Here is a 55,685-nt window from a genome sequence, read left to right as displayed (position 1 = left end):
TAGCGGAAGACCCAGGAGCGAGAGCCGCCGACGACCCTCAGATAGAGGCCGGTCACACCGCCCACGGCGTGGGAACCATCGACACGCAGGCGGGAGATTTCCAGCGCGGATTTTTCGAGGATGCGTTTGGGCATGGATACAGTGGCATCCCCTGGGACGCCAGAAGACTGTAATTAAACACAGTATCAGTGTGCCATCCTCAAACCGGCGTTGGTAGTGTTTGGTGGGTTTTGGAGTGTTTTTTTTGGACGAAACACGCGCGAGTGATTTTTTTGGCCGAGGCCGTGCCATGCCGGAAAGGACTGCGCGTTGGTGGGTTTGTAGTGTTTGGAGGGTTTACCGAGGGTCGAAGCGCGCGCCAATGATTTTTCTGCCGGACGCAGGTCGCATCACCCAATTGGTGGGTTTGTAGGGTTTGGAGTGTTTATCGACCGTCCAAGCGCGCGCCAAAAATTTTTTTCAGAACGGCCTGCGTTAGTCATGTGGCGCTGGTGAATCTGGACTGCTTTAGGAGTTTGACGCCCGATGTCGCAGGCATTCGCAAGCGTTTTTGGAGGCTGGCTGATGGTCGCCGTTGGGGGCACATTCAGCGCAATGCCGGGGGGCATGGATGTGCCCCCATTTTGAGAAAAGGTGCCCCCAAATATGCCCCCATTTTGCGTAGATGGGGGTGGACTGGCATGGATGCCTGGGGACAGCTAAGATGTTGTTTCATAAGCAGAAACAACAAAGTCCGGAAGAGTATGGACTCTTACGGACTCGTTGATGGTGCCCGGGGCCGGAATCGAACCGGCACGCCTTGCGGCGGGGGATTTTGAGTCCCCTGCGTCTACCAATTCCACCACCCGGGCGACGCGAAGATCGAAGCCGCGAATTATGGCACAGTAGCGCGCTATGAAGACCTATCCCACCATCGAAGACGCGATTGGACACACCCCCTTGGTCGCGCTGCAGCGCATCGGCGCGCAAGAGAACGCAGAGCGCGGCACCGTGGTGCTGGGCAAGCTGGAGGGCAACAATCCGGCCGGGTCGGTCAAGGACCGGCCTGCGCTGTCGATGATCCGCCGGGCGCAGGAGCGCGGAGACATCCAGCCGGGCGACACGCTGATCGAGGCCACCTCGGGCAACACCGGCATCGCGCTGGCCATGGCCGCGGCCATCAAGGGCTACCGCATGGTGCTGGTGATGCCGGAAGACCTGTCGGTGGAGCGCGCGCAGACCATGAAGGCCTTCGGCGCCGAGCTGATCCTCACCCCCAAGAGCGGCGGCATGGAATACGCCCGCGATCTGGCCGAGACCATGGTCAAGCAGGGCAAGGGCGTGGTGCTGGACCAGTTCGCCAACCCCGACAACCCTCGCATCCATTACGAGACCACGGGCCCCGAGCTGTGGGAGCAGACCGAAGGGCGCATCACCCACTTCGTGAGCGCCATGGGCACCACAGGCACCATCACGGGCGTGTCGCGTTTCCTGAAGGAAAAGAACCCCGCCATTCAGATCATCGGCGCACAGCCCAAGGAAGGCTCGCGCATCCCCGGCATCCGCAAATGGCCGCAGGAATACCTGCCCAAGATCTACGACCCGAGCGCGGTGAACGAGACGATCAACGTGGGCCAGGACGACGCCGAGGACATGTGCCGGCGCATGGCGCGCGAAGAGGGCATCTTTGCCGGCATCTCGGCGGCGGGCGCCTGCTGGGCCGCGCAGGAGATCGCGCGGCGCGAATCCAATGCGACCATCGTCTTCGTGGTCTGCGACCGGGGCGACCGCTACCTGTCCACGGGCGTGTTCCCGGCGTGAGCCGGCCGCTGGGATGCCCTGGATGGGGCGCCGCCCCGGTGTTCAGGCTGAAAAAGGCCGCATGCCGGGGTATTCATTGCCTTGTCTGCTATTGAAAATGTAGCGCCTATGTACGAAACCCATTTCTGCACCCACTGCGCCACGCCCCTGGCGCGCATTACGGTGGCCGAGGATGGCGGCGATGTGGAGCGCCTGCGCTGCCCGGCCTGCGGCTGGACGCACTGGAACAACCCCACGCCTGTGCTGGCGGCGGTGGTGGTGCGTGACGGGCAGGTGCTGCTGGCGCGCAATGCGGCCTGGGCGGGCAAGCAGTACGCGCTGATCACGGGCTTCATGGAGGCGGGTGAGACGCCGCAGGAGGGCATCACGCGCGAGATCAAGGAAGAGACCAACCTCGATGTGAGCGCGCTGGCGCTCATCGGCGTGTACGACTTCCAGCGCATGAACCAGGTCATCATCGCCTACCACGCGGTGGCGCACGGCGAGGTGCGGCTGTCGCCCGAACTGGTGGACTACCGCCTGCTGGCGCCCGAGGCCGTGAAGTGCTGGCCCGCGGGCACCGGCTACGCTCTGGCGGATTGGCTGCGAACCCAAGGCATCGAACCCGAATTCGTGGATCTGTTCCACAGCGGCGCAGCCCCTTCCGCTGCTTAGAATGGGGCTCATTCGCCCAGGAAGCATGTGATGGACATCCACAAGGAAATCGACACCCGCGGTCTCAATTGCCCGCTGCCCATTCTCAAGGCCAAGAAGGCCCTGGCCGACATGGTGAGCGGCCAGCTGCTCAAGGTGGTCTCCACCGACAACGGCTCGCTGCGGGACTTCCAGGCATTCGCCAAGCAGACGGGCAACGAGCTGGTCGAGCAGCAGACGGTGGGCGACGAATTCATCCACCTGCTGCGCCGGCGCTGAGCGCCAGCAGGGCGGCCTTTCCGTCTCAGGAGCTGATCCGGCCCGGCACCGCGCCGACGCAGCGGTGACCGGGCCAATTTGTGTCCGCAGTACCCTCAGTGCAGGGCCGCACCGGGCCCCGCGCCTGTTTCAGATCTCCACGGTCTTGAGGTATTCGCGGAAGGCGGCACCCACCTGCGGGTGCTGCAGCGCCAGTTCCACCGTCGCTTCCAGAAAGCCTTCCTTGCTGCCGCAGTCGTAGCGCTTGCCTTCATAGCGGAAGGCGTACACGGCCTCGCGCGCCATGAGGCGGGCGATGGCATCGGTCAACTGGATCTCGCCGCCCACGCCCTGGGGCTGGTTGCGGATCTCGTCGAACACGCCGGGCGTGAGGATGTAGCGGCCGGCCACGCCCATGCGCGATGGGGCGTCTTCCGGTGCGGGCTTTTCCACGATGCGGTCGATGCGGATCAGGGGGCCACCGGCGGGCTCGCCGGCCACGATGCCGTAGCGGCGCACCTGGTCGGCGGGCACTTCCTGCACGGCCAGCAGCGAGCGGCCCTGCTTGCGGAACGCGGTGGCCATCTGCGCCAGCACGGGCTGGCCGCCGGGCAGGCCGACCATCAGGTCATCGGCCAGCAGCACGGCGAAGGGCTCGCGGCCGACCAGCGGCTCGGCGCACAGCACGGCATGGCCCAGGCCCAGCGAGCGGGGCTGGCGCACGAAGGCGCAGTCCATGTCGCTGGGGGCGACCGAGCGCACCAGCTGCAGCAGGTCGTTCTTGCCGGCGGCTTCGAGTTCGTTTTCCAGCTCGTAGGCGGTGTCGTAATGGTCTTCGATGGCGCGCTTGCTGCGGCCGGTCACGAAGATCATGTGGCGGATGCCGGCGGAATAGGCTTCCTCGACCGCGTACTGGATCAGGGGCTTGTCCACCACGGGGAGCATTTCCTTGGGGGATGCCTTGGTGGCGGGCAGGAAGCGGGTGCCCAGGCCTGCCACGGGGAACACGGCTTTGCGGATCGCGGAAGTGTTGTCGGTCATCGATGGTCCTTCTTGGGGTCGGTCAGTCGGTGTCGTAAAGGGTGAACGTGGGGGCGAAGCCCGCGCTATCAAGCCAGCCGGGCCAGCTGGTCGCGCAGGCGGGCCAGCGTGGCGCCGAAATCGGCCACGCGCTTTTTCTCCTGGTCGATCACGGCGGGCGGTGCCTTGGCCACGAAGGCCTCGTTGGACAGCTTGGCCTGCGCCTTGGTGATCTCGCCGTCGATGCGGGCGATCTCCTTGGACAGGCGGGCCTTTTCTGCCGCCACGTCGATCTCCATGTGCAGGCACAGGCGGACGTCGCCCACCACGGCCACGGGCGCGGCCTGCGCGGCAGCGGTCCAGGCGGCATCGTCCTCGAACACCTGCACCTCGCTGAGCTTGGCCAGGGCCTGCAGCGCGGGCGCGGCCGAGCGCATGAAGGCCGCATCGCCCACCGCGTAGAGCGGCAGGCGCGTGGCGGGCGAGACGTTCATCTCGCCGCGCAGCGTGCGGCAGGCGTCCACGAAGGCCTTCAGGCGCGCCACGTGGGCGATCGCGGCTTCGTCGACCTTCTCCAGCTGCGCCTGGGGGTAAGCGGCGATGCTGACCGATTCGCCCGCGCGGCCGGCCACGGGCGCGACCTTCTGCCACAGGGCTTCGGTGATGAACGGGATCAGCGGGTGCGCCAGGCGCAGGATGGTTTCCAGGGTGCGGATGAGCGTGCGGCGCGTGGCGCGCTGCTCGGCCGGCGTGCCGGTCTGGATCTGCACCTTGGCGATTTCCAGGTACCAGTCGCAGAACTCGTTCCAGACGAAGTCGTAGATCGTGTTGGCCACGTTGTCCAGGCGGAACTCGGCAAAGCCCTTGGCCACCTCGGCCTCGACCTGCTGCAGCAGCGAGACGATCCAGCGGTCGGGCTGGCTGAAGGCCAGATAGCCGCCGCCTTCGCAATCGGCCGGGGTGTGCTCCTGCAGGCCGCAGTCCTGGCCTTCGCAGTTCATCAGCACGAAGCGGCTGGCGTTCCAGAGCTTGTTGCAGAAGTTGCGGTAGCCCTCGCAGCGCTTGCTGTCGAAGTTGATGCTGCGGCCGAGGCTGGCGAGCGCCGCGAAGGTGAAGCGCAGCGCATCGGCGCCGTAGGCGGGAATGCCCTCGGGGAACTCCTTTTGCGTGTTCTTACGCACCTGGGGCGCGGTCTCGGGGCGGCGCAGGCCGGTGGAGCGCTTTTCCAGCAGGGGGTCGAGCGCGATGCCGTCGATCAGGTCCACCGGGTCGAGCACGTTGCCCTCGGACTTGCTCATCTTCTTGCCCTGCGCATCGCGCACCAGGCCGTGGATGTACACGTGCTTGAACGGCACGCGGCCGGTGAAGTGCGTGGTCATCATGATCATCCGGGCGACCCAGAAGAAGATGATGTCGTAGCCCGTCACCAGCACGGAGGAGGGCAGGTAGAGGTCGTAGTCCTTGGTGGCGTTCTGATCGTCAAGGGCTTCGGGCCATCCGAGCGAGGAGAAGGGCACGAGCGCGGCGGAGTACCACGTGTCCAGCACGTCCTCGTCGCGCGTGAGCACCTTGCCCGCACCGGCCTGCGCCTGCGCCTCGGCCTCGTCGCGCGCCACGTACACGTTGCCCGCTTCGTCGTACCACGCCGGGATCTGGTGTCCCCACCACAGCTGGCGGCTGATGCACCAGTCCTGGATGTTGTTCATCCACTGGTTGTAGGTGTTGACCCAGTTCTCGGGCACGAACTGCACCTCGCCCGAGGCCACGGCGTCGATGGCTTTCTGCGCGATGCTCTTGCCGGTCGGGTCTTTTTCGCTCACTTTGCCCATGGCCACGAACCACTGGTCGGTCAGCATGGGTTCGACCACCTGGCCCGTGCGGGTGCAGATGGGCACCATCAGCTTGTGCTTCTTGGTCTCGACCAGGGCGCCCGCGGCTTCCAGGTCGGCCACGATGGCCTTGCGAGCCACGAAGCGGTCCAGGCCCCGATACTTGGCCGGAATGGCTACTTGACCTTCGTAGTTGGCAAGGGAGTTCGCAATCAAGAAGGATGTTTCTCCTGAATCAAGGCGCTGACGAAGCTCTTGCATCCTTGCTGCGTCATCTCCGGCAGGGTGCGCGATGACATGGGCTTGCAAATCAAGCACCGTAATCATCGGCAGGTTGTGGCGCTGGCCGACCTGGTAGTCGTTGGGGTCGTGCGCGGGCGTGACCTTGACCACGCCGGTGCCGAATTCCTTGTCCACGTAGGCATCGGCAATGATGGGGATCTCGCGGCCCACCAGTGGCAGCGTCACCGTCTTGCCGATGAGCGCGGTATAGCGCTCGTCCTCGGGGTGCACCATCAGCGCCACGTCGCCCAGCATGGTCTCGGGGCGGGTGGTGGCCACCGTGAGGCTGCCGCTGCCGTCGGTCAGCGGGTAGGCGATGTGCCAGAGCGAGCCGTCCTTCTCTTCGTTCTCCACTTCGAGGTCGGACACGGCGGACTGCAGTTTCGGGTCCCAGTTCACCAGGCGCTTGCCGCGGTAGATCAGGCCCTGCTGGTACAGGCGCACGAAGGTGTCGGTGACCACCTTGGAGAGCTTGTCGTCCATGGTGAAGTATTCGCGGCTCCAGTCCACGCTGTCGCCCATGCGGCGCATCTGCGTGGTGATGGTGTTGCCGCTGTGTTCCTTCCACTCCCAGACCTTGGCGACGAAGTTCTTGCGCGCCTCGGGCGGTGTCGGGCCCATGTCGTGGCGGCTGATGCCCTGCTCCTGCAACTGGCGCTCCACCACGATCTGCGTGGCGATGCCCGCGTGGTCGGTGCCCGGAATCCACGCCGTGTTGAAGCCCTTCATGCGGTGGTAGCGCGTGAGGCTGTCCATGATGGTCTGGTTGAACGCATGGCCCATGTGCAGCGTGCCCGTCACGTTGGGCGGTGGCAGCTGGATGGAGAAGGCGGGCTCGCCCGCCTGGGCCTGGCGCGAGCCACGGTAGCCCGCATCGCCATAGCCCCGGCGTTCCCACTCGGGGCCCCAATGGGCCTCGATGGCAGCGGGCTCGAAGGATTTGGACAGGCTTTCAAGGCCGGGTTGGTTCAGGGGCGAGCTCATGGGGTCTGGTGGGTGCAAGAAGAGGCCAACGGGCAGGCGGCTGCCTGGGCTTCGGGTCAGGAAGGGGACCGAGCATTTTAAGGCAGCGGCACCGGCGCTCCGCGGGCGCTGGGCCCGGCGGGCGGGCCGGATCTGCTATCGCTTTGTTACCTTTTGCCGAAGGCTGCAAGGGGATGTGAGCAAGATGGCTGCCGATAATCGTCGGCCCGGAGCCATCCGGCGCACCCGCCAGGGGGTGGCCGGCTCCATGCCGTACCGCCAAGGTCCTATTCCCATTCCAACAAATCCGCACCCATGGCCCTTCATCCCTCGCTGCGCGCCGGTCTCGGCAAAGCCTTTCTCTGGTCGGTGCTGTCTCTGTTCGCGGTGCCGCTGGTCACCCTGTTCTTCGCGAACCATGTGCAGCGCGACCTGGACGCCAGGTTCCTGGTCGCCATCGAATCGCGCATCGACGCCGCCACAGACCTGTCCCCGGCGAACCGGCAGGAACAGAAGGACTACTACCGGGCCCATCCGCCCTCCACGATCTGCACCGACCGCACGCCCGATGCCCAGGAATACCGCGAGGCCATGTGCCCGCCGTACTCCAACAACTGGCAGTTCTTCGTGGCGCGCACCGTGGCGCTGTGGACGTTGGTGGCCGGCGCGCTGGTGCTGGTGGCCGCGCTGGCGCTCGGGGCGCTGGCTTTCGTCAACCGCCGGCTGCAGCACGCGAGCTTCGTGGCCGGCTGGCGCCTGATGACCGCCGCGAGCGCGCTGGAGGTGGTGGTGCAGGGCGCGATGGTGGCCTGGCTGTCGTTCTGGGTGACGGCGTATTTCTGGCACCGCTATTCGCCCAAGCTCATCATGGCGGTGGCGATCGGCGTGGCGGTGGCCGTGGTGCTGGCGGTGGTGGGCATCTTCAAGCGGGTGAACCGCCACAGCGAGGTCGAGGGCGAGCTGGTGCAGGAGGCCGACGCGCCTCTGCTGTGGCAGCGCATCCGCCACATGGCCGCGCGGCTCCAGACCGCGCCGCCGCAGCACATCGTGGCCGGCATCGACGCCAATTTCTTCGTGACCGAAGCGCCCATCCACGTCGCAGGGCAGGTGCTCACCGGGCGCACGCTGTTCGTCAGCATTCCGCTGCTGCGCCTGCTCGACCAGTCCGAGGCCGACGCGGTGTTCGCCCACGAGCTGGCCCACCTGGGCGGCGGCGACACCGAGAGCAGCGCGCGCCTGGGGCCGAAACTGGTGCAGTACGACCAGTACCACCATGCCATGCGCACCTCCGGCCTGACGGCGGTGGTGTCCCCGCTGCTGGGCCTGTACCGCCTGATCTTCGAATGGGCGCTGGCCCGCGACAGCCGGGCGCGCGAGTTCCAGGCCGACCGCATCGCCGCGCAACTGGTCTCGCCCCAGGCCATCGGGCAGTCGCTGGTCAAGATCGCGGCCTATGCCAGGTACCGCCACAAGATCGAGAGCGACCTGTTCGACAAGGAAGAGCAACTGGCGGGCGATCTGGGCATCGCGCACTTCATCTCGAGCGTGCTGCCGCCCTATGCGCAGTCGGCGGAGTTCCGCACCGCGATGCAGACGGCCAACGTGCCCCATCCGTTCGACACCCACCCGCTCATGCCCGAACGCATCCGCAACGTGGGCTGGGTGCTGCCCGAATCGGACTACGGTGCCATCGTGGTTCGGCCGCCCGAGCGCACCTGGGCGCAGGACATCCTCACGGCAGACGCCATCGAGCAGCGCCTGTGGAGCGACTATGAGCAGGCCTTCGCGCAGGGCCACGAACGCAGCCTGGCCTACCGCTACGAGCCGGCCACCGCCGAGGAACTGGCGGTGGTGCTCAAGTACTTTCCGGCGCGCCAGTTCGCGCTGAAGGGCGGCCACACGGTGCAGGTGAGCCACGAAGGCATCACCACATCGGCCGATGGCACCACGGTGCCCTGGGACGCGGTGAAGGCCATGGCCTTCAAGGACAGCATCCTGGGCGATTCGCTCACCATCACGCACCCGGAAAAAAGCCTGCTGCGCGCCAAGAGCACGAAGCTCAAGCTGCCGGGCCTCAAGAAGGACAAGCAGCGCTTCAAGGCGACGCTGGAGCACTACTGGGAGCGCCACCAGGTCATGCGCGGGCGCGAAACGCTGGACGATTGAGCGGCCGGCCCCGGCCCCAGGCCGATGCCCAGGCCGAGGCGCAGCGATGCGGGCCGGTCAGGCCTTGGCGTATTCCGGCCGATCGTTCTGCGCGGGCTTGAGCGGTGCGGCGCTCTTGCCCTCGGCGCGCTCCTTGCGCCACTGCTCCTTGCGCGCGGTCCACTCGTTCAGGCGCTGGTGGGCCACCGTGCTGTCCTTTTCCATCTGCTGCGCATCGGCCAGCTGCGCCGACAGCTCCAGTCGGATGCCGTTCGGATCAAAGAAGTAGATGCTCTTGAAGATGTGGTGATCGGTCACGCCGAGCACTTCGACGCCATGCGCCTCCAGGCGGGCCTTGGTGTTCTCCAGCTCCTGCACCGTGTCCACGCGGAACGCGATGTGGTTGACCCACAGTGGGGTGTTGGGCGAGGGCTCGGCCTTCACGTCGTCGCCCAGGTCGAAGAAGGCGATGAACGAGCCGTCCTTCAGCCGGAAGAAGAAGTGCGTGTAGGGGCAGTACTCGCCCGTGCTGGGCACGTGGTCGCTCTGGATGATGTGGTAGAGCGGCAGGCCCAGGATGTCTTCGTAGAACTGCCGCGTTTCCTCGGCGTCGCGCGCCTTATAGGCGTAGTGGTGCAGCTGCTGCACGGCGGCGGGCGGGGGCAGGGTGGACAGGTCGGGTTTCAGTCTTGGCACGGCGTTCATGGCGGTCTCCGTCGGATGGATTCGAAAATTGTACTATTCGTAATCCATTTCACCTAAGTGAATTTGCGCTGCCGGTGCTGCCGCCGTATAGTCCGGCCCTTCGATCGCTCCGATCGCCGCCACCGAGGTTCTTCACCCATGCGCCTGTAAGCCCCCTCCGTCCGTTCCGCTTGCCCCACCGATCCGGGGAGGCGGCCGATTCGATGGCTTGGAGCTCGACCATGGCGACATTCAACGCGGACGCCCGTCCGCCCCGCGGTGCAGCGCGCACCGCATCCGTTTCCCTTTCCTCTTCTTCCATGTCTTCTCCCCTGGCGGCTTGCGCGCCGGCGCGGGAGGGCGCGCTGCTGCGCCTGGCCCGGGTGCAATGGCTGCGGCCCGACGGCGAGGCGCTCTGGGCCGAGCCGCCCACGCTCCACCTCGCCCCCGGCATCACCGGCCTGGTGGGCGACAACGGCGTGGGCAAGAGCGTGCTGCTCGCCCTGGCGGCCGGCGCGCTGGCGCCGGCTTCAGGCACGGTGGAGCGGCCGGGCCGCCTGCACGCGGTGGACCAGCACCGCCCGGGTGGTACCGTGGCGGCGCTGGCGGGCATCGACTCCGTGCTGGGGGCGCTGGCCCGCCTGGAGGCCGGGCAGGGCGATGAAGCCGACCTGCTGCTCGCGGACGGGCAGTGGGACTGCGCGGCCCGCTGGCAGCGCGCGCTCGACGGCGTGGGGCTGGGCCACCTGTCCCCGGATCGCGAAGCGGCCTGCCTGAGCGGCGGCGAGCGGGCCCGCGTGGCGCTGGCGGGCGCTTTTCTTTCGGGTGCCGACGTGCTGCTGCTGGACGAGCCCACCAACCACCTCGATGCGCCCGCCCGGCGCTGGCTGCTGTCGGCCCTGGCGGACTGGCGGGGCGCGGTGCTGGTGGCCACGCACGACCGCGCGCTGCTGGAGGCGGTGGACCGCATCGCCGAGCTCACCCCGCAAGGCCTGCGCCACTACGGCGGTGCGTGGGATGTCTATGCGGCGCAGCGCGATGCCGAGGCCCAGGCGGCCCAGGCCGCGCTGCACCATGCGCGCGCCGAGCGCGATGCCGCACAACGCGATTTGCGGCGGCAGCACGACGCGCAGATGCGGCGGGCCGCCCGAGGCCGCGCGGCAGCGCAGGACGCGAACCAGTCGCCCCTGCTGCTGGGCCTTCAAAAAAGCCGTGCAGAGGCCTTCGCAGGGCGAGAACATGTGCGCCGCGAAGAGGCGGGGGAGCGGCTGGATGCCGCCGTGCGCGAGGCCGCCGGCCGGTTGGCGCCCGCCGAGGCCCTGGCACTGCCGTTGCCGGACAGCGCCATTCCGCTGGCCAAGCCGGTGCTGCGGCTGGAGCGCGCCGTGCCGCCCCTGCCGTGGTCGCCACGGCGCAGCGGCCCGCCCCCAGCGCTCGACGGGGTGTGGAGCGGGCCGGTGCGCATCGCCATCACCGGCCCGAACGGCTGCGGCAAGACCACGCTGCTGCGCATGGTGGCGGGGCAGTTGGCGCCCGAGTCCGGCCGGGTGCAGTGCATGGTGCGCACCGCCTGGCTCGACCAGCACAGCGCGGCGCTGCTGCCGCCGGGGCTCAGCGTGCTGGAGCGGCTGGCGCAGACCGGATCGCCGCTGTCGACCGCTGCCTTGCGGACCCGGCTCGCACAGCTGGGGCTGGACGCCGCCTGCGTGCAGCGGCCGGCGGGCACCTTGAGCGGCGGGGAGCGCATCAAGGCCGCGCTGGCCTGCGCGTTGTGGAGCGGCGATCCGGCGCAGATGCTGCTGCTGGACGAACCCACGAACCACCTCGATGCGCGGGCCGTGGAGGCGCTGCAGTCCGCGCTGGCGTCGTTCACCGGCGCGCTGTTGGTGGTGTCGCACGACCGGCATTTTCTGCAGGCGATTGCGCCGCAGGTGGTGTGGACGTGGGAGGAGGGCGGCTGGAATCTGGATGCGGCACCGGCGGTCGCGCTGGCGTAACGCGGCCACGGCCAAGGGCTGCCGTAGAGAGAGAGGGGGGAAGGCGCAAGCCCAGGCACGGCGCCTGGGCCCGGCCTTGCGTCAGGACGCCAGGACCGCGTTCTTCCAGGCCGTGGCCGCGGCCACGGCGTCGCCGCGCTGCTCGGCCAGTTCAGCCAGGTGGCGCCACGCGCTGCAGCGCAGGCTGGCATCGCCCAATTGCCCCGTGGACTGGGTGAACAGTTGCTGTGCCTTGCCCCACAGCTGGCGTCGCAGGCAGGCCATGGCGGCCAGGTACTGCAGGCGCGCATCGCGGGGGTTGGCCTGCTGCGCCGATTCGATGCGGGCGAGCCAGGCGGCGTCGAGCGCGTCCAGGTTGTTTTCCAGGGCGCGCACCAGCTTGAGCGCCTGGTGGTCGGGAATGGCGTGCGGCAGTTCCACCATGCGTTCCCACACGGGCAGCAGCCATTGGCGCACCTGGCCGGCATCGCCGCCCAGCGTGCTCAGGCGCTGCGCCGCATGGATGGCCAGCTCGGGCATGGCGCGCTCGGCGGGCTCCAGCGACATCCAGACCTGTTGCAGCTGGGCCGGGTCGTGCGCGCCGTTCAGCAGCTCCATGGCCAGGCCGCGCACGATGCTCTGCGCCGCGGCGGGCGAAAACGCCCGGTGCTTGCCCAGCAGCCGCGCGGTCTCCAGGGCTTCCTGCGTTTGATGGGCCAGGCGCGTGGCCTTCAGGCGCGCGCGCAGCGCCAGCGTGCGCCGGGCCGCGCCCTGGGGCAGGGCGGCCAGGCGTTCGAGCGCGGCGTTGGCATCGCGCTCGTCCAGCGACCAGCGGGCCGCGCGCAGGTGCGCGCCTTCGCGCAGCTCCAGCTCGGTGACCGGCGCGCGGTCGGGAATGTTGTTGAGCGCGTTCTGCAAATGCGCCTCGCGCGTGGCGCGGTCCTGCAGGGCGTGCGAGCTTTCGGCGGCCACCAGATGGGCCAGCGTGCGCAATTGGCGGCCGTGCGGCACGGCCTCGCCCGATGCCTCCAGCGCGCTCTCCTGCGCGAGGGCGGCGGTGGCGGCCTTGCGCGAGCGGATGAAGCGCCCGGCCAGCAGCTGCGACAGCGCATCGAGCAGCGCCGCGTGCATGGAGCGCTCCTTTTGCTGGGCGCGCCAGCGCCGCGCCTGGCGGGGCAGCTCCAGCAGCGCGGCCAGGGCGCGCAGCGCCGCATACAGCGTGGCGAAGCCGCCGACCAGCAGCAGCAGGACGAGGTTGAGCGACAGATCGACGCGGTAGGGCGGCCAGAACAGGGTCACCGTGCCCTGGTTGTTGCCCGCGAACAGCGCGGCCGCGACGGCCACGCCAAAAAGTGCCAGAAACCAGAGTGCGGCGCGCATGGGTGGGCGGTCCTCCGGCGGCTCAGCGGCCCGCCGCGGCCGTGGCCAGGGCGGACAGGGTTTCGTCCAGCGGCGGCAGCTCGGCCGTGCGGATGTGCGACTGGGCCTGCTGCAGCACCGTGGCGGCCATCTGCGTGCGGCGCGACGCGGGGTCGAAGTAGCGGTTGAGCGCGGCGCTGGCGGCGGCCAGGTCGGCGCGGGCCGAGTCGAGCTGGCGGGCCAGCACGCCCAGGCGGGCGTTCATGAGCTTGAGCTTCAGGTTCTCGCGCAGGAAAAACGCTTGGTCGGGCGACACCAAAATGGCCTCGGGCCGGTCGATGCGGCTCACGCGCAGCAGGCCGCGGGCCTCGTCGCGCACGACTTCCCACGCGCGCTGCAGCGCGGACTGCCACCAGGGGCTGGGCGCGGCGGGCGACGCGGCGGCGTCGCCCGCGGACACCTGGGCATTCATGCGGCGCGTGGCCGCGGCCTGGGCGACGGCGTTCTGCAGGGGCAGCTCGTCCACTTGCCGCACCAGATCGTCGAGCCGCGCGAGCAGGCCGGCGGTGTCGGTCACCTGGGCGGCGCCGATGCGCTCCAGGTCGCGGCCGATGGCACGCGACAGGGGCGCGAGGCGAGGCTGGGCGGCGCGTTCGATGCGCTGGTTGGCGCTCTTGAGGGCGGCCACCAGCGGCTCCAGGCTGCCGGTCAGCTGGGCCTGCTGCTGGGCCAGGCGGATGCCGGATTCGATGTCCACCACCAGGTTCTCGTCGCGCGAGCGCGACAGGCTCTGCATCAATTCTTCGAGCTGGGCGCGCTGCAGGGCCACTTCGCTCACGCGGGTTTCGTTCACGGTGAGCCGTGCGGCGGTTTCGCGCGAGACGTCCAGCGCCTGGTGGGCGAGGGTGCGGGCTTCGATGGCCTGGGTGCCGGAGTCGGCGGTCTGCCGCGCCAGTTGCTCCTGGATGGTGTTCAGGCGCTGCCACAGCAGCACGCTGCCCAACAGGCCGGCCGCGGCCACGAACCCCAGGGCCCAGAGCGCGTAGCGGTTGCCGCTGGCGCCTCTCGCGGGCGCTGCGGGCACAGCCGCACCGGAGGGCGGTGCGGCCAGCGGTGGGGCGGCGGGGGCGGAAGCGGGCTCAAAACTCATGGGTGCGATTCTATCGAGGCGACCACGTCGTCCAGGGCGGGCCGGCACTGGCGCACGGCCCCGAAGCCCAGGGCGTCGGCGGCCTGCGCGATGCGGGGGTGGGTGACCAGCGCGCGGGCCTCGCGCCAGTCCTGGCCGGGCAGCGCGGCGGCGAGATGGGCGATGGCCTCGGAGCTGCTGAACAGCCACAGCGAGCCGTCCGTGGCGGCCTGCTTGGCCAGGGCCTGCTGCGCGGGCGTGAGCTGCGGCGCGGCGCGCTCGTAGGCGGCGACGAACTCCACCTGCCCACCGGCCGCGGCGATCTGCTCGGCCAGCCATTCGCGCCCGGTGCCGCCCTGGGCGGCGTCCGACGGGCCGTCGGCCTCGCCATGCGCGCCGCGCACGATCAGGATGCGGTCGCCGGGCTGCACCTGCGGCTGCACCCGCTCCCACAGCGATTCGGAGTCGAACTGCCCGGCCGTGGCCGCGGGCTGGTCGATCCGCGCGGCGGGTATGCCGCTGTCCCGCAGTGCCTGGGCAGTGCCGGGGCCCGGGGACCATGCTCTTGTTTTTATAGCGGTATGCCTTAGTGGATCATGCGCTGGAGGCCGATTGGACTCGAAGAAATAGCGCACGGCATTGGCGCTCACGAACATCACCGCGCGGTAGTCGCCAAAGCCCTCGCGCGCCCGGCGCAGCGCGGCGATTGCCTCGGGGTCGCTGCAGCCGGCGATGGCGATCAGGGGCAGGGCCGTGGCCTCGATGCCGCGCGCGTGCAGGGCCACGACCCATTGCGCGGCATCGCGCTCGGGCCGCGTGACGATGGCGCGGCGGGTGGGGGGCGTGCGGGCGGCGAGGCTCAAGGGCGGCACCTGGGGCTGGCGGGCGTGGGGCTCAACCCGCGGGCTGCGCGCCCTGTGCGCACAGTTGCGCCGCGGCGTCGCTGCCCAGCGCGTCGGCCTGCGCCAGCGTCTGCACCGTGCCGGAGACGGTGGCGCGCACCAGCGGCAGCACGCCGTGCGGGTCGCCCCAGGCGGCATCGAGCTGCAGCGTGCCGTCGGCCCGCCAGTGCGAGTACGCGGCCAGCGGCATGGAGCAGCTGCCGCCCATGGCGCGGCTCACGGCGCGCTCGGCCGTCACGCCCAGCCAGCTGGGCAGGTGGGCCAGGGGCGCCAGCGCGGCGATCACGTCCTGCCGGTGGCTGCGCACCTCCAGGCCCAGCGCGCCCTGGCCGGCGGCGGGCAGCATCTCGGAGGGCTCGAACGTGGCGCGGATGCGATCGTGCAGGCCCAGGCGCTTCAGGCCCGCGGCAGCGAGCACGATGGCGTCGTACAGCCCCTCGTCGAGCTTGCGCAGGCGGGTGTCGAGGTTGCCGCGCAGCGGCTCGATCTTCAGGTCGGGCCGCAGGGCCTGCAGCAGCACCTGGCGGCGCAGGCTGGAGGTGCCCACCACCGCGCCCTGGGGCAGGTCGGAAAGGCGCGCGAAGCGGTTCGAGACGAAGGCATCGCGCGGGTCCTCGCGCTCCATCACGGCGGCCAGGTGAAAGCCGTCGGGCAGCTCCATCGGCACGTCTTTCAGCGAGTGCACGGCGATGTGCGCGCGGCCTTCCTCCAGCGCCACTTCCAGCTCTTTCACGAACAGGCCCTTGCCGCCCACCTTGCTGAGCGTGCGGTCCAGGATCTGGTCGCCCTTGGTGGTCATGCCGAGCAGCGTCACGGTGTGGCCGCGTGCCTGCAACAGGGCGCGCACATGCTCGGCCTGCCACAGGGCCAGGCGGCTTTCGCGGGTGGCGATCACGAAGGGGAAATGGGTGGGGGTTTCGAAGGGGTTCATCGCGGTAGAAGGGCCGCCGGGCACGGGAGGAAGGCCGGGGGTGCGCGGGGCGGGTGCGCCGGGCGGCGCGGGCAGCGGGGATGCTAGCATGGGCCCGCAGCAGCCGCCGCCCTCTGTCCATGATGCGCCCGAGCGCGCAGGAGACCTTTTCCGCATGAACGCGACCCCCCGCAAGACCGACGCCGCACCCGCACCGGCCGCCCCCCGCAGGACCGACAAGGACCTGCCGCTGATCCAGGACATCCGGCTGCTGGGCCGCATCCTGGGCGACGTGATCCGCGAGCAGGAAGGGGTCGCCGCCTACGACCTCGTGGAGCAGGTGCGCAAGCTGTCGGTGGCCTTTCGACGCGATGCCGATCAGGAGGCCGACAAGGCGCTCAAGAAGCTGCTCAAGGGCCTGTCGGGCGACCAGACGGTCAGCGTGATCCGCGCCTTCACCTATTTCAGCCACCTGGCCAACCTGGCCGAGGACCGGCACCACATCCGCCGCCGCACCGTGCACGAGCGCGCAGGCAGCGCGCAGGAGGGCAGCATCGAGGTGGCCCTGGCGCGCATGCGCTGGGCGGGCATCGCGCCGCGCACCATCTCGCAGACGTTGGCCAGGAGCTACGTGGCGCCCGTGCTCACCGCCCACCCGACCGAGGTGCAGCGCAAGAGCATTCTGGATGCCGAGCGCGACATCGCCCAGTTGCTGGCCGAGCGCGGCGACATCCAGGTGCGCGCCCAGCTGTACAACAGCGCCAAGGACGCGCTCACCCCGCGCGAGCTGGCGGCCAACGAGGCGCGGCTGCGCGCCCGCGTGGCCCAGCTGTGGCAGACGCGCCTGCTGCGCTACACCAAGCTCACCGTGGCCGACGAGATCGAGAACGCGCTGTCGTACTACGAATCGACCTTCCTGCGCGAGATCCCCAAGATCTACGCCGATCTGGAGCGCGAACTGGGCAACCAGCCCGTGGCGAGCTTCCTGCGCATGGGCCAGTGGATCGGCGGCGACCGCGACGGCAACCCCAACGTCAGCGCGGCCACGCTCTCGCTGGCGCTGGGCCGGCAGGCCGAGGTGGCGCTGCGCCATTACCTGACCGAGGTGCACTTTCTGGGCGGCGAGCTGTCGCTGTCGGCCCGGCTGGTGCAGGTCTCGCCCGACATGCAGGCCCTGGCCGAGCGCTCGCCCGACCACAGCGAGCACCGCCAGGACGAGCCGTACCGCCGCGCGCTCACCGGCATCTACGCCCGGCTGGCCGCCACGCTGCGCAACCTGACCGGCGGCGAGGCCGCGCGCCATGCCGTCGCGCCGCAGAACCCCTATCCCGATGCCGAGGCCTTCCTGGCCGACCTGCGCGTGATCGAGGCCTCGCTGCGCTCGCACCGCGGCGCGGCGCTGGCCGCCGAGCGCCTGCACCCGCTGGTGCGTGCGGTGGAGGTGTTCGGCTTTCACCTGGCCACCGTGGACCTGCGCCAAAGCTCCGACCAGCACGAGAAGGTGATCGCCGAGCTGCTGGCCACGGCGCGCGTGGAGCCCGATTACGCGGCCCTGCCCGAGGCCGACCGCCGCGCGCTGCTGCTGCGCCTGCTGGCCGATGCCCGGCCGCTGCGCGTGGTGGGCGCCACGTATTCCGAGCACACCACGGGCGAGATCGCCATCTTCGAGACGGCGCGGCAGATGCGCGAGCGCTTCGGCCCGCAGGCCATCCGCCACTACATCATCAGCCACACCGAAACCGTGAGCGACCTGCTCGAAGTGCTGCTGCTGCAAAAGGAAGTGGGGCTGATGCACGGCACGCTCGATGCCGTGCCGCCCGTGCCGGGTAGCGCTGCCCGCGGCGCCACCACCGACCTCATCGTGGTGCCGCTGTTCGAGACCATCGAAGACCTGCGCAACGCCGCGCCCATCATGCGCGAGCTGTACGCCGTGCCCGGCTTCGCCGCCATGGTGCAGGCCAGCGGCGCCGAGCAGGACATCATGCTCGGCTACAGCGACAGCAACAAGGACGGCGGCATCTTCACCAGCAGCTGGGAGCTGTACCGCGCCGAGATCGCGCTGGTGGAGCTGTTCGACGAACTGGCGGCCAGCCACCGCATCCAGCTGCGCATGTTCCATGGCCGCGGCGGCACCGTGGGCCGCGGGGGCGGCCCGAGCTACCAGGCCATCCTGGCGCAGCCGCCCGGCACCGTGCGCGGGCAGATCCGCCTGACCGAGCAGGGCGAGGTCATCGCCTCCAAATACGCCAACCCCGAGATCGGCCGGCGCAACCTGGAGACCCTGGTCGCCGCCACGCTGGAGGCCACGCTGCTGCAGCCCACCAAGCCCGCCACCAAGGACTTCCTGGAAGCGGCGGCGCAGCTGTCGGTGGCCAGCATGGGCGCCTACCGCGCGCTGGTGTACGACACCCCGGGCTTCACCGATTACTTCTTCAACTCCACGCCCATCCGCGAGATCGCCGAGCTGAACATCGGCTCGCGCCCGGCCTCGCGCAAGCCCAGCCAGCGCATCGAAGACCTGCGCGCCATTCCCTGGGGCTTCAGCTGGGGCCAGTGCCGGCTCACGCTGCCGGGCTGGTACGGCTTCGGCGCCGCGGTGGAAGCCTTCGTCAGGCAGCCCGGCCAGGACCCCAAGGCCCAGATGGCCCTGCTGCAGAAGATGTACCGCCAGTGGCCGTTCTTCGGCACGCTGCTGTCCAACATGGACATGGTGCTGGCCAAGAGCGACCTGGCCCTGGCCTCGCGCTACAGCGAACTGGTGGCCGACACGCGCCTGCGCAAGAAGGTTTTCGGCGCCATCGAAGCGGAATGGCAGCGCACCGCCGATGCGCTCACCCGCATCACCGGCGACAAGCACCGCCTGACGCACAACACCGCTCTGGCCCGGTCGATCCGCCACCGCTTTCCGTACATCGACCCGCTGCACCACCTGCAGGTCGAACTGGTGCGCCGCTGGCGCGGCGGGCAGGGCGACGAGCGCGTGCAGACCGGCATCCACATCTCGATCAACGGCATCGCGGCGGGGCTGCGCAACACCGGCTGACGGCGGGGGATTGGGCGCGGCACGGGAGGGGCTGCGTGCCGTGGTATGGAATCTGCTTGGGTTCCCGCCATCCGGCGCGGGCCCGCGCCATGGTTTTTTCTTTCTCTCTCCGGGGTTGATGCGATCTTGAAAACGGCAATGGCAGGGTGGGCAAGGCGCCTGTGGGCGCAGGATGCGCTGGTGTACGGCGTGCGCGTGTTCATCGCGCTGAGCGGCGCCATGGCCGTGTGCTGGTGGCTGGACCGCGTGCCGCTGGTGACGCCCATCTTCCTGGGCATCATCGCCAGCGCCATCGCCGAGACCGACGACAACTGGCGCGGCCGGCTGCGGGCGCTGCTCGTCACGCTGGCCTGCTTCGCCACCGCAGCGTTCTCGGTCGAGGCCCTGATGCCGTGGCCCCTGTGGTTCGTGGCGGGCATGGCCGTGTCCACCTTCGGCTTCACCATGCTCGGCGCCGTGGGCGAGCGCTACCGCGCCATCGCGCTGGCCACCGTCATCCTGGCGCTCTACACCGCCATCAGCGTGGCGCCCGGCTCCCAGCGCGGGGGCGACCCGGCCTTGGGCTTCAGCGTGCCCACCTGGCTGCTGGCCGGCGCCACCTGGTACGGCCTGCTGTCGCTGCTGTGGTGCGCGCTGTTCCCGCACCAGCCCGTGCGCCAGAACCTCGCCAAGCTCTACGGCGTGCTCGGCGCCTACCTGCGGCTCAAGGCCAGCCTGTTCGAGCCCGTGCGCGGCGTGGACGTGGAGCGCCGGCGCCTGGCGCTCGCCCAGACCAACGGCCGCGTGGTGTCCGCCCTCAACACCACCAAGGAAAGCATCTTCAGCCGCCTGGGCGCGCGCCGCGAGGCGCCGCCCCCTACCGGCCGGCTGCTGCGCCACCTGAACCTGTACTTCATCGCGCAGGACATCCACGAGCGCGCCAGCTCGTCGCACCACCACTACAACGACTGGGCCGACGTGCTGTTCCACAGCGACGTGCTCTACCGCTGCCAGCGCGTGCTGCAACTGCAGGGCGTGGACTGCACCCGCCTGGCCGAGGCCCTGCAGACGCACGAGCCCTTCGTGCGCGACCCCGCCGGCGAGCGTGCCATGGCCGACCTGCACGACTCCATCGCCCACCTGGAAAGCCAGCGCCAGAGCGCCTGGCAGCGCCCCCTGCGCAGCCTGCGCGCGCTGGCCCGCAACCTCGCCACGCTCTCCGGCCAGCTCGACGCCGCCACCCACCCCGATGGCGGCGAACGCCTGGGCGACAGCAGTTTGCTGGACCGATCGCCCCGGTCGCTGGCCGATGCCTGGGGCCGCGTGCGCGCGCAGCTGCACCCGGGCACGCCGCTGTTCCGCCATGCCACGCGCCTGTCGCTGGCGCTCGCGGCCGGCTGCATCGCCATGCAGCTCATCGACCCCGTGCACGGCTACTGGATTCCGCTGGCCACGCTGTTCGTGTGCCAACCCACCTACGGCGCCACCGTCACGCGCGTGTCGCAGCGCGTCGCCGGCACCGCCATCGGCCTGGTGGTCGGCTGGGCGCTGCTCAAGCTCTTTCCCAGCCCGCCGCTGCAGGCGCTCTTCGCCGTGGCGGCAGGCGTGCTGTTCTTCGTCACCCGCACCACGCGCTACCTCACGGCCACCGCCGCCATCACGCTGCTGGTGCTCATGTGCTTCAACCAGGCCACCGGCGAGGCCCACGCGCTGATCCTGCCGCGCCTGCTGGACACCCTGATCGGCAGCGCCATCGCCACCGCCGCCATGATGGTCGTGCTGCCCGACTGGCAGGGCCGGCGCCTGGCCTCCGTGGCCGCGCAGGCCCTGCAGGCCAACGGGCAGTACCTGCGCGAAATCATGTCGCAGTACGCCACCGGCAAGGACGACGACCTCGATTACCGACTGGCTCGCCGCACCGCCCACAACGCCGACGCCGCCTTCTCCACCGCCCTGTCGCACATGCTGCGCGAGCCCCGCCACGTGCGCTCGCATTCGCAGGCCGGCATGCGCATGCTGGTGCTGTCGCACACCCTGCTCAACTACCTCTCGGCGCTGGGCGCGCACCGCGGCCAACTCGCCGAAGGCGTGGACGACCCACTAGTACAGGAGGGCGCCCGCTACGCCGTCGAGCGCCTCGAAGCCGTCGCCCGCGCCCTGCGCACCCGCGAGACCCTGGAGGGCGACGCAGCCCACGGCGAAACGCTGGCCACCGCGCTGGAACAGGCCGCCGATGCCGCACCGGACACCCTGCGGCTGGTGCAGACGCAACTGGCCCTGGTGTGCCGGCAACTGGCCCTGCTGCAGGCCCTGGCCACGCAGCTGGCGGCGCGCGCTCCGGTGGCGCCGGCATAGAGGCACGGCGCACCCCGCCTGGCAAAACCGTGCCCCATGGGGTTCGAAACCGGTCACCGAAAGCCCTGGCGAAGTGATTTGCTTTTGGGTTACGTAGCGTAACCAGAAAATCGGTTGGCATCGCGCCGAGCGCCTTCTTTGCTCCGAGAATCCGCAGTTCCAAAAAACAGGCGATCACGGACGAGGGAGGTTGCATGAAGGACATGGTCAAGATAGACCAGGAGCGGCTGCGTGCGCAGCTGGAGAAAAAGCTGCCGCCGAAGGTGCGGCTGTTTCAGCTCAACGATATTCCTGGCGTGATGCGCTCGCGCATGGGGTGGCCGGTGGCGGCGGCATTGATGGAGCGGTGGTTTCGCGGGGCGGCTTTTGAGATGCCAGAACTGATGAAGCGTGGACGCGACCCCTTTGAGCTGTCCCAGTTGGGCTCCTTGCGCCTGGATGAGAGTAACGTCACCATGAATTGGGCTCTCGGCTTTGCACGGGTTCGCGCTGCGATGGTGAAGCTTCAGAAAGAATGGGCAACGCCGTCGGCATTGCTCTTGCTGAAAAAGCGCATCAATGACCAAACGGCAGGGGCCTCTCAGCCATCGAGGTTTGGCAACCTGGCGCAGCCTGCCAAAGTCATTGATGGCACGTGCCAAACCAACTATGTGCACTGTGGCCAACTCAGTGATCCGCTGGATGATTTCTATGGAGCCATGGGAGAAGCCACGCTCAAGATCGCGGTGTCAGGACTTGTCGCAAAGAATAGCTTCGGAAAAACCACTGTCGTTATCGATGAATTGGGTTTCTACCTTCGCGACAGCTATGACTTCAACGATGGTGAAACCCCTTTTCTTTCACAGCCTCTCGGCTTTTGGGGATTTCAAGGAGTGAGTCGTGTGAACGTAGGCCGAGGCATCCCCATCTCTGATCAATGGGTGAATCAAGAGGCGTCCAAGATCCATGGAGATGTTTACTTTGTGCAGAACGAAGATTTCCGCCGGTGGCGCATTCAACATGGCCGAGGTGCAGACTTCGTTGTGCTCTCAGACGTGCACCGTGTTCGCCTTCCGTTTCCCATCAAATTGGATTGGCAATGAAGCTGAATGATTTCAGGAAAATCCCATGCATCGTCTGGTGCTTGGCATTGAATGCACTTGTTTTTCTGGCTTGGTACGCTGCGACGCCCACTTTTTTTGACAGTGAAAACAGCCCTCAGCGCGTCTATCGCCTTGAGTTTCACAAAGCGTCTCTCGTTCAGCGCATCATTCATCACGACTACAAGATGCCCTACGTGGTGCGTTTGTACCGCGTGAATTCCAAAACACTCCTGGGTGAAAGTCAGGTCGTCGATCTTTGGATGAATGGAGAAATCCATTGGTGGTTGAGTCCGCCCAACAATGCGGTACAGGTCGGCAATGACGTGGCTTTCGAGAACATTCCTCCAGAATGCGCCGATCCATCGCCCCCTCCGGCCTGCGACGCAAAACGTTGACGGATGCTCTGCCGCCCTGATGGATGGCCACTTACCTCACCCAGGCCGCCGCGCCGTCAACGCCCAGACCCCCGCTGCCGCCAGCAGTGAGCCGCCCGCGACATGGAAGCGCCGCTGTGCCCGTGGCGATGCGAGCAGCTTGCGTGCGCTGCCAGCGAACACGGCATACAGCGTCGCATTGGTGGCAGCCAGCACCACGAAGGTGACGCCCAGTATTCCCATTTGCTGCGTCGCGCTGGCGGCGGGGCTGAGGAACTGGGGCAGGAAGGCCACGAAGAAAACGATGCCCTTCGGGTTCAACGCGGTCACCAGGTAGGTGTTCAGGAACAGGCGCCAGCGCGATGCCGGAGCGGCGGGTGCGGCGATTTCGGTGGCGGAGATTCCCGCGCGCAGCAAGCGGATGCCCAGATACAGCAGGTACAGCCCGCCGACCCACTTCACCGCGGTGAACCAGAAGGCGGAGGTTTCCAGCAGCGCGCCCAGGCCCAGCAGCGACACCACCAGCGCGGTCGAATCGCCCAGCGCCACGGCCAGCACCAGCGGCACGTTCGCGCGGCGGCCGTGCGACATCGAGTAGCTGATCACGGTGAGGATGGTCGGGCCGGGGATGATCAGCATCACGGCCGAGGCCGCGACGAAGGCGAGCCAGAGTTCGATGGGCATGGTTTTTTGCTCCTGTGGGCTGGCGTGCGACACGCCTGCGGGGAAGGCATCGATCGATGGGTCCGAGCGATGCGTGGATGTGCCGATGGCGCCATGCACACCGGCGACCCCATCATGGAGATTCGGGCGGGCGGACGCAACCCCGGCGACAGGCAAATGGCCTGATCGAAGACGGGCCCGGCCCGGCTGCGGTGCTTGGCCGGGCCGTCAGGCCTTCTCTCCCTTCAATCCCCCAGCAGTTCCCCCACCGCCCGCAGATCCTCCACCCGGTCGCAGATCGCCTTCACGGCCATCATCACCGGAATGCCCAGCAGCAGGCCCCACAGGCCCCACAGCCAGCCCCACACCAGCACGCTGACGAACACAGCCACGGGGCTCATGCGGCTGGTCTTGCTGGTGAGCCAGGGGGTGAGCAGATTGCCCACCAGGGTGTGGATGACCAGCGATGCGCCGCCGATGGCCAGCGCCATGTCCACGGTGCCGAACTGCAGGAAGGCGACCAGCGCCGAGGCGCCCGTCACCACCACCGAGCCGATGTAGGGCGCGAGGTTGAGCACCCCGGCCACCACGCCCCAGACGGCGGGGTTTTCCAGCCCGAGCAGGGCGTACACCGCGCCGGTGGCCACGCCCACCAGCACGCTGGTGAGCAGCTGCACCAGCAGGTAGCGCTGGATCTGGCCGGTGATGTCGTCCAGCACCGCCATGGTCACCTTGCGCCGCTCCAGGCTGTGGCCGGCGATGCGCATGAGCTTGCGGCGGAACAGGTTGCCCGATGCGAGCGCGAAGAAGGTCAGGAAGATCACCACGGTGAGCTGGCCGGCGGCAGACGCCAGGCCCATGGTGCCGCTCCACACGTAGTCGCGGATGTTGAAGGGCGCGCGCTCGATCACCACGCGCTGCACGCCGCGGCGCGTCTGCGGCGGAATGCTTTCGGTGGCGGCCTGCTCGATCTGCGTGGCGGCCTTCTGCATGGTGTCCAGCGGGCTGGGCCCGCCCACGCGCTGACGCATGGCATCGCGCACCTTGCGCGCGGCCACGGGCACCGAATCCACCAGCTCGGCCGCGCCGTCGCTGAGCGACCAGGCCGCGCCGCCCAGGCTGCCGACGATGCCCATCAGCAGCACCCCGGCCCCGAGCCAGCGCGGGATGTGCCAGCGGTGCAGGGCGGTGACCGCCGGGTGCAGCGCGGTGGTGAGCAGCACGCTCAGCATGAGGGGAATGAACACGGCGCTGGCCCAGTGCAGCAGCGCGACGGTGGCGAACAGGGCCAGCAGCGCGAGCGACATGTTGCGCACGTCAATCGGCATGTTCAGCATGAAGCCCGGCGCTCCAGGCAGGGTTGCGGCGGCAGCGGCTGCCGAGGGGCCGGTGGGCGACGGGGAAGGGGATGGTTCGGCGTGTGGTGCTGCGGGCGAGGCCGGCAGCGCGGCGGGTGCGGAAGGGGCCGTGGAGGCGGGCGGGTTGGCCGATCTCTCCGAGGCTCCGGCGGCCAGGGGTTCGAGCGGCACATCGTCGCCGGGCTCGGGCGCGGCGGTGGGTGCGGATGCGGGGTTGGAGGGGGAGGTGTCGGACTGGTCGGGCGGGTCGCCGGCCGGAAGCTGCCCTGTCGTCGCGGAGGTGGGTGGAAGTTGGCGCGCCAGGGGCGGCGTGGGGGGCAGGGGGGCGGCGGGGCGGGACATGCGCGGATTTTGTCGCAACGCCGCTCGAACGCCGCGTAGGCGAGCACCGCAGCAGCGGGGCCGGCGCGTGCGGGAAACCCCGGGTGACGAGGCCCCCAAGCCCCCTGGCAGCGGGGGAAAAGCCGCGCTGTTCGGCCGATGCCTTGCGCGGGCGGCCGCTAGCATTTGCGGTTATGGAATCTCTCGAAAAACGTGCACGCCCGGTCGCCCGGGCCCCGGCGCAGGGCCGCGAATCCGCTGGCGTGGGGCGTCTGGCACCTGCACGCCGGCTGGCGGGCGGGTGCCTGCTGTCCGCTGCCGCGCTGCTGGCCGGCTGCGCGGCGCCCGATCTGCCGCGCGACGAATTGCACGCGCCCTCCACGCAGAAAACCGCGCGCGCCGTGCAGCACTGGGACGTGCTGGCCCGCGACGTGGCGGAGCGCACGGCGGTGCGGCTGCGCGACTGGCCGCCGGGGGAGTACCCGATCTATCTGCTGCCCGCGCAGGGCGACGGCTTCGACGCGGGCTTTCGCTCGCTGCTGGTCACGCGCCTGGTGGACCGCGGCATCACCGTCTCGACCCAGCCGACCGGCGTGCGCATGGCGGTGTCCACGCAGGTGGTGCAGCACCAGGGCGGCGGTGTGTACGCGCCGCCGCGGGTGCGGCTGTCCGAGGGCGTGGCGGTGGTGCGCGATGCGTCGGGCGCCTACGTGCCGGCGCCGGACGTGCTGCTGGCCAGCGGCACGGCGCGCACCGAAATTTTGGTGACCACGTCCATCGAATCGGACGAGCGCGTGCTGGCGCGCACCAGCGACGTCTACTCCATCGACCAGGGCGACGTGGCGCTGTACCTGCCGCGCGTGCCGGCGGTGGCGGCCACGCCGGTCAAGACGTGGCGGGTGGTGCCATGAGGCGCCGCACCGTGCTGGCCGGCGCGCTGGCGGGCGCCGCGGCGGTGGCCCTGCCGGGTTGCGCGCGGTTCTACTACGGCAGCGCGGCCGCGGGCGGCGTGCAGACCGACCTGCTCGAATTCAACCAGAAGGCCGCGGACATGCTGCTGCAGGGCGCGCCGCTCGATCCGCGCCAGCCAGTGCTGGTCTCCACGCTGGTGCACCTGGACCGGCTGAACGAGTCGTCACGGCTGGGCCGCCTGTGCTCCGAACAGATCGCCGGGCGGCTGGTGCAGCGTGGCGTGCGGGTGACCGAGCTGAAGCTGCGAGAGAACCTGGTCATGCGGCCCGGCGACGGCGAACTGCTGCTCTCGCGTGAAGTGCGCGAAGTGAGCCGCGCCCAGGCGGCGCAGGCGGTGGTGGTGGGCACGTACGCGGCCACCCCGCAGACGGTGTACGTGAGCCTCAAGCTGGTGAGCCCCGAGGGCAATGCGGTCATGGCGGCCTACGACTATGCGCTGCCGGTGGACTCGGACATCCGCATCCTGCTGGCGATGCGCTGACGGGCGGTGGGCCGGTGGGCGGATGGGGGCTGGGGAGCTTTGGCTTGCCGACCGTCCCGCCTCGCCCACGAAAAAACCCGGCCAGGGCCGGGTTTTCGAATGTTTGATCTGCTATTGATTTTGTAGCGATATGCCCTAGTGGAATATGCGCTGGAAGGCTTTTTGGCTTAAAGCCTGGTGGTGCACAGGCTCAGTGCAGCATCAGCGCGCCGGCCGACTTGCTCTTGCCGGCACGGGCGGGCGGATTGCACAGGCCGCAGGTGTAGTTGCGGGCGTTTTCGTACAGATCGGTGACGAACTGGCCGCTGCACTGCGAGCAGGCGGTGCGGGTCAGCATGCCGGCGTCCACGAACTTCACCAGGCGCCAAGCGCGGGTGAAGGACAGCAGGGGTTCGATCTCGGCGGTGGTGACCTGCTCGTTGTACAGGCGGTAGGCCTTGGTGAGCAGTTCCACCGAATCCAGGTCCACGCCCTTGGACAGGTATTCGTAGATGTTCAGGAACAGCGAGCTGTGGATGTTCTCTTGCCAGGTCAGGAACCAGTCGGTCGAGAAGGGCAGTTGGCCCTTGGACGGCGACTTGCCGGCGATCTCCTTGTACAGCCGGATCAGGCGCTCGTAGGACAGCGTGGTTTCCGACTCCAGCACCTGCATGCGGGCACCCATCTGGATCAGCATGGCGGCGCGTTCGATCTGCTTGGATTCGTTGAGGACGCTCTTGACGGGTGCGGACATGGCTGTCTTTCGAAGAAGGTGGGCGGCGGCAGGCGGGCGGGGCGGTGAGGGCAGCGGGTGCTGCGCTCAGAGCACTTCGGACACGCGGCTGGCCATCAGGATGTTGGCGTGCAGCGTGTTGGTCGCTTCGTTGCCGACCTTCTTCGGGGTGTTGTGGTTGGTGAGCAAGCTCCACACCAGGTTGTCGTCCACCCGGAAGCTGCACAGCAGCGTGTTGCGGGAGGCCAGCTTGAGCACCTGCGCGGCCGACAGCGAGGCGAGGATGTCGGCGGCGTCTTCGTTCAGGCCCAGACGGAAAACAGCTTCCGCCTTGTCCTGGCGGATCAGGGTCTGTGCCAACATCAGGTAGGTGAGGTTGGCTTCGCGGATTTCAGCGAGAAGTTGTTCGGAGGTCATGGTGAATCCTTTTCCTTTAACCGATCTGGCGGGGTTCATGCGGTTTGCATGGTTTCGCGATCCGTTGAAATGGATTGTGAATTCAGCCCAATCAAAAATTAAGTCGGGGTTTGGATGTGCAGCGTGTCTGGTCGGCACACCCGGCGTGTAGGAATTTGCCTTACAAAATCCGCAGCGGGTGTCCGACCCTGGAGAGAGGAAGGCCTGCTGCACGGCCGGCCCTCCCGCAGGGGTCAGCCGCGCTCCACGGGGCGGTCAGGAACGCTGCACCATTCGCTCCAGCTGCCGGCAAACAGCGTGGTTTTTCCGAAACCGGCCAGTTCCATGGCCAAGACATTGGGGATGGCGCTCACCCCGCTGCCGCACTGGTGCACCACCGTGCCGGGCGCGCGCGCGCCGAGCAGGGTCTCGAACTCGGCGCGCAACTGCGCGGCGGGCTTGAAACGGCCGTCCGGCCCGAGGTTCTCGGAGAACGGACGGTTCAGCGCGCCGGGAATGTGCCCCGCCACGGGGTCCAGCGGCTCGACCTCGCCGCGGTAGCGGGCGGGCGCGCGGGCGTCGATCACCGTCTGGCGGTCCTGCCCCAGGGCGGCCTGCACGTCCGCCGCGGTGGCCAGTTGGCGCAGGGGCTCGCCCAGCTTGAAGTTGGACTGGAAATGCGCCGGCTCGTCGCCGCTGGCGAGGTCCCCGCCCGCCGCGGTCCAGGCCTGCAGGCCGCCGTCCAGCACCGCCACCGCATCGTGGCCGGCCCACTTGAGCATCCACCACAGCCGGCCGCAGTAGTTGGCGCCGTTGCGGTCGTACACCACGGCCTGCATGCCGTTGGTGAAGCCGATGCGCGAGAGCCAGGCTTCGAGCCGGTCGCGGTTGGGCAGGGGGTGGCGCCCGCCCGATGCGGGCTGGTCCGCCTCGGTGGCGACGATGGTGCCGCCCGCGCCGGGTGCGCCGTGCTTGGCGCTCAGGTCGCGGTCCAGGTGCGCGTAGAGCGCGCCGGGAATGTGCGATTCGCGGTATTGCTGCTCGCCCAGCGAGGGCTGCGTCAGGTCGAACGTGCAGTCGAAGACCATCCGCGGCGCGCCGCTGGCGATGAGGGATTGCAGTTCGGCGGCGGAGATCAGGGTGGTGTACGGCATGGGACTGAATCAATCGGTGGCGGACAAGCCCTTATTGTGGTCCGGCGCGGCGGGGCCGTGCGTCGGACAGGCCTGACGGGCGGGCGCGCCCTGGGGCCACCCGGCTGCGGCAGCGCCGGGCCGGCGGCCTCAGTGCTCTTCGGCCGGCGCGCCGGGGGCCGCGCGCGCCCGCAACACGGTGGCCACGATGCCGCTCACCACGATGAGCGCCATGCCGGCCCAGCCGATGGCGGGGATGTCGTCGCCGAACAGCAGCACGCTGTACAGCGCCGCGAACACGATGCCCGAATACTGCAGGTTGGCCACCACCAGCGTGCCGCGCGAGGTGCGCGCGCTGGCATAGGCCCGCGTCAGGCACAACTGGCCGGCCGCCGCCAGCACGCCGATGGGCAGCAGCCACAGGCTGGGCCAGCCCGGCCAGTCGGACATGCCCGTGAGCAGCAGGCCCGCGCCGCCGGCCACCGCCGAGCCCACCGCGAAATAGAACACCGTGCGCGTCTCGGGCTCGCCCAGGCGCGACAGCGCCATCACCTGCATGTAGGCGAACGCGGCGGTGAGGCCCGACAGCAACCCGATCAGGCCGGCGAACATCTGATGCTGGTCGAGGCTGGGGCGCAGCATCATCACCACGCCGGCAAAGCCCACCATCACGGTGAACACCAGCGTGCCCTGCAGCGGCGGGCGCGAGCTGCTGCTCGAGGGCCGCCAGGCCAGCAGCGCGCCGCCAACGAGGAACGCCGCGATCCACACGCTGCTCATGTAGTTGAGTGTCATCGCGGTGGCCAGCGGCAGGTGCGCGATGGCGTAGAACCACGAGCCCAGCGAGACCACCCCCACCAGGCTGCGCCACGCGTGCATGCCCGGGTAATGCGTGCCCAGCTTGACCCGCTGCGAGCGCGCCAGCGCCCACAGGATCGCCATGCCGATGATGCCGCGGTAGCACACCAGTTCGGCGGAGTTGAAGTAGGCCGACGCGACCTTGACGCACACGCCCATGCTGGCGAAGAGGAACGCGGCCAACACCATCCAGAGCGCTTGCATGGGAATGAGGGGGTTTGGAGTGAAAAAGGCCGCATGCCCTAGTGGATCATGCGGCAGAAGCTATTATTTTTATAGCAATCGGGTCGGTGTCAGCGCTGGGGTACCGCATCGCCCATGGCGGCGCGGTACCACTCGTGAAAGTGCTGCATGCCGTCTTCCATCGGGCTCTGGTAGGGGCCGACTTCGTTGTCGCCGCGCTCGTAGAGGGCGCGGCGGCCGGCGTCCATGCGCTCGCCGATCTCGTCGTCCTCGATGCAGGTTTCCATATAGGCGGCCTGCTGGGCCTCGACGAACTCGCGCTCGAAGGCGGTGATTTCCTCAGGGTAGTAGAACTCCACCATGTTCATCGTCTTCGTCGGGCTGACGGGATGCAGCGTGGAGACGGTAAGCACGTGCGGATACCACTCCACCATGATGTGCGGGTAGTAGGTGAGCCAGATCGCGCCGCGCTCGGGCAGCTTGCCTTCGCGGTACCGCAGCAGCACGTCGTGCCATTGGCGGTAGACGTCGGAGCCGGGCTTGCCGAAGGTGGAGGCCACGCCGACCGTCTGCACCGAATAATGCTTCTGGAACTCCCAGCTCAGGTCCTCGCAGGTCACGAAGTTGCCCAGGCCCGGGTGGAAGGGGCCCACGTGGTAGTCCTCGAGGTAGACCTCGATGAAGGTCTTCCAGTTGTAGTTGCACTCGTGCATTTCCACGCGGTCGAGCGAAAAGCCGTCGAAGCTCAGTTCGGCGCGCGGCCCCATGCCGGCCAGGTCGGCGCCGATGTCGCGGCCGTTGTCCTCGAACAGGAGGCCGTTCCACTCGCGCAGACCGTAGTTGTTGAGGTTCAGGCAGGGGTCCTGCGCGAAGTGCGGGGCGCCGAGCAGCTGGCCGCCGGGCGAATACGTCCAGCGGTGCAGCGGGCACACGATGTTGCCGCCCGCGTGGCCCTTGCCGTGGCCTTGCAGGGTGCCACGGCCCTTGAGCATCACGGCCTGGCGGTGGCGGCACACGTTGGAGATCAGCTCGACGCCGCCCTGCGCGTTGCGCACGAGCGCACGGCCCTCGCCTTCCTGCGGCAGGGCGTAGTAGTCGCCCGCATCGGGCACGGAAAGCTGGTGCCCCACATAGCGGGGCCCGCGCTGGAAGATGGTCTCCAGCTCGCGCTGGAACAGCGCTTCGTCAAAGTAGCTTGAAACTGGTAGTTGGCTTGCGGCCTGCTGCAGTTGAAGACTTAAATCAGACATGGGTGACCTGACCTAAAGACTCCCCACAGGGAGGGTGCGTGAAGTGCACACGGAAAAAAAGAAACCGGCATGCAAGCCGGCCCGAAGGGAATGGGATTGTAGCCGGTGGGGTTATTTCCGCTCCCCCCGTATGTGTATTGGCCGGACATGCTTGAGCGCGCCGGGCAAGGCTTGCGCGCCGATGGTGTCGCCAAGGTGCCAGCCATTTTCCACGTGCCGCCCACCCGCCGCCGCCCGCCCGAAGGAGGGTGCGCCTAAAATCGCCCGTTTTACCTGCGCGTTCGCCGCCCCCCGTTCCATGCCCAAGGCCTCCGCCGTTCCCCCGAAACTCCCCGAACCCGCCAGCTACGAAGCCGCGCTGGAAGAGCTGGAGCAACTCGTGGGGCGCATCGAGTCGGGCCAGTTGCCTCTGGACCAGATGCTCGCGGGCTACCAGCGCGGCGCGCAGCTGCTGGCCTTTTGCCGCGGCCGGCTGGAAGCGGTGCAGGACCAGATCAAGGTATTGGACGAAGGAGCGCTGCAACCATGGACGCAGGAGTGACCCCCACCATGGCGGCAGTACCGACCCCTCTGGGCCCATCCACCGTACCCACCGCGCTCCATGCCCCGTTCGACCTCGGCGCATGGAGCCATGCGCAACTGGCGCGCGTGGAGGACGCCCTGTCGCGCTGGGTGTGCAGCGATGCACCCGCAGGCCTGGGCGAGGCCATGCGCTACGCCGTGCTCGACGGTGGCAAGCGCCTGCGGCCCCTGCTGGTGTTGGCCGCCTCGGAGGCCGTCGGTGGCCTGGACGAAGCGGCCCTGCGCGCGGCCTGCTCGGTGGAGCTGATCCACGCCTATTCCCTGGTGCACGACGACATGCCGTGCATGGACAACGACGTGCTGCGCCGCGGCAAGCCCACGGTGCACGTGCGCTTCGGCGAGGCCCGCGCGCTGTTGGCCGGCGATGCGCTGCAGGCGCTGGCCTTCGGTCTGCTCACGCCGGAGGGGCCGCAGGTGCCGCCCGCGATGCAGGCCACGCTGTGCCGCATGCTGGCCCAGGCCGCCGGTGCCGACGGCATGGCCGGCGGCCAGGCCATCGACCTGGCCAGCGTGGGCCGCGCTTTGAGCGAGGCCGAACTGCGCCAGATGCACCGGCTCAAGACCGGCGCGCTGCTGCAGGGCAGCGTGGTGATGGGTGCGGCCTGCGGGCAGGCCGCGCCGGCCGCCCTGGCCGCGCTGTCGCAGTACGGCGCCGCGCTGGGGCTGGCCTTCCAGGTGGTGGACGACATCCTCGACGTGACGGCCGATTCGGCCACGCTGGGCAAGACCGCCGGCAAGGACGCCGCGAGCGACAAGCCCACCTACGTATCGCTGCTCGGGCTCGAACGCGCCCAGGCGCACGCTGGCGAGCTGCGGGTCGAGGCGCACGCCGCGCTGGCCGCGAGCGGCCTGCCCGACACGCGCGCGCTGGCGGCGCTGGCCGACATGGTGGTGAACCGCTCGCACTGATGATGGCGGCGTGCTGCGTGCCCTGTGCCGCCATCCCCGCAGACCTCCCCGGTGGCCCCGGCGCACCGGCCCGCACAATGAACGGTCTGCAGCGCTTGCCTGCATGGCGCAAGCAGCTCCTCAAAAAATAGCCTATGTCCACGAATTCCTTTCCCCTGCTGCAGACCATCAACGACCCGGCCGACCTGCGCCGCCTGTCGCGCGCCGAGTTGAAGGACCTGGCCACCGAACTGCGCGCCTTCGTGCTCGACAGCGTCTCCAAGACCGGCGGGCACCTGAGTTCCAACCTGGGCACGGTGGAGCTGACCGTGGCGCTGCACACCGTGTTCGACACCCCGCGCGACCGCCTCGTGTGGGACGTGGGCCACCAGACCTACCCCCACAAGATCCTGACCGGCCGGCGCGACCGCATGGGCACGCTGCGCCAGTTCGGCGGGCTGTCGGGCTTTCCGCAGCGCGCCGAGAGCGAATACGACACCTTCGGCACGGCACACTCCAGCACCAGCATCTCCGCCGCGCTCGGCATGGCGCTGGCCGCCAAGCAGCGGGGCGAGAACCGCCATGCCGTGGCCATCATCGGCGACGGCGCCATGACGGCGGGCATGGCCTTCGAGGCGCTGAACAACGCCGGCGTGGCCGATGCCAACCTGCTGGTCATCCTCAACGACAACGACATGAGCATCAGTCCGCCCGTGGGCGCGCTGAACCGCTACCTGGCGCAACTCATGAGCGGCCATTTCTACGCTGCCGCCAAGAACGTGGGCAAGACCGTGCTCAAGCCCGTGCCGCCGCTGCTGGAGTTCGCCAAGCGGCTGGAGCAGCAGGCCAAGGGCATGGTGGTGCCGGCCACGCTGTTCGAGAAGTTCGGCTTCAACTACATCGGCCCCATCGACGGGCACGACCTCGACTCGCTCATTCCCACGCTGGAAAACATCAAGGGCCTCAAGGGCCCGCAGTTCCTGCACGTCGTTACCAAGAAGGGCCAGGGCTACAAGCTGGCCGAGGCCGATCCGGTGGCCTACCACGGCCCCGGCAAGTTCGACCCCCGCGTGGGCCTGACGCAGCCCGCCACGCCCCCGAAGCAGACCTTCACCCAGGTCTTCGGCCAGTGGCTGTGCGACATGGCGGCCAAGGACGAGCGGCTGGTGGGCATCACGCCTGCCATGCGCGAAGGCTCGGGGCTGGTGGAGTTCGAAAAGCGTTTCCCCGGCCGCTACTACGACGTGGGCATCGCCGAGCAGCACGCGGTGACGTTCGCCGCCGGCATGGCCTGCGAGGGCGTCAAGCCGGTGGTGGCGATCTACTCGACCTTCCTGCAGCGCGCCTACGACCAGTTGATCCACGACGTGGCCCTGCAGAACCTGCCCGTGGTGTTCGCGCTCGACCGCGCGGGCCTGGTCGGCGCCGATGGCGCCACGCATGCCGGCGCCTACGACATTCCGTTCGTGCGCTGCATTCCCAACATGAGCATGGCCTGCCCCGCCGACGAGCGCGAGTGCCGCCAGTTGCTGACCACCGCCTTCGAGCAGGACCACCCCGTGGCCGTGCGCTACCCGCGCGGCAGCGGTGCGGGCGTGGTGCCCCTGGCCAGCCTGGAAGGGCTGCCGTTCGGCAAGGGCGAGGTGCGCCGCACGGGCGCGGCGCCGCAGGGCCGGCGCATCGCCATCCTGGCCTTCGGCACGCTGCTGTACCCCGCGCTGCAGGCGGGCGAGGCGCTGGATGCCACGGTGGTCAACATGCGCTGGGCCAAGCCCATCGACACGGCCCTGCTGCTGGAAGTGGCCGCGAACCACGAGGCCCTGGTGACGCTGGAGGAGGGCACCACGCTGGGCGGCGCCGGCAGCGCCGTGTGCGAGGCCCTCAACGCCGCGGGCGTGGTGCGGCCGGTGCTGCAACTGGGCTTGCCCGATGCGTTCATCGAACATGGCGACCCCGCCAGGCTGCTGGCGCTGCAGGGGCTGGATGCGGCGGGCATCGAACGGGCCGTGCGCGCGCGGTTCCTGGCACCGTCCGCTGCCGCCTGAGGCCGCCGGACCCGTTCCGAGACGGCCCGAGGTGGGTGGGCCTTCGCAAACGCGGCACGGGCACTGATGCCCTGGCCCCGAGGCGCCCGCTGTCGATCTCCGCGAAGGGCGCGCGCCCGATGCTTGCAGAACCCTGAATGGGCGAAACGGGTGGGTTCTTTCACGGGAAAACCCGCAAAACCCGCAGGGGGCATGTTCCTACAATCGTCCTCGGCCCACACAGTTTCTTGCCCTGGGCGCACGGTGCCCACCAGCGCCGGGTTCTGCCAACAATATCTCGGAGATCAATCCTCATGGATCGTCGTTCAATCATCAAGCACGCCGGCATCGTCGGCGTGCTGGCCGCGGGCGCGGCCCCTGCAGTGCATGCGCAGGCCAACATCCGCTGGCGCCTCGCTTCGAGCTTCCCCAAGTCGCTCGACACCATCTACGGAACGGCGGAGGTGTTCTCCAAGAAGGTCAGCGAAGCCACGGGCGGCAAGTTCCAGATCTCGGTGCATGCCGGCGGCGAGCTGATGCCCGCCTTCGGCGTGGTGGACGGCGTGCAGAGCGCCTCCGTCGAAATGGCCCACACGGCCCCCTACTATTTCTACGGCAAGGACCCGACGTTCTGCCTGGGCTGCGCCGTGCCGTTCGGTCTGAACGCACGCCAGATGAACGCATGGATGTACGAGGGCAACGGCCTGAAGCTCATGCGCGAGTTCTACGCCAAGTACAACATCATCAACCTGCCGGGCGGCAACACGGGCGCGCAGATGGGCGGCTGGTTCCGGAAGGAAATCAAGTCGGTCGCCGACCTGAAGGGCCTCAAGTTCCGCACCAACCCGTTCGCGGGCAAGGTGCTGGAGCCGTTCGGCGTGATCCCCCAGTCCATCCCCGGTGCCGACCTGTACCCCGCGCTGGAAAAGGGCACGATCGACGCGCTGGAGTGGGTGGGACCGTATGACGATCAGAAGCTGGGCTTCAACAAGGTCGCGCCGTTCTACTACTACCCCGGCTGGTGGGAAGGCGGCCCGCAGCTGGACTTCTACATCAACACCAAGGCCTGGGAAGGCCTGCCGGCCGAATACAAGGCCGTGGTGGAAGCTGCCGCCTCGCACGCCCACGTGACCATGCTCGCCAAGTACGACGCCCGCAACCCCGTGGCCATCAAGCAATTGGTGGGCTCCGGCACCAAGCTGCGTCCCTTCACGCAGGACGTGATGAACGCGGCCTTCAAGTCGGCCCAGCAGATCTACTCGGACCTGAACAACAGCAACCCCGAGTGGAAGAAAATCTACCCCGACTACTCCAAGTTCCTGGCCGACCAGAACGCCTGGTTCCGCTTCACCGAAGGCACGTTCGACCGCTTCATGCAGCAGCAGAAGCTGTAACTGCGCAATCCTCCGAGCCGCCGTGTGAACGGCGGCTTTTTTTTGGGTGCCTGGCTGGTGCGCAAGCACCAACGCAGAGTGTCTGTCGCGTCCCTCGCGGGATGTGTGGGTTGAAACGGGAGCAGGGGCTCCAAGGTTCGAATCCTGGTACTGGTCGCGCCCCCCGTGGGCGCGTGGATCATGCGCATTGCCGCACCACGGCCATGGCTGCGCACCGCAGGGGCGGCTGGTGGCATTTCGCCCGGCGCTTCAGCGAGCTGTCGGGGGCTGGTCTTCAGAACGGGCTTGTGGATTGCTGCCCTGCCGCACCACCGCCTCGCCGAAGGCCACCAACAAGGCCGGGTCGGCCGAATGCACCCAGGCGATGCTGCCGTTGCGCCGGCGCACGAGCATGCGGGGCGCGACGATGCCGCTCAGCCAGGGCCAGTGCACGATTTTGAAAGTGGCCACTTCGCGGATGTGCACCTTCTTGTCCCACAGCCACGACTGCAGCAATGCGTCGCCCGTGAAGCGCGTGCGGCTGAACACCATCCACCAGCCCACCCAGGCGATCAGCACCCCGGCCAGGCAGACGGTGGCCAGGCTGGTGAAGGACCACTGCGCGCCGCGCAGCGCGGGCACCGACCAGGCCGCAAACGCGCCAAGCGCCACGACGATGGCCACGGCCAGCCCCCGCACCGCCGGCGGGTAGGCGGCGCTTTCCAGCCAGGCGCCCCCGGCACCGCCCGGTGCGTCCGCTGCATCCGCAGGGGGCACGTTCGGAGAGTTGCCCGTCATTGCGGCGTGCTGGCCGCGCCCTCGGCGGGTGCGGCGTCCGGTGCTGGCTCGGGCACCGGCATGGCGGGCTCGGCACCGGGTTCGGCGGCCGGGGCGGCGCTGCCCGCTGCGGGCTTTTCACCGGTGCCGAACGGGTCATCCATGTTGATGGTGGGCTCGGCGGACGAGTCGGCCGGCATCTCGAGCTGCACCTTGTCCAGGTCGACCACCTGCTCCTTGTCCAGGAAGACGGTCACCGTCTGCGGGAAGAAGATCACGATCGCCACCAGGATCAGCTGCATGATCACCCAGGGGATGGAGCCCATGTAGATGTCGCTGGACTTGACCGGTCTGTCGATGCGTTTTTCCTTGAACAGCGTGTCCGAGATGCCGCGCAGGTAGAACAGTGCGAAGCCGAAGGGCGGGTGCATGAAACTCGTCTGCATGTTCACGCACAGCAGCACGCCGAACCACACCAGGTCGATGCCCAGCTTGTGCGCCACGGGGCCCAGCAGCGGCAGGATGATGAAGGCGATCTCGAAGAAGTCGAGGAAGAACGCCAGGAAGAAGATGAAGATGTTCACCACGATCAGGAAGCCGATCTGGCCGCCTGGCAGGTCGCTCAGCAGGTGTTCGATCCAGATGGCGCCATCCACGCCCTGGAACACCAGCGAGAACACGCGCGAGCCGATCAGGATGAACACCACCATGGCCGTGAGCCGCATGGTGCCGTCCATCGCTTCCTTGATGAGCTGCCACGTGAGCCGCTTGTGGATGGCCGCCAGGATCAGCGAGCCCACCGCGCCCATGGCGCCGGCCTCGGTCGGCGTGGCGATGGCGTGGTCCATGAAGGGCAGGCCGCCCATGGAGCCCAGCACCGCGAAGATCAGGATGGCCGAGGGGATGATGCCGCGCAGGCACTTGCCCCACAGGGCCCAGCCGTGCAGCGTGCGCGCCGTCTTGGGCAGGCCGGGCACGTACTCGGGGCGGAAGCGGCCCAGCAGGAAGGTGTAGATGGCGAAGATCAGCACCTGCAGGATGGCGGGGCCCCAGGCGCCCTTGTACATGTCGCCCACCGAACGGCCGAGCTGGTCGGCCATGACGATCAGCACCAGCGAGGGCGGCACCAGCTGCGTGATGGTGCCCGAGGCCGCCAGCACGCCGGTGGAGTAGCGCATGTTGTAGCCGTAGCGCATCATCACCGGCAGCGAGATCATGGCCATGGCGATCACCTGGCCGGCGACGGTGCCGGTGATGGCCCCGAGGATGAAGCCCACGATGATGACCGAGTAGCCCAGCCCGCCGCGCACCGGGCCGAACAGCTGGCCCATGGAGTCGAGCATGTCCTCGGCCAGGCCGCATTTCTCGAGCACCGCGCCCATGAGCGTGAAGAACGGAATGGCCAGCAGCAGGTCGTTGGACAGGATGCCGAACATGTTGATCGGCAGGTTCGCCATGAAGTTGGCCGGGAACCAGCCCATCTCGATGGCGAAGAATCCGCTGAACAGGCCCAGGGCCGCGAGCGAAAACGCGACCGGGAACCCGATCAGCATGATCACGATCAGCCCCGCGAACATGATCGGGGCAAAGTTTTCCATGTGCATTCTGGTGTCGTCCTGAGAGAAGTCGGTGGGGCAGGGGCGGGCGGGTGCTTACTGCACCGGCTTCTCGTAGTGCGTGTTCATCTGGATGTCGCCGCGCAGGTAGGCCACGCGCTTGATGATCTCGGCCACGCCTTGCAGGAACATCGCGCCGAAGCCCAGGGGCATCAGCAGCGCGGCGGGCCAGCGGATCAGGCCGCCGATGTTGCCGGACATCTCGCCCGATACCAGCATGTGCCAGAAGAACGGCGCCGTCAGCCAGGTGAGCAGGCCCATCACCGGCAGCAGGAAGACGATCAGGCCGAACAGGTCCACCAGCACGGGCTTCTTGCCTCGCAGCCGGCCGTAGATGATGTCCACGCGCACGTGCTCGTTGAGCTTGAGCACCAGCGGCGCGCCCAGCATCACGGTGGTGGCGAAAAGGTACCACTGGATCTCGAGCCAGGCGTTGGAACTCATGTCCAGGCCGTAGCGGATGATCGCGTTGGTGGCGGAAATCAGAGCGGCGGCGAGCACGGCCCATCCGGCCACCTTGCTGAGCTTGGTGGAAATCCAGTCCATGCCCATGGCCAATTTGAGGAGTCCTGACACGGTTTGTCTCCTGGAGAACTTGGGGAATTATTGAAATACGGCGGCCCGGCCGCTGCGTGTGGACGCAGGGCCGGCAGTGGCGCCGATCGTACTCCCGGGCTGCTGAAAAAAGCCTGACGCTGGGGGGTGGGGTTTTCCCGTGCGGCTTGGCCCTGCGCACCGCGCCATGACACGGCAGGGCAAAAGAAAACCCCGCGGCATAGCGCGGGGTGGGGCGCCCAGGGGGGGCGTGGAAAGTGCCGCCTCAGCAGCCTGGCGGGCAGCGCCGTTGACGCGGCCGGGCCGGTGTCATGGAATGCGGTGGTCGTCGCCCGCGGGGCCGTCGCCCGGGCCGCGCTTGCGGGGCCACCAGTGCTCGATGCACTCGGCCGCGCGGTCCTTGCCCCCTAAGCCGAAGGCCAGCGCCAGGGCGAACACCGCGCCGCCCAGCACGATGAGGAAGCTCTGGCGCACGATGTCGCCGCCGATGCGCAGGTGGTCGAGCGCGATCAGCACGACGAAGGCCACGATCGCGTACTGGGCCAGCTTGCCCAGCAGCACGGTTTCCTTCAGGCCGCTGCGCCGGCCCTGCGCGGCCACCATCTCGCCGACGAAGCGGCCGAAGTACGCGCCCAGCGCGAGGATGATGAGCGCGATGAACAGGTTGGGCACGAACCACACCACGCGGCTGAGCAGCGCGGTCACGTAGCTCAGGCCCAGGCCGTTGAAGGCGATGAGCAGCGAGGCGAGGATGACCAGCCAATAGACCAGGATGCCGAAGATGCTGGTGGTGTCGCCCTGCACGCCGCCTTGCTTCAGAAAGCCGTCGAGCCCGGCGCGCTGCGTGAGCACCTGGAAGTTGATCGCGCGCAGCCCGCGGGTCACGGCGAAGCGCGCCGCCTTGGCCACCAGCCAGCCGGCTGCGACGACAAGCAGGGCGATGAGAAGCCGCGGCAGGAATGCGCTGACCTGCAGCAGCATGGCGCGGGCCGGTTCCAGATGAATGCTGAAATTTTCCATGGAGGGTGCCCTCAATTGATCGGGTGAACGTGGACGGTCGTTGGCGGGCCGGGTGACCGGCGCCTACGGTGCCGCAGGGGCGGGCGAGGGCGAGGCCGCGGCGCCGATGAGCGCCAGCAGCCCCTGCAGTGGCACCTGCGCCCAATCGACGCGGTTGCCGAGTTCGTAGCGCAGCTCGTACAGCGCCTTCTCGATCTCGAACAGCGCCACGATGGCGCCGTCCGGCACGGGGGGCACCTCCAGATGCGCGCCCGGGTGCTGGGTGGCCGGGGCGCTGGCTTCGGCGGCATAGGCCTCTAGAAACGCGGCGCGCGTCTCGCGCTCCCATTGCTGGGCCGCTTCGTCCAGGCGCAGCATCTCCTCGGTGGACTGGGTCATGCGCTTGAGCGCGGCCCAGCGGGCGTAGTTGAACGAGCGCAGCATGCCGGCCACGTCGCGCAGGGGCGAGCTTTTGGCGCGGCGCTGCTCGAAGGTGCGGCCGGGTTCGCCCTCGAAGTCGATGATGACGAAGTCGTTGTCGGTCACCAGCACCTGGCCCAGGTGGTAGTCGCCGTGGTAGCGCGTCTTGTGGCCCGAAGGAGTCACGCCGGTACCCTGGCCGATGCGGTCCATGAGGGTGGCGCGCCGGGCCAGCAGGGCCTGGGCATCGGTGCGCGCGGCTGGTGGCAGGTCGGCCATGCGCTGCTCCAGCAGCGCCAGCGTGTCGGCCGCCTCGGCCAGGGCGCGCTCATGGAAGGCCTGCACGTCCTGCGCGGTGACCGGCTCCGGATCGAACGCCGGGTTGCCGGTGCGCAGCGCGAGTGCCCGGTGCAGGCCGGCGGTGCGGCGGCCGAGGGTTCGCACCAGCGCGAGGAAGCCTCCGTGCACGTCCGGCGTGGCGCCCGAGGCGATGCGCGTGTCTTCCAGGAACCGCTCCAGGTAGCCCAGGGTGTATTCCCAGCCGTCGCCCTGGTTGGACACGTAGGACTGCACCAGGGCCAGCGTCATGGTCGTGCCGTCGCCCGCGACGTACTCGACCGCGCCGCCCACCGGCACGCAGTGTTCGAAGCGCGCGGCCTCGGTCAGGAAGCGGCCCACCTCCAGCTCGGGATTGACCCCGTTGCGCACGTGCCGGTAGCCCTTGAGGAACAGCTTTTCGCCCAGGGTGACCACGGTGTTGCTGCTCTGCGCGCCCGGGCGTCCCACAGTGAGGTCGTCCAGTCCCTGCGCCATCCCGGCGAAGGCCACGGTGCTGCGAAAACGCAGCGTGCCGCCGCGGTCGGTTCCCAACTGTTCGTTGGCACCGATGGCCCGCACCACGGCGCGGCAGAAGGCCTCGTCGTGGAAGGCGTCGCCCATCACGCCCACGTTGGCCTGCTGGCGCACGCGCGCCACGCCGCCGGGCGAGAGCCGGCGCATGCGCTCTTCATCGCCTTCTTCCCATGCCAGGGCCAGGGGAACGAAGTACGAGGCGGGCGGCGTGGACGGGGCCTCGACATTCAGGATCGGCAGCATCCATTCATAGCCGCCCTCGGTCTTCCACACGGTGTGGTCCTGGATGCGGGCGCGCTCGATGGCCGTGCCCTTGCCGGCGTACCAGCGCTGCAGCTCGATGTAGCGCGGCAGCGTGTCGGATTCGAACTGCACGCGCATGCGTTCGGCCATGCCGATGCGCCAGGGCATCACGTTTTCGCGGAAGAAGCTGGTCCAGCCGTCGAACAGCACCAGCACCGGGCGCTCCTGCAGGTCGAGCCCGTCCTGGTGCCAGGACGGCACCTGCGCCTCGGTGGACAGGCGGAACCAGTAGAACCCGTAGGAGTGCAGCGTGAGCAGGTAGGGCAGGTCGCCGATGGGCGGGAAGGTGACGCGGCCCAGCATTTCCAGTGGGGCGCGCCCCTTGTAGGCCGACAGGTCCAGCTCCACCGGCTGGGCGGCGCGAGACAGGTTGAACACGGTCAGGATCACGTCGTCGCCGTGTTCGCTGATGTAGGCGAGGATCTTGCGGTTGCCCGGCTTCAGGAAGATGCGCCGGCCACGCCCGAAGGCCCGGCTGGTCTTGCGCACGGCCAGCATGCGGCGGGTCCAGTTGAGCAGTGAACTCTGGTCGCTGGCCTGGGCCTCGACGTTCAGCGCTTCGTAGCCGTACACGGCATCCATGATGGGCTGCAGGTACAGCCGCTGCGGGTCGGCGCGCGAGAAGCCGGCGTTGCGGTCGGGGTTCCACTGCATCGGCGTGCGCACGCCGTTGCGGTCACCCACGAACACGTTGTCGCCCATGCCGATCTCGTCGCCGTAGTAGATGATGGGCGAGCCGGGCATGGACAGCAGCATGCCGTTCATGAGCTTCACGCGGTCGATGTCGTTTTCCATCAGCGGCGCCAGGCGGCGGCGGATGCCGAGGTTGATGCGTGCGCGCATGTCGGCGGCGTACATGGTGTACATGTAGTCGCGTTCCTTGCTGGTCACCATCTCCAGCGTCAACTCGTCGTGGTTGCGCAGGAAGATCGCCCACTGGCAGCCGTCGGGAATGTCGGGCGTCTGCTGCAGGATCTCGACGATGGGGTGGCGGTCTTCCTGGGCGATGGCCATGTACATGCGCGGCATCAGCGGGAAGTGGTAGGCCATGTGGCATTCGTCGCCATCGCCGAAATACTCGCGCACGTCCTCCGGCCACATGTTGGCCTCGGCCAGCAGGAAGCGGTTCTTGTATTCGGCGTCGATCGCGGCGCGCAGCCGCTTGATCACCGCGTGCGTCTCGGGCAGGTTCTCGTTGCTGGTGCCGTCGCGCTCGATCAGGTAGGGGATCGCGTCCAGCCGGAAGCCGTCCACGCCCATGTCGAGCCAGAAGCGCATGGTCTTGAGCACGGCCTCCATCACCAGCGGGTTGTCGAAGTTCAGGTCCGGCTGGTGGCTGAAGAACCGGTGCCAGTAATAGGCCTTGGCCACGGGGTCCCAGGCCCAGTTCGACGTCTCGGTGTCGGTGAAGATGATGCGCGTGCCCTGGTAGATCTGGTCGGTGTCGCTCCACACGTAGAAGTCGCGCTCGGGCGAGTCGGGCGGCGCGGTGCGCGCGCGCTGGAACCAGGGGTGCTCGGCGGAGGTGTGGTTGATGACCAGCTCGGTGATCACGCGCAGGCCGCGCTGGTGGGCCGCGTCCAGCATCTCGCGGAAGTCGTCCAGCGTGCCGTACTGCGGGTGGACGTCTTCGTACTCGGAGATGTCGTAGCCGTCGTCGCGCAGCGGCGATGGGTAGAACGGCATCAGCCAGATCGTGTTGACCCCGAGGTCCTTCACGTAGTCGAGCTTGGCGGTCACGCCCTTGAAATCGCCCACCCCGTCGCCGTTGGTGTCGAAGAAGGCCTTGACGTTGAGCTGGTAGATGACCGCGTCCCGGTACCACTGGGGATCGTCGCTGGTGTCGATCTCCGTATTCTCGGGGGTGACGGCCGGCTCCGGCTCGGGCAGGGGGTGGACCAAAGGTGCATTCATGGGCGGCTCTTCTTTTTATTCAAAATGGTCGAAGTCGTCGTGGCGGCCGATGCGCCGGCGCACCACGAACACGTGGGCGGGCGAGCGGTGCGGGTCCAGCAGCACGTAGTGCGCATCGCCCTGCCAGACGAATCGCTGCTGGCTCAGCAGGTCGTGCATCTGCCAGTCAGCGGGAGGGGGTGCGGGCTGCGATGCCGGCATGTCGGACGTGGAGGGGTCGGTGGCCGCGATGTCCGCCGCCGACAGCCGCAGCCAGCCCGACTGCGGGTGGTGCGGGTCCAGGTTGACCACGGTGACCACGATGTTCTGGCCGTCGGGGGAGTGCTTCATGTAAGCCAGCAACTGGTCGTTGTCCACATGCAGGAAGCGCAGCCTGTGGTCCGCATGCAGGGCCGGGTTCTCGCGCCGGATCTGGTTCACGCGGGTGATGAAGGCGCGCAGGTTGCCGGGGCGCTCCAGGTCCCAGTGGCGCAGCTGATACTTTTCGGAGTCGAGGTATTCCTCGCTGCCCGGCCCGCGCGGCAGGTGGTCCAGCAGCTCGTAGGCCGGGCCGTAGATGCCGTAGTTGGCGGCCAGCGTGGCGGCCAACACCAGCCGTGCCATGAAGACGGCCGGCTCGCCGCCCTGCAGGTGCTCGTGCAGGATGTCCGGCGTGTTGGGCCAGGCGTTGGGCCGGAAATACTCGCGACCCGGTCCGGTGGACAGCTCGATGAAGTACTCCGTCAGCTCGTGCTTGGTGTTGCGCCACGTGAAGTAGGTGTACGACTGGGTGAAACCCCGCTTGGCCAGCCCGTGCATCACCTTGGGCCGCGTGAAGGCTTCGGCCAGGAAGATCGTGTCCGGGTGGTCGCGCTGAATTTCGGCGATCACCCATTCCCAGAACGGAAAGGCCTTGGTGTGCGGGTTGTCCACCCGGAAGATGCGCACGCCCTCGCCGATCCAGTGTTCGAACACGCTTTTGAGTTCGCTCCACAGGCCGCGCCAGTCGTCGCATTCGAAGTTGAAGGGATAGATGTCCTGGTACTTCTTGGGCGGGTTCTCGGCGTACTGCACCGTGCCGTCGGGGCGCCAGCGGAACCAGTCGGGGTGTTCCTTCACGTAGGGGTGGTCCGGTGCGCACTGAAAGGCGATGTCCAGCGCCACTTCCAGGCCCTGCTCCTTGGCGGCCACGACCAGACGGCGAAAGTCCTGCACGGTGCCCAGTTCGGGCAGGATGGCCTTGTGCCCACCCTCGTTCGCGCCGATGGCCCAAGGGCTGCCCACGTCGTCGGGCCCCGCGGCCAGGGCATTGTTCTTGCCCTTGCGCTGCTCCCGCCCGATGGGGTGGATGGGCGGGAAGTACAGCACGTCAAAGCCCATGGCCGAGATATCGGCCAGGCGCGCCTCGACGTCGCGGAACGTGCCGTGCACGCCCGCGGTGGGTGCGGCGGAGCGGGGGAACAGCTCGTACCAGGTGCTGTAACGGGCCCGCTCGCGGTCGGCCCGCAGCGGCAGGGCGTCGGGGTAGCGCACCTCGAAGCGGCGGTCAGGGTGGCGGCGCATCGCCGCGGCGGCGGCTTCGTCCAGTGCCAGGGCCTTGAGCATTTCTGCGTCGCCCTCGGCCTGGGCGCCGCGTTCCAGGGCCTGAGCCCAATCGGTCAGGTCGCTGCGGTCCTGGGCGGCGCTGGCACGCTGGGCGGCCGCCAGGGCTTCTGCCGCGCCCACGCGCGCGGCGATGCGGATGTCCTGCGGGTCCACGCGGCGTTCGAGTTCCCGGCGCCAGGATTCGAACGGGTCCACCCAGGCGGACACGGTGTAACGGTACAGGCCCGGATCGGGTGGCGTGAAGTCGGCCACCCATTCGTCGTTGCCGCTGGCCTCCATGGCCACTTCGGTAGCGTCTGCGGGGGCCGCAGTGGCGTTGCCATCCCGATCGCGCCACCACTGCAGCGCCACGCGCAAGACGTCGTGCCCGTCGGTGAAGCAGTGCGCGGTGATGCGGGTCGGTTCGCCGGCCACGCGCTTGGCGGCAAAGCGACCGCCGTCCACGCAGGGGAGCACGGCTTCGACCACGGCGCGCACGCGGCCGTCTGCGTCGCCGATCGGGGTCACGGGGGGGGGCGGGCTGGTTGGGGACACCGCAGAGACGCTGGCCGCTGGGCGGGAAGAAGAGGGCAGGGTGTCAGGCTTTGGCATGGCGCGCAGGCTCCTGTCGGAAGATGAGGGTGGAGAGCGGCGGCAGCGTGAGGCACAGCGATTGTTCCCACTGGTGCGACCGCACAGGCGCAGCCTCCACGCCGCCCAGGTTGCCCCAGCCGGCGCCGCCGAACTCACGCGCGTCGCTGTTGAGCAACTCCTGCCAGTAGCCGGAGGACGGCACGCCCACCAGGTAGTTGGTGCGCGGCACGGGCGTGAGGTTGCAGACCACCAGCACCGGACCGGCGCCGCCTTCCTGCGCCGCCCGATGGCTGGGCTTGCGCAGGAAAGCGATCACGCTCTGCCCGGCGTCGTCGGCCTCCACCCATTGAAAACCCTCCGCCGAAAAGTCCACTTCATGCAGAGCGGGCTCGCTGCGATAGACGCGGTTGAGTTCGCGGATCAGGCGCTGCACGCCACCGTGCAACGGGCTGTCGCACACCCACCATTCGAGTTCGCCTTCGTGCGTCCACTCGCGGCGCTGGCCGAACTCGCCGCCCATGAAGAGCAGCTTCTTGCCCGGGTGCGACCACATCAGGCCAAACAGCGCGCGCAGGTTGGCGAACTGCTGCCACTCGTCGCCGGGCATCTTGTTGATCAGCGAGCCCTTGCCGTACACCACTTCGTCGTGCGAGAGCGGCAGCACGAAGTTTTCGTTGAAGGCATACACCAGCGAGAACGTGAGCTTGTGGTGGTGATAACGACGGTTGACCGGGTCTTCCTTCAGGTAGGCCAGCGTGTCGTGCATCCAGCCCATGTTCCACTTCATGCCGAAGCCCAGGCCGTTCATCTCCACGGGCCGCGAGACCATCGGCCAGGCGGTGGATTCTTCTGCGATGCTGACCGTGTCCGGGTGGTCGCGGTAGACCGCGCGGTTCAGCAGTCGCATGAACTCGATGGCTTCCAGGTTCTCGCGGCCGCCGTGGCGGTTGGGTATCCACTCGCCGTCCTTGCGGGCGTAGTCCAGATAGAGCATGGAGGCGACCGCATCCACGCGCAGCCCGTCCAGGTGGTACTTGTCGAGCCAGAACAGGCCGGAGGAGATGAGGAAGCTGCGCACCTCGTGCCGGCCGTAATTGAAGATGGCCGAGCTCCATTCGGGGTGGAAACCCTGGCGCGGGTCTGAATGCTCGTACAGGTGGGTGCCATCGAACTCCGCCAGCCCGTGGGCGTCCACCGGAAAGTGGGAGGGCACCCAGTCCAGCAGCACGCCGATGCCGCGCTGGTGCAGGTGGTCCACGAAGTACATGAAGTCCTGCGGGGTGCCGTAGCGCGAGGTGGGCGCGAAGTAGCCGGTGGTCTGGTAGCCCCAGGAGCCATAGAACGGGTGTTCGGTGATGGGCATCAGCTCCACGTGCGTGAAACCCAGGGACGTCACGTAGTCCGCCAGTTCATGGGCCAGTTCGCGGTAGTTCATGAACTGGCCGTTTCGGCGGCGCCAGGAGCCGGGGTGCATCTCGTAGATGGACATCGGTGCATCCAGCGCGTTGCGCGGCCCGCGCGATGCCATCCAGTCGCTGTCGCCCCATTCGTAGTCGAGCGACCAGATGCGCGATGCGGTGTTGGGCGGCAGTTCCGCACACACGGCGAAGGGGTCGGCCTTTTCGAGCACGCGGCCCCCGTTGTGCGACACGATGCGGTATTTGTAGGCTTGACCGTGCGCGGCGTGGGGGGAGGCTCCCTCCCAGATGCCGCTGCCATCGGACCGGGCGTGGAGCGCATCCGCATCGGGGTTCCAGCCGTTCCAGTCGCCGATGACCGAGACCGATGCGGCGTTGGGTGCCCAGACGGAAAAGTCCGCACCGCCGCCCTCGCTGCGCAGGTGGCAGCCCATGGCCTGGTAGAGGCGTGAATGCGTTCCTTCGCGAAGGAGATAGGCGTCGTGGGCGGTCAGCAGGGCGGTGTGGGGCAAAGGCACGGGCTTGGATCCTTGGGGGAGTGGGCGCTCCGCGGCGCAGGGCGCGCCAGCGCAACCGGTTCACAAAACCCATTGGGGCACGTACCGCGGGGTCGTCGCTGCGCGGGAGTGGCGCTTGGGTTTGTAGGACAGCGCCTATTCGGGGGGCATTGGGAACGCATGGCCCGATAGTGCCTTCCCCCGGCGTGCAGCGGCCGTGCCGCCCCTGCGCGGCGGGGGTCAAACGAGCAGCGCGACGCCCTTGATCTGCGCGAAAACCGGCAGGCCCGGGGTCAGCCCCAGGGTGCGTGCCGAGCGCTGGGTGACGCGGGCGAGCAGGGGCGTGCCCTGGGCATCGAGCGCCACCATGGCCAGCCCCGGCCCGTCCTCGCGCAGCGCCACCACCCGCGCCGGCAGCACGTTCAGGACGCTGCTGTGCACCGGCGCGGCCAGCGCCAGCGTCACATCGCGTGCCTGCACCCGAAAGCGCACGGCCGTGCCCGGCGGGTGGGGATGGGCGGTGGCCACCAGCAATGCGCCGCCCCCGGGCAGGCGAACGTCCATGAGCTGGTCCGCCGCGTCGTAATCGTCGACCCTGCCCTCGGCCACGGTCGCCGCTGTGTCGCCCTGGGCGAGCGGCAGGTCCAGCCGCGCCAGGAGGGCCGGCGCGGGGCCGCTCGCCAGCACCCGGCCGCCGCCGAGCAGCACCAGATGCTGCGCCAGCCGAGCCACTTCATCCTGCGCATGGCTCACGTACAGCACGGGAATGTCCAGTTCGCGCTGCAGGCGTTCCAGATAGGGCAGCACTTCGGCCTTGCGCTGGGCGTCCAGCGCGGCCAGGGGCTCGTCCATCAGCAGCACGCGGGGGCTGGCGGCCAGGGCCCGGGCCATTGCCACCCGCTGGCGTTCGCCGCCCGACAGGGTGCTTGGCTGGCGGGCCAGCAGGGGTTGCAGCCCGAGCAGTTCGACGGCCTGCTCCAGCGACACCTTCCTGCGCGCCGGGGACGTGCGCCGCAGGCCGTACTCGAGGTTGCGGCGCACGTCCAGGTGTGCGAAAAGGCTCGATTCCTGGAACACATAGCCCAGCGCCCGCTGGTGGGTCGGGAGCCACAGGCGCTGCGCGTCGTCCTGCCACACCTGCCCATGAACGGCCACGCGCCCCTGGGCCCGCTCCAGGCCCGCCAGGGCCCGCAGGCAGGTCGTCTTGCCGCAGCCCGAGGGACCGTAGAGCACCGTGACGCCCCGGCCGGGAAGGGACAGGTCCACGTCCAGCGCGAAGCCGCCCGGGCGATGCAGCCGCAGGCGGGCCTCGATGGTGCCTTCGCCCGTGGAGGGCAACCGTCCCGCACCGGCCGTCATGCCGCGCCCCTGCCGGGCCGTGCGGGCTGCAGCCAGTGCAGCGACAGCAGCACCACGAACGAGAACACCACCATGCTCCCCGCCAGCCAGTGGGCCTGCAGGTATTCCATGGCCTCCACGTGGTCGTAGATCTGCACCGACACCACGCGCGTCACGCCGGGAATGTTGCCGCCCAGCATGAGCACCACCCCGAACTCTCCCACCGTGTGCGCGAAGCTCAGCACCCCCGCCGTGAGAAAGCCCGACCGCGCGAGCGGCATCCCCACGGTGAAGAAGCGGTCCCACGGGCCCGCGCCCAGCGTGGCGGCGGCTTCCATCGGCCGCGCACCCACCGCCTCGAATGCCCGTTGCAGCGGCTGCACCGCGAACGGCAGCGAGTACACGACCGATCCCACCAGCAGACCGGCGAAGGTGAAGGGCAGGGTGGCCAGGCCCATCGACTGCATCGCGCGGCCCACCGGGCCGTTGGGTCCCAGGGTGAGCAGCAGGTAGAAACCGATCACCGTGGGGGGTAGCACCAGCGGCAGCGCCACCACCGCCGAGACTGGGCCGCGCCAGCGCGACGGCGTGTGCGCCAGCCACCAGGCCAGTGGCGTGCACAGCACCAGCAGCGTGAGCGTGGTGAGCGCGGCCAGCCGCAGCGTGAGGCCGATGGCGGCCAGGTCCTGCGCAGAAAAAGGCATCGGCAGCGTGTCGGTCCGGCAGGGTCTGGCGGGGGCGTGCGGGTACTCAGAGCCCGTAGCCGTAGGCCCGGATCACCTCGCGCGCCGCGTCGCTGCGCAGGAATTTCATCAGGGCAATGGCGGCGGGCTGGTCCTTGCCCGTGGCGAGCAGGACGGCATCCTGCCGGATGGGGTCGTGCAGCGCCTCCGGTACCTGCCAGGCCGAGCCCTTGGCGATCTTGCCGCCTTCCATGACCTGCGACAGCGCCACGAAACCCAGCTGCGCATTGCCCGTGGCCACGAACTGGTAGGTCTGCGCGATGTTCTCGCCCGTCACGAAGCGCGGCTGCAGCCGCTCGCCTAGGCCGAGCTTTTCCAGCGTCTGCACGGCCGCCAGGCCATAGGGCGCGAGCTTGGGGTTGGCGACGGCCAGATAGGTGAAATCGCCCGCCTTGAGCACCTGGCCCTGGTCGTCCACGTAGCCCTCGCGCGGGCTCCACAGCACCAGCCGTCCCACGGCATAAGTGAAGCGCGATCCCGGCACGCCCTGGCCCTCCTGCTCCAGCCGCGCGGGCGTGGTGTCGTCGGCGGACAGCAGCACCTGGAACGGTGCGCCGTTCTTGATCTGCGCATAGAACTTGCCGGTGGCCCCGAACGACAGCACGGCCTTGTGGCCGGTGGCCTGCTCGAACGCCGCAGCGATCTTCTGCATCGGCGCCGTGAAATTGGCCGCGACGGCGACGGGCACCTCTCCGGCATGGGCGGAAGCCAAGCCCGCCAGGGCCATGCCGGCAGCGGCCAGCAGTCGGATGAGGGGGGAGGCAAATCGCATGGCGCTATTCCTTGGATGAATAGCGGTCGAGTATAGCGACGGGTTTTCCGGGTAGCCCTGGACAGCGCGGCATGATGCGCCCATGACAAAGCGGCTTTCCCTCTCCGATGCGCTGGGCCAGGGCATGGCGGACCGGCGCATCGACATCCTGCGCCAGATCGGCGTGGGCGGATCGATTTCGCAGGCCGCGCGGGCCGTGGGCGTGAGCTACAAGGCGGCCTGGCAGGCGGTGGACGCGCTCACCAACCTGGCGGGCGTGCCCCTGGTGGCGCGCGCCGTGGGCGGCAACGGCGGTGGCGGCGCGCAGCTGACCCCGGCGGGGCTCGAATTGCTGAACGCGGCCGATGCGTTGGAGGAGGCCCGCCGCGAAGTGCTTGCGCGGCTGGCGCCCGGCCCGGGCGGCGCGCCGGCACTGGCCCGGCTGGCGTTGCGCACCAGCCTGCGCAACCAGTGGCCCTGCACCGTGCGGGCGCTGGAGCCGCTGGGACCCTTGGTGCGCGTGCATCTGCAGGGCGAGGCGGCGCCCGGCCTCGCGTTGCGCGCGCGCATCACGCGAGAAAGCGCCGAGCTGCTGGCGCTGCGTCCGGGCCTGCCCGTGCTCGCGCTGTGCAAGGCCGCGGCCGTGCGCGTTCAGGCCGGTTTGCCGGCATCGGCTGCCGACAACGCCTGGCCGGCCAGGGCATCGCGCGTGTCGCGCGGGCCGGCAGGCGACGAGGTCTCGGCCACGCTCGATGCCGGGGTGCACATGGTGGGGTTCGCGTCTCCGTCGAGCGGCCTGCGGGCCCGCGCTCGCGTGGCGATGTCGGTGGACGAGTCGGCCGTGGTGCTGGCCGTCACGGGGTGACCGAATTTCGACTAGGCCCAGGTCACGGAGCGGTCTTGTCCAGGCTGCGCCGAAGCGCCTCGATGTCCTTCGGCTGCAATGGCATGAACTCACGCACCGTGGGGGCTTCCGGCGGGGGGTGGGCGAGTTCGTTTTCGCAGCGATCCAGGTTGCCCCGGATGGCCGCCCGCGTTGCCGCCGAAAGGGTGTAGCGCTCCCGCTCCACGGCCCGGAAGTATTCGGCCAGGGTGAGGTGGGCGCATTGGGTGAGCAAGGGGATCTGTGCGCTGGCTTGATCCAGGCTGAACGCGCTGCAGGGGGGCGGGGAAAGATACAACTGGAACAGCCGCAAATGGGCATCGGGACTGGTGCGGACCACGCGCTGCATGACGGACTCCACCGTGCGCGCGTCGAAGCCGGGAACCTTGTCGCAGTAGGCGTCCATGCTGCGACGCAACTCCAGGCCGATGCGCGCGCCGTGCATGGCTTTCAGATGCCACTCGTAGGCTTGGTCGAAGGGCGGAATGCCTGCCAGGTAATTGCCGTAAGCCCACTGCGCAGGGTTGTCGCCGCTTTCGGCGCGGCGTTGCAACTCCATCAGGCAAAAGCCGTGATACGAGTATTCATCCTGCTGGTCGCAGGTGACGGCGCTATCGAGCCACCACCACGCGGTCCAGGCGCCGACCAGCAAGGAAAGGACCAGAGCGATTCGGGTGCCTGCCCCCCATTTTTTCCACCGGCGAATCATCGGCGCTTCCCCATTTTCTGCATCAAGGCCCCTTTCAGCAGATCGCCGGTATCGCGCGGAGAGGTCGGGGCCGTTGCAATGGGTTGTCCATCGGGCCCCCAGGTTCGCCATACGCCTGGATGCAACAGGTCGGGCATGGGGAGCATCGCCAATACGCCCGGGAGCTTCTCGAAGGCCCCTTGCCCCACCGCAGAACCGCCCAGCGGGTAATTCCAGGTGGTTGTCGTGGGCGCCGTGACATGCGTTCGCAACACTTGGGCCAATTCACTTGCGATTCCATCGGACGTGGCTCCCGCATTGCATGCGTCGATCAAAACCGGCTCTCCGTGCCAGAGGCCGCTGCGCCGGATCGTGTCGGCCACTTCCATGCCATGGATCATTCCCTGAATGCTTTTTGCTGTGGCATGGGCAAATACATACACATAACCCGCAACACCCTTTTCCCTGAGTCCGGATTGATAGAGCACCTTATCCCCGGGCTGGATCAGGATGATCTTCTTCCTGATCGGGTCGATGGTCGCGATTTTTCGGACCCTCTTTTGCGAAGCATCGAGGCCTTCGAAGACCTGTTTGATCATTCCCTTTCCTGGTCCATATTGCATTCGCCCGTTGACCACGGGTTCTGCGGGCTCGCTCCGCAGCCATTCTTTCCATGCCATTGAAATTCGATTCGTGATGCCGTGACATGGCGAACCGCACGGGTCTTTGAATGCCACGCTCACGATTCACCTCCCTTTTTTCTGCCCGTCTTCGCAGGCCGCGGGATGATAGCGGCATGCGCAATGGGGATGGCGGCCGGGGATCGCTGGCCCGCGCTCACGGCTTCATCGGGTGCTCACTCGCCCCCGAAGCGAGGTCGGAACTCCTCGCAGAACGCCGCGTTACCGCTGATCGAGAGCGTCACCGTATGCCGCGGTGCTGCGGGCTTGCCGGCGGTGGACACGAGGCGCCGGGTGGCCTCGTCGAAAACCAGGGACTGCACGGTGGAGACTTCCTGCACGGCCTGCAGGTCGTAGTCCCAGGCGGCGCCGTCCTCGATGGCGCCGTTCTGGTTCGGGAAGGTGGCATGGGCCCAGCCCAGCACCTGCGCGATCTCCGCGTGCAGAGCCGGCAGGTGCTCTTCGGTCACGCTGGCCATGGCATCCCAGGTGCCGGTGCCTTCGTCGTCCTCGCTGTAGTCGAATTCCAGGTAGCGCAGGGTCATGGGGTTTCAGGTTTTTGGAAGGAAGGCGCCGGGGGCGGCGCAGCAGGGGGCATTTTCGGGCAGGTTCGGCCGCGCTTTGCCACAGAATGTGCAGCGCCCACGCACGTGGACGGCTCCCTCGACCACCCTTCGCTCCTGTGAACCCCGCCATGCCCGACTCGATGACACCCTCTGCCATTTTGCTGTGCGACGGCCTGCGCTTTGCCCATGTGCAGGGCCCGGCCGTATTCGACGGCTTCACCGCCCATGCCGCACCGGGCGCGACGCTGGTGCGGGGCGACGAGGGCTCGGGCAAGACCACGCTGCTGCGCCTGCTGGCCGGGGAGCTGCAACCCCAGGGCGGCACCGTCTGGCGGAACGGGCGAGCGTGCAGCGACCGGGCCGCGAAGGAGTTGGGCGAGGTGTTCTGGGCCGACCCGCGCGCGACGGCGCTCGATGGCACCAGCCCGGCGGCATGGTTCGGTGCGCTGGCCAGCCGCCATCCGGCGTGGGACGCCTCGGCTTTGCAGGTGCACGTGGCGGGGTTCGGGCTGGAGAGCCACCTGCCCAAGGCGATGGAGCAGCTGTCCACCGGCACGCGGCGCAAGGCGCTTTTGGCGGCCGCTTTCGCGTGCGGGGCGCCGCTGGTGCTGGTGGACGAGCCGGTGGCCGGCCTGGACCGCCCGTCGGTGAAGTACCTGCAGCAGGTGCTGGCGCAGCGGGCGGCTCAGGGCGGGCCGGGCACCGTGCTGGTGGCGCACTACGATGCGCTCGCGGGCGTGCCGTGGAACGCGGTCATCGATTTGCCCTGAGGGGGCCCGGCAACGCCGTGCACCGCCCGCCGCCGCGCGGGCTCGCAGCCGGGGCCTTCCCGGCCTACACTGCGATCCTTCTGCGCACTTTTCCTGCTTGTTTCTTTCCCTTCCGTTGCCATTCAGGAGCCTGGTATGGACGCCCTTCTTTTCGCACCCGTGGCCGTGGCGATCGCGCTCACGCCCGGCCCCAACAATTTCTGCGGCCTGAACAACGGCATCCGGGCCGGTGTGGGCACGGCGCTGGTGGCCACCATCGGGCGTGCGGCGGCGTTCGCCATCTTTTTGACGGTGTCCGCCGTGGGCCTGGGCGCGATGCTGCTGGCCTCCGAGGCGGCCTTCACGGTCGTGAAATGGGTGGGGGCGTGTTACCTGTTCTGGCTGGGCTGGAAGGCCTGGCGCAGCCGGGAGTTCGGCGGGCTGGAACTGGTGGAGGGCAGCGAGGCCACGCCCTCGGCCGCCGCGGTGCCGATCCGCTCGCTGATCCTGCAGGAGTTCCTGCTGGGCATCACCAATCCCAAGGCGATCATCCTGTTCGCCGCGGTGTTTCCCCAGTTCATCGACCCCGCACAGCCCGCGGCGCACCAGTTCCTGGTGCTGGGCTCGGTGTACCTGATGGCCGAGTTCGTCTCCACCGCCGTGTACGCCACGGGCGGGCGGCAGATCCGCCGGGTGATCCGCTCGCAGCGCGGCGTGGTGCGGCTGAACAAGGCGACGGGCGGATTCTTCATGGGCGCCGGCGGGCTGCTGCTCGCGGCCAACCGCTGACTTTTTGATTCGGCGGGCCGGCGGCGCTTGCTGCAGGGTCGCTTCGCCTCAGCGTTTGTGGCATTCGGGCGCTACATCGCCTTGAAGCGGTGGGCGTAGAGCCGGCTCACCGCCAGGGTTTCGGGCCGCTCGCGCAGGCGCAGGTGCAACCGGCCCGATTCGTCGCGCACGGCACTGGCGATGCCGCTGGCGCGCACCAGGGTGCCGCGGTGCACCTGCCAGAAGGTGTTCGCGTCGAGCTGGGCGGCCAGTTCCTTGAGGGGCGTGCGGATCAGGTACTCCTGCGTGGCGGTCAGCACGCGCACGTACTTGTCGGCTGCCTCGAAAACCACCACGTCCGCCACCGGCACCAGGTGGATCTGCGCGCCGCTGCTGGCCTGGATGACGGTGAGCGGTGCGGGGTGCGCCGCCGCCCCGGCCACGCCCGGCGCGGCGGCCCCGGGCAGCGCCACCAGTGCGCGCAGGCGGGCCAGCGTGGCCTCGAAGTCCAGCGCGGCAGGTGCGGCCTGCCGTGCGAGGGTGGACTGCAGCTTCTGGACGGCCTTGCGTAGCCGCTCGGGCTGCACGGGCTTGAGCAGGTAGTCCACGGCCTGGGCCTCGAAGGCCTGCACGGCGTACTGGTCGTAGGCGGTCACGAACACCAGCGCGGGAAAGGGCGTGTCGGCCGGCCAGGCGTCGGCCAGCTCGGCGGCCGCCTCCAGGCCGCTCTGGCCCGGCATGCGGATGTCGAACAGGAGCACGTCGGGCCGCAGGTCCAGCGCCTGTTGCACGGCCGCGAGCCCGTCGCCCACGGTGGCGGCGATCTGAAGGTCCGGCCAGGCCTCGGCCAGTTCCTGGCGCAGGGCGGCGGCCAGCAGCGGTTCGTCTTCGGCGATCAGGGCGCGGGGGGCGCGGGAGGGCGGCAGGTTCATGGCAGCGGAGGATTCAAGGGAAAAACGGCCCTGGCGCATGTTCCACTAGGGCATATTGCTATCAAATTTATAGTGCCTTGCTCGCCGTACAGCGTGTGCAGCCGCTCGCGCACCTGCTGCAGCCCGAAGCTCTGGCGCACTGGTCCGGGTGGCCCGGGCGGT

The 55,685-nt window shown here is 68.6% G+C and carries 48 protein-coding genes and 1 tRNA gene (2 of these 49 cut by a window edge); 18 read left to right on the top strand and 31 right to left on the bottom strand.

Annotated elements, in window-relative coordinates:
• A protein-coding gene (locus AVMA1855_RS06725; protein WP_284425094.1) for a tyrosine-type recombinase/integrase crosses the window boundary here: on the bottom strand, window positions 1–134 show its start. Its footprint begins 1,084 nt before the window's first position; the window shows 134 of its 1,218 coding nt (coding positions 1–134); its start codon is at window positions 132–134; its stop codon lies off the left edge, out of view.
• A 632-nt stretch (window positions 135–766) separates the two neighbouring features.
• A tRNA-Leu gene (locus AVMA1855_RS06720) sits at window positions 767–851 on the bottom strand.
• Between the two features lie 43 nt (window positions 852–894).
• Here AVMA1855_RS06720 and cysM point away from each other — a divergent pair.
• The 3 genes from cysM to AVMA1855_RS06705 all read left to right on the top strand — a co-directional run bounded on the left by cysM (window position 895) and on the right by AVMA1855_RS06705 (window position 2,712).
• Complete coding sequence (gene cysM, locus AVMA1855_RS06715) at window positions 895–1,800, top strand: cysteine synthase CysM (protein WP_284405903.1); 906 nt, start codon at window positions 895–897, stop codon at window positions 1,798–1,800.
• 108 nt (window positions 1,801–1,908) lie between these two features.
• Complete coding sequence (locus tag AVMA1855_RS06710) at window positions 1,909–2,454, top strand: NUDIX domain-containing protein (protein WP_284425093.1); 546 nt, start codon at window positions 1,909–1,911, stop codon at window positions 2,452–2,454.
• Window positions 2,455–2,484: 30 nt separating this feature from the next.
• A complete protein-coding gene (locus tag AVMA1855_RS06705) occupies window positions 2,485–2,712 on the top strand; it encodes a sulfurtransferase TusA family protein (protein ID WP_272548545.1) in 228 nt (75 codons plus the stop codon).
• Between the two features lie 129 nt (window positions 2,713–2,841).
• On the opposite strand, the gene galU is transcribed toward AVMA1855_RS06705, so the two are convergent.
• Entirely contained in the window at window positions 2,842–3,732 is an 891-nt protein-coding gene (galU, locus tag AVMA1855_RS06700; protein WP_284425092.1) for a UTP--glucose-1-phosphate uridylyltransferase GalU, read from the bottom strand.
• Window positions 3,733–3,800: 68 nt separating this feature from the next.
• A complete protein-coding gene (locus AVMA1855_RS06695) occupies window positions 3,801–6,806 on the bottom strand; it encodes a valine--tRNA ligase (RefSeq protein WP_284425091.1) in 3,006 nt (1,001 codons plus the stop codon).
• A gap of 294 nt (window positions 6,807–7,100) precedes the next feature.
• On the opposite strand from AVMA1855_RS06695, the gene AVMA1855_RS06690 reads away from it, so the two are divergent.
• Window positions 7,101–8,951: a M48 family metallopeptidase gene (locus tag AVMA1855_RS06690; RefSeq protein ID WP_284425090.1), complete on the top strand. Its 1,851-nt coding sequence runs from the start codon at window positions 7,101–7,103 to the stop codon at window positions 8,949–8,951.
• Between the two features lie 57 nt (window positions 8,952–9,008).
• Here AVMA1855_RS06690 and AVMA1855_RS06685 read toward each other — a convergent pair whose 3' ends face one another.
• Window positions 9,009–9,635, bottom strand: coding sequence for a VOC family protein (locus AVMA1855_RS06685; RefSeq protein WP_284425089.1), 627 nt, complete (start codon window positions 9,633–9,635; stop codon window positions 9,009–9,011).
• A gap of 299 nt (window positions 9,636–9,934) precedes the next feature.
• On the opposite strand from AVMA1855_RS06685, the gene AVMA1855_RS06680 reads away from it, so the two are divergent.
• A complete protein-coding gene (locus tag AVMA1855_RS06680) occupies window positions 9,935–11,611 on the top strand; it encodes an ATP-binding cassette domain-containing protein (protein WP_284425088.1) in 1,677 nt (558 codons plus the stop codon).
• Window positions 11,612–11,692: 81 nt separating this feature from the next.
• Here the strand turns inward: AVMA1855_RS06680 and AVMA1855_RS06675 are convergent, their stop codons facing one another.
• From AVMA1855_RS06675 to hemC, 4 genes are read right to left on the bottom strand one after another with little or no spacing between them, the layout of a single operon-like run.
• Complete coding sequence (locus tag AVMA1855_RS06675; RefSeq protein ID WP_284405910.1) at window positions 11,693–12,970, bottom strand: heme biosynthesis protein HemY; 1,278 nt, start codon at window positions 12,968–12,970, stop codon at window positions 11,693–11,695.
• Window positions 12,971–12,992: 22 nt separating this feature from the next.
• Window positions 12,993–14,099: a uroporphyrinogen-III C-methyltransferase gene (locus AVMA1855_RS06670; RefSeq protein WP_284425087.1), complete on the bottom strand. Its 1,107-nt coding sequence runs from the start codon at window positions 14,097–14,099 to the stop codon at window positions 12,993–12,995.
• The gene (locus AVMA1855_RS06665; protein WP_284425086.1) at window positions 14,096–14,941 is read right to left on the bottom strand and encodes a uroporphyrinogen-III synthase; all 846 of its coding nucleotides are present in this window, start codon (window positions 14,939–14,941) and stop codon (window positions 14,096–14,098) included. Before AVMA1855_RS06665 ends, AVMA1855_RS06670 begins: the two co-directional genes overlap by 4 nt.
• 31 nt (window positions 14,942–14,972) lie before the next feature.
• Complete coding sequence (gene hemC, locus AVMA1855_RS06660) at window positions 14,973–15,911, bottom strand: hydroxymethylbilane synthase (protein WP_284425118.1); 939 nt, start codon at window positions 15,909–15,911, stop codon at window positions 14,973–14,975.
• A gap of 154 nt (window positions 15,912–16,065) precedes the next feature.
• Between hemC and ppc the strand changes: the two genes are divergently transcribed.
• From ppc to AVMA1855_RS06640, 4 genes are all read left to right on the top strand, one after another.
• Window positions 16,066–18,933, top strand: a complete 2,868-nt coding sequence (ppc, locus tag AVMA1855_RS06655) for a phosphoenolpyruvate carboxylase (RefSeq protein WP_284425085.1) — start codon at window positions 16,066–16,068, stop codon at window positions 18,931–18,933.
• Window positions 18,934–19,071: 138 nt separating this feature from the next.
• On the top strand, window positions 19,072–21,267 hold the full coding sequence (gene yccS, locus AVMA1855_RS06650; RefSeq protein WP_284425084.1) for a YccS family putative transporter: 2,196 nt from the start codon (window positions 19,072–19,074) through the stop codon (window positions 21,265–21,267).
• A gap of 194 nt (window positions 21,268–21,461) precedes the next feature.
• Complete coding sequence (locus AVMA1855_RS06645; RefSeq protein WP_284425083.1) at window positions 21,462–22,349, top strand: DUF6402 family protein; 888 nt, start codon at window positions 21,462–21,464, stop codon at window positions 22,347–22,349.
• Window positions 22,346–22,744 (top strand): hypothetical protein, encoded by a 399-nt coding sequence (locus AVMA1855_RS06640; RefSeq protein WP_284425082.1) that lies wholly within the window; start codon window positions 22,346–22,348, stop codon window positions 22,742–22,744. The genes AVMA1855_RS06645 and AVMA1855_RS06640 overlap by 4 nt, the downstream gene beginning before the upstream one ends.
• Window positions 22,745–22,780: 36 nt before the next feature.
• Here the strand turns inward: AVMA1855_RS06640 and AVMA1855_RS06635 are convergent, their stop codons facing one another.
• Both AVMA1855_RS06635 and AVMA1855_RS06630 read right to left on the bottom strand, forming a co-directional pair.
• Window positions 22,781–23,407, bottom strand: coding sequence for a LysE family translocator (locus AVMA1855_RS06635; protein ID WP_284425081.1), 627 nt, complete (start codon window positions 23,405–23,407; stop codon window positions 22,781–22,783).
• A 224-nt stretch (window positions 23,408–23,631) separates the two neighbouring features.
• On the bottom strand, window positions 23,632–25,086 hold the full coding sequence (locus tag AVMA1855_RS06630; RefSeq protein ID WP_284425080.1) for an AI-2E family transporter: 1,455 nt from the start codon (window positions 25,084–25,086) through the stop codon (window positions 23,632–23,634).
• A 173-nt stretch (window positions 25,087–25,259) separates the two neighbouring features.
• Between AVMA1855_RS06630 and AVMA1855_RS06625 the strand changes: the two genes are divergently transcribed.
• Both AVMA1855_RS06625 and AVMA1855_RS06620 read left to right on the top strand, forming a co-directional pair.
• Window positions 25,260–25,976 carry a hypothetical protein gene (locus AVMA1855_RS06625; RefSeq protein WP_284425079.1) on the top strand — a complete coding sequence of 239 codons (717 nt, stop codon included), beginning with the start codon at window positions 25,260–25,262 and terminating at the stop codon, window positions 25,974–25,976.
• Window positions 25,973–26,518 (top strand): FlgO family outer membrane protein, encoded by a 546-nt coding sequence (locus AVMA1855_RS06620; RefSeq protein WP_284394834.1) that lies wholly within the window; start codon window positions 25,973–25,975, stop codon window positions 26,516–26,518. The genes AVMA1855_RS06625 and AVMA1855_RS06620 overlap by 4 nt, the downstream gene beginning before the upstream one ends.
• Window positions 26,519–26,708: 190 nt before the next feature.
• Here the strand turns inward: AVMA1855_RS06620 and flhC are convergent, their stop codons facing one another.
• The 5 genes from flhC to AVMA1855_RS06595 all read right to left on the bottom strand — a co-directional run bounded on the left by flhC (window position 26,709) and on the right by AVMA1855_RS06595 (window position 31,050).
• On the bottom strand, window positions 26,709–27,251 hold the full coding sequence (gene flhC, locus AVMA1855_RS06615; RefSeq protein WP_284394833.1) for a flagellar transcriptional regulator FlhC: 543 nt from the start codon (window positions 27,249–27,251) through the stop codon (window positions 26,709–26,711).
• 66 nt (window positions 27,252–27,317) lie between these two features.
• Window positions 27,318–27,647, bottom strand: a complete 330-nt coding sequence (flhD, locus tag AVMA1855_RS06610) for a flagellar transcriptional regulator FlhD (protein WP_092740590.1) — start codon at window positions 27,645–27,647, stop codon at window positions 27,318–27,320.
• A 233-nt stretch (window positions 27,648–27,880) separates the two neighbouring features.
• Complete coding sequence (locus tag AVMA1855_RS06605; RefSeq protein WP_284425078.1) at window positions 27,881–28,780, bottom strand: sulfurtransferase; 900 nt, start codon at window positions 28,778–28,780, stop codon at window positions 27,881–27,883.
• A 129-nt stretch (window positions 28,781–28,909) separates the two neighbouring features.
• Window positions 28,910–29,821, bottom strand: coding sequence for a DMT family transporter (locus AVMA1855_RS06600; RefSeq protein WP_284425077.1), 912 nt, complete (start codon window positions 29,819–29,821; stop codon window positions 28,910–28,912).
• Between the two features lie 89 nt (window positions 29,822–29,910).
• Window positions 29,911–31,050 (bottom strand): aromatic ring-hydroxylating oxygenase subunit alpha, encoded by a 1,140-nt coding sequence (locus AVMA1855_RS06595; protein WP_284425076.1) that lies wholly within the window; start codon window positions 31,048–31,050, stop codon window positions 29,911–29,913.
• A gap of 298 nt (window positions 31,051–31,348) precedes the next feature.
• Between AVMA1855_RS06595 and xseB the strand changes: the two genes are divergently transcribed.
• The 4 genes from xseB to AVMA1855_RS06575 all read left to right on the top strand — a co-directional run bounded on the left by xseB (window position 31,349) and on the right by AVMA1855_RS06575 (window position 35,938).
• The gene (gene xseB, locus AVMA1855_RS06590) at window positions 31,349–31,591 is read left to right on the top strand and encodes an exodeoxyribonuclease VII small subunit (protein ID WP_272564389.1); all 243 of its coding nucleotides are present in this window, start codon (window positions 31,349–31,351) and stop codon (window positions 31,589–31,591) included.
• Window positions 31,592–31,599: 8 nt separating this feature from the next.
• Window positions 31,600–32,541 (top strand): polyprenyl synthetase family protein, encoded by a 942-nt coding sequence (locus AVMA1855_RS06585; RefSeq protein ID WP_502870280.1) that lies wholly within the window; start codon window positions 31,600–31,602, stop codon window positions 32,539–32,541.
• Window positions 32,542–32,675: 134 nt separating this feature from the next.
• On the top strand, window positions 32,676–34,565 hold the full coding sequence (gene dxs, locus AVMA1855_RS06580) for a 1-deoxy-D-xylulose-5-phosphate synthase (RefSeq protein WP_284425074.1): 1,890 nt from the start codon (window positions 32,676–32,678) through the stop codon (window positions 34,563–34,565).
• A 293-nt stretch (window positions 34,566–34,858) separates the two neighbouring features.
• Window positions 34,859–35,938 (top strand): TRAP transporter substrate-binding protein, encoded by a 1,080-nt coding sequence (locus tag AVMA1855_RS06575; protein ID WP_272548513.1) that lies wholly within the window; start codon window positions 34,859–34,861, stop codon window positions 35,936–35,938.
• A 249-nt stretch (window positions 35,939–36,187) separates the two neighbouring features.
• On the opposite strand, the gene AVMA1855_RS06570 is transcribed toward AVMA1855_RS06575, so the two are convergent.
• From AVMA1855_RS06570 to modA, 10 genes are all read right to left on the bottom strand, one after another.
• On the bottom strand, window positions 36,188–36,715 hold the full coding sequence (locus AVMA1855_RS06570) for a hypothetical protein (protein WP_284425073.1): 528 nt from the start codon (window positions 36,713–36,715) through the stop codon (window positions 36,188–36,190).
• Window positions 36,712–38,298 carry a TRAP transporter large permease gene (locus AVMA1855_RS06565; protein ID WP_284425072.1) on the bottom strand — a complete coding sequence of 529 codons (1,587 nt, stop codon included), beginning with the start codon at window positions 38,296–38,298 and terminating at the stop codon, window positions 36,712–36,714. The genes AVMA1855_RS06570 and AVMA1855_RS06565 overlap by 4 nt, the downstream gene beginning before the upstream one ends.
• A gap of 48 nt (window positions 38,299–38,346) precedes the next feature.
• Window positions 38,347–38,886 (bottom strand): TRAP transporter small permease subunit, encoded by a 540-nt coding sequence (locus tag AVMA1855_RS06560; protein ID WP_272564385.1) that lies wholly within the window; start codon window positions 38,884–38,886, stop codon window positions 38,347–38,349.
• Between the two features lie 288 nt (window positions 38,887–39,174).
• Window positions 39,175–39,885, bottom strand: coding sequence for a mechanosensitive ion channel family protein (locus tag AVMA1855_RS06555; protein WP_284408506.1), 711 nt, complete (start codon window positions 39,883–39,885; stop codon window positions 39,175–39,177).
• Window positions 39,886–39,948: 63 nt separating this feature from the next.
• Window positions 39,949–43,353, bottom strand: coding sequence for a maltose alpha-D-glucosyltransferase (gene treS / locus AVMA1855_RS06550; protein ID WP_284425071.1), 3,405 nt, complete (start codon window positions 43,351–43,353; stop codon window positions 39,949–39,951).
• A gap of 15 nt (window positions 43,354–43,368) precedes the next feature.
• On the bottom strand, window positions 43,369–45,528 hold the full coding sequence (locus tag AVMA1855_RS06545) for an alpha-1,4-glucan--maltose-1-phosphate maltosyltransferase (protein ID WP_284425070.1): 2,160 nt from the start codon (window positions 45,526–45,528) through the stop codon (window positions 43,369–43,371).
• Window positions 45,515–47,440, bottom strand: coding sequence for a 1,4-alpha-glucan branching protein GlgB (glgB, locus tag AVMA1855_RS06540; RefSeq protein WP_284409422.1), 1,926 nt, complete (start codon window positions 47,438–47,440; stop codon window positions 45,515–45,517). Before glgB ends, AVMA1855_RS06545 begins: the two co-directional genes overlap by 14 nt.
• 225 nt (window positions 47,441–47,665) lie before the next feature.
• Complete coding sequence (gene modC, locus AVMA1855_RS06535) at window positions 47,666–48,784, bottom strand: molybdenum ABC transporter ATP-binding protein (protein ID WP_284425069.1); 1,119 nt, start codon at window positions 48,782–48,784, stop codon at window positions 47,666–47,668.
• Complete coding sequence (gene modB / locus AVMA1855_RS06530; RefSeq protein WP_284425068.1) at window positions 48,781–49,467, bottom strand: molybdate ABC transporter permease subunit; 687 nt, start codon at window positions 49,465–49,467, stop codon at window positions 48,781–48,783. Before modB ends, modC begins: the two co-directional genes overlap by 4 nt.
• 46 nt (window positions 49,468–49,513) lie before the next feature.
• Entirely contained in the window at window positions 49,514–50,278 is a 765-nt protein-coding gene (modA, locus tag AVMA1855_RS06525) for a molybdate ABC transporter substrate-binding protein (protein ID WP_284425067.1), read from the bottom strand.
• A gap of 82 nt (window positions 50,279–50,360) precedes the next feature.
• Here modA and AVMA1855_RS06520 point away from each other — a divergent pair, with 82 nt between their 5' ends.
• Complete coding sequence (locus tag AVMA1855_RS06520) at window positions 50,361–51,122, top strand: TOBE domain-containing protein (RefSeq protein ID WP_284425066.1); 762 nt, start codon at window positions 50,361–50,363, stop codon at window positions 51,120–51,122.
• A 22-nt stretch (window positions 51,123–51,144) separates the two neighbouring features.
• Here the strand turns inward: AVMA1855_RS06520 and AVMA1855_RS06515 are convergent, their stop codons facing one another.
• The 3 genes from AVMA1855_RS06515 to AVMA1855_RS06505 form a co-directional block, all read right to left on the bottom strand.
• Window positions 51,145–51,792 carry a hypothetical protein gene (locus tag AVMA1855_RS06515; protein WP_284425065.1) on the bottom strand — a complete coding sequence of 216 codons (648 nt, stop codon included), beginning with the start codon at window positions 51,790–51,792 and terminating at the stop codon, window positions 51,145–51,147.
• Window positions 51,793–51,845: 53 nt separating this feature from the next.
• On the bottom strand, window positions 51,846–52,427 hold the full coding sequence (locus tag AVMA1855_RS06510) for a DUF8616 domain-containing protein (protein ID WP_284425064.1): 582 nt from the start codon (window positions 52,425–52,427) through the stop codon (window positions 51,846–51,848).
• A gap of 257 nt (window positions 52,428–52,684) precedes the next feature.
• On the bottom strand, window positions 52,685–53,053 hold the full coding sequence (locus tag AVMA1855_RS06505; RefSeq protein ID WP_284425063.1) for a hypothetical protein: 369 nt from the start codon (window positions 53,051–53,053) through the stop codon (window positions 52,685–52,687).
• 161 nt (window positions 53,054–53,214) lie between these two features.
• On the opposite strand from AVMA1855_RS06505, the gene AVMA1855_RS06500 reads away from it, so the two are divergent.
• Together AVMA1855_RS06500 and AVMA1855_RS06495 are read left to right on the top strand one after the other, a co-directional pair.
• A complete protein-coding gene (locus AVMA1855_RS06500) occupies window positions 53,215–53,844 on the top strand; it encodes an ABC transporter ATP-binding protein (RefSeq protein ID WP_284425062.1) in 630 nt (209 codons plus the stop codon).
• Between the two features lie 135 nt (window positions 53,845–53,979).
• Window positions 53,980–54,612 carry a LysE family translocator gene (locus tag AVMA1855_RS06495; RefSeq protein WP_284394813.1) on the top strand — a complete coding sequence of 211 codons (633 nt, stop codon included), beginning with the start codon at window positions 53,980–53,982 and terminating at the stop codon, window positions 54,610–54,612.
• 71 nt (window positions 54,613–54,683) lie between these two features.
• Here AVMA1855_RS06495 and AVMA1855_RS06490 read toward each other — a convergent pair whose 3' ends face one another.
• Together AVMA1855_RS06490 and AVMA1855_RS06485 are read right to left on the bottom strand one after the other, a co-directional pair.
• Window positions 54,684–55,523: a LytR/AlgR family response regulator transcription factor gene (locus tag AVMA1855_RS06490; protein ID WP_284425061.1), complete on the bottom strand. Its 840-nt coding sequence runs from the start codon at window positions 55,521–55,523 to the stop codon at window positions 54,684–54,686.
• Window positions 55,520–55,685, bottom strand: the final stretch of a protein-coding gene (locus AVMA1855_RS06485; protein WP_284425060.1) for a sensor histidine kinase. It continues 905 nt past the right edge of the window; only the last 166 of its 1,071 coding nucleotides appear in the window; the start codon falls outside the window, past its right edge — the gene reads right to left on this strand; its stop codon occupies window positions 55,520–55,522. Before AVMA1855_RS06485 ends, AVMA1855_RS06490 begins: the two co-directional genes overlap by 4 nt.

The organism is Acidovorax sp. SUPP1855, from assembly GCF_030158955.1.
Lineage (GTDB): Bacteria > Pseudomonadota > Gammaproteobacteria > Burkholderiales > Burkholderiaceae_C > Paracidovorax.
The sequence above is the reverse complement of the archived record's forward strand: the minus strand, read 5'-3'. Positions and strand labels throughout refer to the sequence as shown.

Excerpts from the sequence above, each read along its gene's own strand:
- cysM (WP_284405903.1), top strand. The coding sequence starts at position 895 with ATGAAGACCTATCCCACCATCGAAGACGCGATTGGACACACCCCCTTG.
- AVMA1855_RS06710 (WP_284425093.1), top strand. The coding sequence starts at position 1,909 with ATGTACGAAACCCATTTCTGCACCCACTGCGCCACGCCCCTGGCGCGC.
- AVMA1855_RS06705 (WP_272548545.1), top strand. The coding sequence starts at position 2,485 with ATGGACATCCACAAGGAAATCGACACCCGCGGTCTCAATTGCCCGCTG.
- galU (WP_284425092.1), bottom strand. The coding sequence starts at position 3,732 with ATGACCGACAACACTTCCGCGATCCGCAAAGCCGTGTTCCCCGTGGCA.
- AVMA1855_RS06695 (WP_284425091.1), bottom strand. The coding sequence starts at position 6,806 with ATGAGCTCGCCCCTGAACCAACCCGGCCTTGAAAGCCTGTCCAAATCC.
- AVMA1855_RS06690 (WP_284425090.1), top strand. The coding sequence starts at position 7,101 with ATGGCCCTTCATCCCTCGCTGCGCGCCGGTCTCGGCAAAGCCTTTCTC.
- AVMA1855_RS06685 (WP_284425089.1), bottom strand. The coding sequence starts at position 9,635 with ATGAACGCCGTGCCAAGACTGAAACCCGACCTGTCCACCCTGCCCCCG.
- AVMA1855_RS06680 (WP_284425088.1), top strand. The coding sequence starts at position 9,935 with ATGTCTTCTCCCCTGGCGGCTTGCGCGCCGGCGCGGGAGGGCGCGCTG.
- AVMA1855_RS06675 (WP_284405910.1), bottom strand. The coding sequence starts at position 12,970 with ATGCGCGCCGCACTCTGGTTTCTGGCACTTTTTGGCGTGGCCGTCGCG.
- AVMA1855_RS06670 (WP_284425087.1), bottom strand. The coding sequence starts at position 14,099 with ATGAGTTTTGAGCCCGCTTCCGCCCCCGCCGCCCCACCGCTGGCCGCA.
- hemC (WP_284425118.1), bottom strand. The coding sequence starts at position 15,911 with ATGAACCCCTTCGAAACCCCCACCCATTTCCCCTTCGTGATCGCCACC.
- ppc (WP_284425085.1), top strand. The coding sequence starts at position 16,066 with ATGAACGCGACCCCCCGCAAGACCGACGCCGCACCCGCACCGGCCGCC.
- yccS (WP_284425084.1), top strand. The coding sequence starts at position 19,072 with ATGGCAGGGTGGGCAAGGCGCCTGTGGGCGCAGGATGCGCTGGTGTAC.
- AVMA1855_RS06645 (WP_284425083.1), top strand. The coding sequence starts at position 21,462 with ATGAAGGACATGGTCAAGATAGACCAGGAGCGGCTGCGTGCGCAGCTG.
- AVMA1855_RS06640 (WP_284425082.1), top strand. The coding sequence starts at position 22,346 with ATGAAGCTGAATGATTTCAGGAAAATCCCATGCATCGTCTGGTGCTTG.
- AVMA1855_RS06635 (WP_284425081.1), bottom strand. The coding sequence starts at position 23,407 with ATGCCCATCGAACTCTGGCTCGCCTTCGTCGCGGCCTCGGCCGTGATG.
- AVMA1855_RS06630 (WP_284425080.1), bottom strand. The coding sequence starts at position 25,086 with ATGTCCCGCCCCGCCGCCCCCCTGCCCCCCACGCCGCCCCTGGCGCGC.
- AVMA1855_RS06625 (WP_284425079.1), top strand. The coding sequence starts at position 25,260 with ATGGAATCTCTCGAAAAACGTGCACGCCCGGTCGCCCGGGCCCCGGCG.
- AVMA1855_RS06620 (WP_284394834.1), top strand. The coding sequence starts at position 25,973 with ATGAGGCGCCGCACCGTGCTGGCCGGCGCGCTGGCGGGCGCCGCGGCG.
- flhC (WP_284394833.1), bottom strand. The coding sequence starts at position 27,251 with ATGTCCGCACCCGTCAAGAGCGTCCTCAACGAATCCAAGCAGATCGAA.
- flhD (WP_092740590.1), bottom strand. The coding sequence starts at position 27,647 with ATGACCTCCGAACAACTTCTCGCTGAAATCCGCGAAGCCAACCTCACC.
- AVMA1855_RS06605 (WP_284425078.1), bottom strand. The coding sequence starts at position 28,780 with ATGCCGTACACCACCCTGATCTCCGCCGCCGAACTGCAATCCCTCATC.
- AVMA1855_RS06600 (WP_284425077.1), bottom strand. The coding sequence starts at position 29,821 with ATGCAAGCGCTCTGGATGGTGTTGGCCGCGTTCCTCTTCGCCAGCATG.
- AVMA1855_RS06595 (WP_284425076.1), bottom strand. The coding sequence starts at position 31,050 with ATGTCTGATTTAAGTCTTCAACTGCAGCAGGCCGCAAGCCAACTACCA.
- xseB (WP_272564389.1), top strand. The coding sequence starts at position 31,349 with ATGCCCAAGGCCTCCGCCGTTCCCCCGAAACTCCCCGAACCCGCCAGC.
- AVMA1855_RS06585 (WP_502870280.1), top strand. The coding sequence starts at position 31,600 with ATGGCGGCAGTACCGACCCCTCTGGGCCCATCCACCGTACCCACCGCG.
- dxs (WP_284425074.1), top strand. The coding sequence starts at position 32,676 with ATGTCCACGAATTCCTTTCCCCTGCTGCAGACCATCAACGACCCGGCC.
- AVMA1855_RS06575 (WP_272548513.1), top strand. The coding sequence starts at position 34,859 with ATGGATCGTCGTTCAATCATCAAGCACGCCGGCATCGTCGGCGTGCTG.
- AVMA1855_RS06570 (WP_284425073.1), bottom strand. The coding sequence starts at position 36,715 with ATGACGGGCAACTCTCCGAACGTGCCCCCTGCGGATGCAGCGGACGCA.
- AVMA1855_RS06565 (WP_284425072.1), bottom strand. The coding sequence starts at position 38,298 with ATGCACATGGAAAACTTTGCCCCGATCATGTTCGCGGGGCTGATCGTG.
- AVMA1855_RS06555 (WP_284408506.1), bottom strand. The coding sequence starts at position 39,885 with ATGGAAAATTTCAGCATTCATCTGGAACCGGCCCGCGCCATGCTGCTG.
- treS (WP_284425071.1), bottom strand. The coding sequence starts at position 43,353 with ATGAATGCACCTTTGGTCCACCCCCTGCCCGAGCCGGAGCCGGCCGTC.
- AVMA1855_RS06545 (WP_284425070.1), bottom strand. The coding sequence starts at position 45,528 with ATGCCAAAGCCTGACACCCTGCCCTCTTCTTCCCGCCCAGCGGCCAGC.
- modC (WP_284425069.1), bottom strand. The coding sequence starts at position 48,784 with ATGACGGCCGGTGCGGGACGGTTGCCCTCCACGGGCGAAGGCACCATC.
- modB (WP_284425068.1), bottom strand. The coding sequence starts at position 49,467 with ATGCCTTTTTCTGCGCAGGACCTGGCCGCCATCGGCCTCACGCTGCGG.
- modA (WP_284425067.1), bottom strand. The coding sequence starts at position 50,278 with ATGCGATTTGCCTCCCCCCTCATCCGACTGCTGGCCGCTGCCGGCATG.
- AVMA1855_RS06520 (WP_284425066.1), top strand. The coding sequence starts at position 50,361 with ATGACAAAGCGGCTTTCCCTCTCCGATGCGCTGGGCCAGGGCATGGCG.
- AVMA1855_RS06510 (WP_284425064.1), bottom strand. The coding sequence starts at position 52,427 with ATGATCAAACAGGTCTTCGAAGGCCTCGATGCTTCGCAAAAGAGGGTC.
- AVMA1855_RS06505 (WP_284425063.1), bottom strand. The coding sequence starts at position 53,053 with ATGACCCTGCGCTACCTGGAATTCGACTACAGCGAGGACGACGAAGGC.
- AVMA1855_RS06500 (WP_284425062.1), top strand. The coding sequence starts at position 53,215 with ATGACACCCTCTGCCATTTTGCTGTGCGACGGCCTGCGCTTTGCCCAT.
- AVMA1855_RS06495 (WP_284394813.1), top strand. The coding sequence starts at position 53,980 with ATGGACGCCCTTCTTTTCGCACCCGTGGCCGTGGCGATCGCGCTCACG.
- AVMA1855_RS06490 (WP_284425061.1), bottom strand. The coding sequence starts at position 55,523 with ATGAACCTGCCGCCCTCCCGCGCCCCCCGCGCCCTGATCGCCGAAGAC.